This is a genomic window from Prevotella denticola (genome assembly GCF_900454835.1).
Lineage (GTDB): Bacteria > Bacteroidota > Bacteroidia > Bacteroidales > Bacteroidaceae > Prevotella > Prevotella denticola.
Map to the genome: position 1 here is coordinate 403,700 of NZ_UGTM01000002.1, position 57,671 is coordinate 461,370.

Sequence of the window (57,671 nt, forward strand, 5' to 3'; positions counted from 1 at the left end):
CGAACCCTGCCTATATGACCGAGGACAACTTCTACAACTACGGTTTCGCCGCCTACATCACCAAGGATTATCAGAAGGCCCTGGACGTTGTCAAGCAGGGTCTGCAGAAGTTCCCGAACAGCGAATACCTCAGCCGTATCGCCATGATGGCGTCGGTCGAACTGAAGGATTATCCTTCTGCCATCAGCTACGGAAAGGTGGTCTTCGCCGGTACCGGAAAGAAAGTGGCCAACGACTATGACGTATATGCCAAGGCACTCTGCGGCGCACAGCAGTACGACGAGGCCGTAAGCTATGTCGACAAGGCACTCGAGGCCGACAAGAAGAGCGTGGAGCCGTTGAAGACGCTGGCAGCGATCTATTCCGCACAGGGCAACGACGACAAGGCACTCGAGGTGCAGCAGGAGTATCTCTCCAAGAGCCGGAAGGCCACCAACAACGACTGGGCGACACTTGCCAACACGTATGTGACGAAGGCGGAGGCCCTGACGGACCGTGCCGAGAAGAATGCCGTCCTGGCGAAGGCACTGGCCGTCTACGACCAGATGATCGAGAAGTTCCCGTCCATTTCCGACTGGGTATGGCTGAACCAGGCGAATGTCGCCCAGCTGATGAACGACCCTGACAAGGTGGCCGAAATCTATCAGAAGGTGGCCGCCTTTGAGGAGGCGAAGCCGAATCTCGACGCCGACAGCAAGAGTTACCTGGAGAGCGTGTACTACGGTCTCGGTTACTATTACTCCAAGAAGGGCAACAAGGAACTTGCCGACCAGTATTTCAAGAAGGTGCTGGATGTCAATCCTGACAACGAGGGGGCCAAGAAGGCATTGGGACTGTAATCTCCTCTGAAGTATACGTTTTTTTCTGGAACAATCATGACAGACCGAGGGCGGCGGCCGTACAGGCTGCCGCCCTCTTCCGTGTTTTCTGTCTCCCCGTTCCTGTGTGCCGGGCGTGTGCCGGGCGTGTGCCGGGCGGAAAAGGCAGACCTTGAAGTGTGCCGCCGTGTTTTTGCCCGGCCGGCTTCCGTCCCGCTTGTCGCATGATGGGAGGCTGGCCTCACAGTCAGGGACAGGCCTGGCAGAGCGTGTTGTCTCTGCGGACAGAGACCGGGCTTCATCCGGCCCCGTTCATACAGAATCCCGGCCCAAGGACGACTGCCCTTTGGCCGGGACCTCTGTGTAATGGATTATGAATTTCCCAGGTTGGTAATCATAATTTTCAGATTTGCGCGTTTTGCTGTCCTGTATAAAAAAAGAAACGGCCGAGCAAACTGCCCTTCCGTTATCTCCGATTAATCTCCGTCTCACGACGAAAATGTTTCTACAATCTTTACCTAAAATATAACTAAAAACCTAAATCTATTACTAACCTAAACAAATCTTTTCTTTTTCAAAAATAATCCTGAGCAATCTTTACTACCTGTAAAGGAAACACCTTATGAGACAGATATGTAATATCTCTTGAATTACGTTGCAAAGTTACAACGATTTTTTCAGTTTGTCAAGCATTTCATGGAAAAAATATCGATGTGTCGGATGTTTATTGATTTATATCAACTATAAGTAAGGATTCCGCCTGGCTTCAGCCCATCCCATCTCCTGCCGATGGGGGAGTGTGGGACGGGCCTGCGGGCAGTCAGAAGGTCCGGCCCGGCCGTCGTCCCCGTCTTATCTCCAGCCGCATGGGGTCCTGTATGTGCGCCTTGGTGACCAGCTGCATATACCGTTCCCGCAGCGGTCCGACCCTGACATTCTTCCGCGCCCGCACGGCAGAGACGACCGACGACGGGTTGCGCGGCTCGTGTACGTGCAGCACCCGGCAGATGTGGTGTACGATGGTCTGGAAGTCCATCGGGCGGCCCCGTCTGTCCATCAGTGCGCCGCTTGTCCATACGATATGTGCCAGTTCGATGAGGTCGCACTGGGAGGCTGTCCAGTACAGTCCGTCCTCTTCGCTTCGGTTGATCAGGTCGTAGAAGTTGTCAACGAGTCTTGCCGTCAGGCGTTCTTCATCCTCTTGTGTCCAGGCGTGCGTGGCCTTCATTACGATGTTCACTTTCTTCATCATTGTTCTTGGTGTTTTTGGTTTAACTTGGTGCTCTTTGTCAGATACGTGTTTTCCTTGCAGACCTTCCCGGGCGGTGCGGCCGGATGGCGGCCGGCAGGAGAAGCTGCCGGGAGGTGTCGGCATCAGATTCTCCGCAGAGCCGGTCTGCTGGGGAAGAAGGCCCCTGCGGATGTATGGCAAAGATAGCGGCAAGAAGCGCAGTATATGTTCACTCCGTAATTTTTATTTCTTAAATAAACGTAAACGGTAACATCTGTTAACAGTCGTTCGCACCGATCCCCGGGTGAGAAGCACCTGCCGGGCCTGCCGCCGGCCTTTTCCGGATGTCCAGATGAGTCTTGCTCAGCCTTGCAGGTAAGGCCCGATAGAAGTGCAGGTAAGGCCTGATTGAGGTGCAGATAAGGCCTGATTGGAGTGCAGGTAAGGCCTGATTGGAGTGCAGGCAAGGCCTGGTTGCGTGGCTGTATGCCGTGTACAGGAATCTGCCCTGTACGGTCCAGCTATGCGGCCGCATACAGGCAGTGTCTGTCCGTATGGAGGCTGCCGCAGACTGCCGCCTGAACGAAGAACGGCTGGACAGGCCACGCATTGCCGTGTCTTTGCACCGCCTTTCTCTTCAGGTCTCCGATGTTTTCCTGCTGTTTCCTCCCTCTTGCTTTGAAGTATGTGCAAGGTTTCCGGCTCGGAGATAAGGGTGAAATGCGGCTGCGGGGGAAACGGTGGGGGAGGAGGCCGGGATTTTCGACAATGCAAAATGGCACCCGAGCTGATGTGTACCAGCCCAAGTGCCATGTATCTGGACAGATGCTTAAAACCGTATCTTAATTTTCCGGCAGCCCTGCTTCCGGATTGAATCTTACAGAGACCTTCTTGTTCTGGACAATGTCTATCTGGCCATTGTATGCGATGTCGGCCTCTTCGTATTTCCTGTCCGGTCTGGCATAATACGCTTTCAGATGATAGCTGCCTGCCGTCAGTCTGCCCATCTTGAAACGGACGTCGTATTTGCAGATGCAGTCGGCAAATGCATCAAGGACATTGTGATACACAACAAGGGTAATCTGATTATCCTGATTAGCGATGTTCACATAAATATTTCTCACGGCGCAGTTGGCTTTCACATCTTCGAGTGCGCATTGGGCAATGCCGTCTTTTCCCAATTCAATGCTAAGGGTTGCAGGTTTTGCATCATTTTCCAAATAGAAATCTATACGGGTTTCTGTTGGAGAGAGATTTAACTTGCAAGTGGAGTTTGCCACATCATAAACTCTTAATGTCTCAAGTACGACATTCTCTGACGAGCATGCTGATAACCCAATGAGGCAAATCAGACAGTAAAATACTTTTTTCATAAATGTATGGTTTTAGAATACTGTTTTATATAAACGTGATTATTCGCTATTTCTTGCTTGTGCAATTATGTATTTTTGACATGAGAGTATAAACCTGCTTGACACTTTCCAGATCAAAGGCATGATCATCATCACACTTGTTTTCAACCATGTCAGCAAACACCTGAATTTCGGAGAAGAAACCTTGTGAGATGATTTGATTATTCCCAATGGTTGGAACAAAACCATTCCTTCCGTAGAGATTTACAATGGTTGCTTTGTTTTGGAAGATTTTTTCCAAGGGGATTCCCAATATCGCAGAGTGTCTTGGAGCAAAATCAAGTCTTTCCATTCTATCCAATAGATATTGTCCATTATCTGTACTGATACTTAATTGTTCCTGTGCATCCTGCCAAGAGTAATCTGTTGATAGTTCCAGCATCCCCGTTATATTTTGATGCTCCAACATAAGAAACAAGGTCTGTCCGCCATCCTTACTGGTCATTGTTTCTACCACCTTTATCTTTGCTTCGCCAAAGAGGAATGTAACATAGTCAAGAGGATGGATGAAGAGGTCGAGCAGGGCATCTCCCTCCGGGTATAATCCCGTAAGATAGCGATAATGATAGTGTCGTTTACCCTCACTTCTCAATCGCTTTTGCAAGATTTGGGTTGCAGGGGCAAATCGTCTTTGCAGTCCGACAACGATATGTTGTGACCCATACAGTTTGACCGTATCTATCAGGGAGTTCAGTTCCCTTTCGTTCTCGCATGGCGGTTTCTCTATAAATAAGGATTTCCCGGCTTTAATGACTTCACTTGCAATCTGCGAATGTGCATGTGGATTGGCAGCCACAAAGACTCCAGAAACCGTATCATCGTTCAAGATGTGATGTAAGGAAGTAGTTCCTTTAACCCCCTTGTATTTTTGAGAAATCAACTTGGCTTTTTTCTCCGAGGTGCAGCAGATGTATTTCAGTGGCAGTTGCAGATACTGTATGACAGGCAACAGGTTGCTGACACAATGATTTCCAATACCCACAAGAGCATATTGCTGTGTGTAGGTATGTCCCAGTTCCCTGATGCTGCGCATATTCTTGTATCTACCAATGATGTTATCTAAATAATATCCCATGTTCATTCGTTATGCGGTTATTTTCTTTAAATGCTTCTTATAGGTGGTATGCCTGTCATCTGTCCATTGGTATTTCCCGTAAAACAACTCTATCAGTCGTTTGGGTAGTATTTTTTCCAGATTCCTCAACAGGATAATATCATACTTCCGATGATAGTTGATCCAGCATTGATTACATTCTTTGGAGTGTTGGCACTGAATCTTCCCTGCTTTCTTTGAGTTGAAAATCTCGTCGAGCGTATTCTCATGGATGTTGCCCAAGATTACATCCAAATTTTGGCACAAGGGGACATCGCCATTGGAATGGATGACCAACTCGCTGAAAATACTGTGACACCGAAGTTTCAACCTGTTATTCTTCCACTCGTCATATAGGGCAACAAAGTCAAAGTTTTCGTCCGTTTGATGTATGGAGGATGGTATCTGACCGATGAAATCCGCATCATCAGCTTCCATCAAGTCCTTGGTCGTGTCAAAAAATGACATTGTACTGTATATGCCAATACGCACGTCTATGCCATATCTTTTGGCTACATCTATCACATATTCCATGTCTCCAAAAGAATTCCAAGGAGAAAGACAGAACATCAGGGATATGGGAACAATGTCTTTGCACGCCTCAATGACTTCAATAACCTTATCATATCCATCCCTGCCACGCATATAGCGATAGGTTTCCCTATTGCCGTCGAGTGAAACATACAGATGCTTGGGGTGATGATTCTTCACAGACGAAATAACCTTATCCACTGCGAGGCAATTAGACAGCAAAGTATAGTTGGGATGATGAATGTCGAACCATCCCAGTATCTTGTCTGCTTCGGGATGGAGGATAAACTCACCTCCTTCCAAGCCGACCGTCGTGCGTTTTGTTACACATTTGCTGTTCATTATTCTGATGATGTCATCTAAGCTGAGATTTTCCACGGGTTTCTTCCAAATGGAACAGTGTCTGCAACGAGACTGACAGCTTGTCGTGGAGTAGATCATCAGGGATGTGAGTTCCTTGTGCTGTCTGCGTACTACATTGTTGACAAATACAATTCCATTGTGGATGTAGTCATAAATACTGTACATTCTTTCTTTTGAGTTTTGTCTTTTATTGTTAAGAGTAGAAAACTACTAAAAGACTGCACTGTATTCATGACTTTTTATTTACTCATTATCTCCATTTACCAAGTAAGCCGCAATCCGAATGGTACCGTTATGATGAACGGATGCTCTGTGCGGTAAGTCTCAAGGTTACTGCTATTTCTGAAGTAGTAGAACATGTTTGGTTCCAGATACAGGCTGAAAGGCTTGAATAGCTTGTACTGCACACCTATGCCTAAGTTTACAGACCACTGATAGCGGGCCTTGATGTCACCCCTCAGCGTGTATGACGAGTCAGACGTTATGATATACTTCTTGTCCAGCGAACTGTGGGCAGGCATCTCGAATGTCACACCACCGGTTGTATAGGCATTTAAACGCCCCTTGCCCCAGATACGATAGGCCAATCGCAAAGGAATGCCCACATAATCAATCTTTTGGGTTTTCAACAAGGTTGCACCATTAAACTCGCTCTCAAAATCAGACTTCAACCTTGTATAGGTCAAACCCGTGCTAAAAGTCCAATGCGAACTTAATTGCTTATTAAGCGATAATCCAAATGTTTTTGGGCGGTAGTGATGCGCTTTTTCACCTAAGGATGCGTTGCCATCTGTTGCATTGTTGAGTGCTATCCATGACATTTTTGCCATCTCGACAGAATCCATCAAGGCATTGTTCCGGGCGAGATAGTTTGCATAATCATCCCATGTATATAGTTTTGCCGCAGCCCCACCGTTAGCGTAATCTACTACCGACAGGTAGTTCAGGTTGGACATGGCTCCATTTGCTCCAGCATTGGAAGAATAACCGAAGTTAAATGTCCATGGGTATTTCTTCTTATTGCGTACATCAGGCGACATTCTTTCGTTCAATGCCATCATTCTTTCTTCTGGAATTTGTGGAATACGGAACACAGAGTCTTCTATGCTGATATCCTTTACTGCCAGATGTTTTTGTAAGGAATCTACACAGATTGGTACTGTCTGCTGTCCAGATTTTACACTATCAGTTATTATTTGTGAAGAAATCTCTTCAGCAGAAACAACTATTTTTGCCAAAATATGATCATCATTCAAGTTGGTAGTTGATGGGATTGAATCGTTTGGTTGCGCTTTCTTTTGAGGGGCTGTGCCTTTTTGAGCCCGTCTTGGAAGTTCCTTATGAGTGTTTACTGCTGTTAGCTTGTCATCAGAAGTGCTGGCAGACTCGTCCCTCGTTACGAAATAGATATAGACTGGTATAAGAATAGGAAGCAAGAAGAGCATCCAATAATTAATCAGTATGGTGCGTAGCATTTTCTTTGCCCTAAACAACTGTGAAGAAGAACTGTGAGGATTGATACCAAGCAGTTCTCCGATTTCCTTGTGGGAAAGACCATCCAAAACAGAAAGTTTGAACACCTCTCTGTTCCCATCCGGTAACGACTCTATCGCCTCCAACAATAGTTTTATGTCAATATTCTTTTCCTTCTCATCTTCCTCGCTCAAGAGTTCAAGGCCCAGACTGGATAGAGGAATATCGTCTTTTTCTGTACTTTGCAGGAATCTTAGGCACAGGTTCCTTACTATAGTTATCATCCATCCCTCCAATTTTGAGTTGTCTTTCAGCGACTTGATGGAGGTGAAGATAATAATGAAAGCATCATGCAGAACATCCCGGGCAGAGTCATCATCCTTCACATAATGCCGACATACGCCTAAAAGTCTGTCGGCGTATGTCGTATAGAGTTCTCCGAGGGCTTCCTTGTCCCCGTTTTTGCAAGCGTCAATCTGTATCATGCTGTCTGAAATCAAGGGAATGTCCCTTTTTGTCAAAGGAGTCTGTCAGCCCTGAAAGACTGCACTTGTTTTCATTGTTTTTCTCCGTTTTAACTTTCTCTAACTTTGGAAAGGAGGTCTGCAGAAGCGTAGTGTCAAGGCATGATCTGGAATTTCCACGCTGGTCTGCCCCCTGCTGTGGGGACACATTTCCCTACAGTTCAGCTGCCATGTTCTTTTTTGACACGGCCCCGGCCGCAGAGTTCGGGCCGTCAGCACGGCGGGTGTCTGCCGTCGGCACGACAGGTGCCGGGCCCCGGCACATCTGCCGGGAAGCCCTGTCCGTCGCTGTCATATGTTTTTCCTTTCTCTTTCCCGCCCTTCTTCTTTTTTCTGTCCGGCAGGGTGTCAGCTGGATTTGATGAAGTCTTTGGGCAGGATTCCGAACTGGGCATAGAAGCATTTGGTGAAGTAGCCGGAGTTGTTGAAGCCTACTTTGTAGCACACTTCGTTGATTTTGCAGTCGCCGGCCTTCAGTAACTGGGCAGCATATTTCAGCCGTTCGATGCGGATATAGGTATTGGGAGACACGTTAAGTGTCCCCCTCACCTTCCGGTTCAGGTTGGAGCGGCTCATGTTCATGTCGGAGGCGAGCTGGTCGACATTGAACTCGCTGTTGCTCATGTGCCGTTGCATCACATTTCGCAGCCGTTCCAGGAACTCCTTGTCGACATTGCTTTTCGCCACGGTGTCTGACGAGACGAAGGGTGAGCCGGCATAGGTACGCTTTATTTCTTCGCGCGACCGCAGCAGATTGGTGATGGTATTGATGAGGAATTCCATAGAGAAAGGTTTCTCTATATAGGCGTCGGCACCGCTTTCCATTCCCTCCATCCGTGCCAGATCCAGTGTGGCAGCGGTGAGGAGGATGACAGGCGTGTGACTGTAGTTTACATCTTTCTTGATGTTCCGGCACAGTTCATAGCCATTGACGGGCGCCATCATCACATCGGTGACCACCAGGTTCACTTTTTCCCGCTCCAGCACGGAGAGCGCTTCCTGTCCGTTGGCTGCCAGGACGATGTCGTAATAATCCTGCAATGTGCGTTTTTCGTATTCCAGCATCTCGGCATTGTCGTCTACCAGCAGCAGCAGTGGACGACCCGATTTTCTGGGTTCGGCTTCGTCCATGTTGGTGAGGCCCGACTCTGCAGACAGCGGGATATAGTCCGTCTGGTTCAGAGGGAGGGTGAGGCGGAACACGTTCAGATGGCCGTCCTCGTCCATGGTGAGTGTTCCTTTGTGCAGTTCGGCCAGGTTCCTGGCCAGTGCCAGCCCTATTCCCGTTCCGGTCTGTGCTGTCTGCTGATGGTTTTCTACCCTGAAGAAGGGTTCGAAAATCCTGCTTCGAAGATTTTTCGAAATGATATTTCCATCATTGCTGATGATGACGGAGAACGTGTTGTCCGGGGCCGACTCTATGAGAATGGATATCCGGGAGGCACAGTATTTCACGGCATTGCCGAGCAGATTGCTGATGATCTTCGTGAAGCACTCCTGATCGACATAAGCCATAAGGCCCGCATCGCAGACAGACAGCGTGGCATCGATGTTCTTTTCCCGGATCAGCGGCAGGAAGCGTCGATACGTTTTATCGACCAGCTGTGGGATGTCACAGTGCTCGAAGTTCAGTTTCAGCCCGTCTCGTTCGGCTTTTCTGAAGTCCAGCAGCTGGTTGATGAGCTCGTTCAGCCGTTCGGTGTTCCTCGACATGATATGCAGATCCTCCTTGGTCTGGGCGTCTTTCACCCTTTCCTGTTTGATGATGTGCTCCAGCGGGCCTTTGATGAGGGTAAGGGGAGTGCGTATTTCGTGTGCCACATGAGTGAAGAAGTTGATCTTGCTCTCATAGAGTTCCATCTCTTTCTCCTGCTCCAGCTTGTCCATCGCCTGCTTGCGTTTGCGCCTGTTGCGCCTGTGAAGACGGCGGACCGTGAAGTAGGCCGTTGCGCAGGCGCAGAGAAGGTAGAACAGCTTTGCCCAGAACGAGAGCAGTGGATGGGGCTTTACCACCACTTTCAGGCTGTATTCCCGGGCGTCCCACTCTCCTTTGCTGTTCTTGATTCTTACGCGGAGCAGGTATTCACCGGCCGGGAGGTTGTCGAATCCGATGCGGTAATCTACTCTGACGGGCTGCCACGTATCGGTAAATCCTTCCAGAATATACTCCATCTGATATTTCTGCAGCTGCTCATAGGCCAGCGGGACGACACGCAGGGAGAAGGAATTCTGATTGTATGCCAGTTCTATCTCCTTCGTATAGGAAATGTTCCGGCTCAGAGGGCTGCCGGAAGTGTGGTTGTCTACATCGGTATTATTCACGATCAGGTCCGTCGCAATGAGCCTTGGCGTGGGGTAATGCCGTTTGAAGGCACCGGGAGAGAACTTCACAATGCCATTGTACGACCCGAAGTAGATGTCGCCTTTTCGGTCGACAGCGGCCGAAGAGACATTGAGCTGGTTGTCGAGCATCGTCACCTGAGCGGAGAACAGCTGCGACTGCCTTGTGCCGGCATCGTACCTCAGGATACCGCTCAGGGTCGACATCCAGAGGAACCCGTCCCGGTCCTCTACGAGGTCGAGCACCACCGGCTCGGCCGTCCCATAGCCTTCCAGCGACACTTTCCGTATCTTCCCGGTGCGGGGGGTGTAGGAAAAGAGCCCGTTTCCCAGTGTCATGATCCACATATTGCCGTTTCTGTCTTCGTACAGTCCTACGGCTTTGCCCAGCGTATAGCCCCCGATGTGGCTGCGGGTGAAATGAATCCAGCGGCGGGCAGTGCCCGTTCTAAGATAAACGCCATTGTTCTGCGTAGCCACCCATAGGTTGCCGAGGTGGTCGAACTTCACCTTGTTGATGAGCACGGGGGGGATGTTGCCGTCGTATTCAAAGTGCCCGGTGCTTCCGTTGAGCCGGCATAGTCCGCGGATCGTTCCGAAATACAGTTCTTTCCGGGGCGACATGGCGATGCTGAAGATGGTGTTGTCGTGCAAGGCCCCCGGCTTTCCATCGGCCTGGAAGCTCTTGATGACCCTGTGTGTATGGGTGTCTATCACCTTCAGCCCCGTGGCAAAGGTGCCCGCCCACAGCTCGTTCCCACGTACACATAAACCGTGTACATTGGGAAAAGCCATGCTTTCGGGTATATGGGTGATTCTGCCGGTGGCCATGTCCATGCAGTTCAGACCTCCGTCTTCTGTGCCGATCCACAGCTGTCCGCCGGTGTCCAGCACCATTTCGCGCACCCTTCGTCCATGCAGTCTGCCTTCCGCAGGCGATGGAAGAATACGGACAAAGGGCGGGGCGGACAGCGACACATAGTTTACCCCGCCGAAGTAAGAGCCCATCCACATACCGTTTCCGCGGTCGTGGAGCAGGCAATACAGCGGGTTGTCCGACAGGGAGAAGGGGTCGGAGGCATCGTTGGTGTAGTGATGCAGCGCTTTTGTCGTTATGTTGTAAACGTAAAGTCCCTGCTCGCTGGCCGCCCACACCTCGTTGCCCTTCACCGACAGTGCCCTTACAAAGATGTCGTAGCCGTTCTCCCTGGCCTTTACATCGGCAACGGCCGCCTGCCTCGGGTTGATGATGCTTAGCCCGTGCTTGTCGGTTCCCACGAAAACCATCGTGGGATTCACCTCCCGGATGGCCGAAACGATACATCCCTTAAAGGGCTGGCGGCCGTTTGCGGAAAAGGGCGCAAGGTTCCGGAACGGGGGAGAGGCGTACCAGAGTCCGCCCCCATAGAAGCCAAGCCACACCCTGTTGCCGGCACTGAAGCCGATGGAGGCGATGTTCGGATGGTGCGGAAAGGTGTGGTTCTGCAACCGTTTCGTCTTTAGGTCATAGACAAAGAGGCCTTGCTCGTTCACCCCGATGTAGATTCTCCCGTGGTGTCCGGCGATGAAATTCACGTTTCCTGTTATCCTGTTCTTCCGGTCACTGATGGCCTTGAAAGGCCGGAAGGAGTCGGTCGAGGGCGTGTAGAGCCATACCCCCTGGTCGGTTCCCACCCATATAAGGCCGTCCTCCGACTGGTAGAGCGAGGTGACGAAGTCGCTTCCCAGTTTGGAATTGTTATGGCTGTACACCTTGAAGAAGCTCCCGTCGTATCGGCACAGCCCCACTTTCGTCCCCATCCAGATAAATCCGGTTCGGTCCTGAAGGATAGAATACACCGTGCTTTGCGACAGTCCGTCGTTTGTATCGATGTGTTTGAAAGCGTAACCGGTCTGTGCCGAAGCGGGGCAGAGCTCCAGAAGCGTACATATACAGACAAGGAATGTGACCTTTTTAAACATGGCGGTAACGGTGATTAGACTGCAAAGATAATGTTTTTTCCTTATATAAATTCAAGAAAAAGAAAAACAGGCCGCCCTGCGTTCAGGGCAGCCTGTCCGGTCTGCAGACTTGAATCTAAGTTTTTGAAAGAAGTTATTCGACAGGCGAAATGAGGATGGCGTTGATGAAGCTTGTGCCGTCCGGCTGGTTTCCTCCTTCTCCACCGGTAACGGTAATGATGATTTTCCCGCTTCCGTCGGGGGTTATCTTCATCTTTCCGTAGCGTATGAAGGTGTTGTCTTCGGCAGGTGTCCCGCCGATGGCCGTACCTTTCGGAACTGCCGCTCCCGTATCTCCCGGGTCGGAAGAGGTTTTCTTTGTCAGCAAGGTTATTGTCGCCAGGTTGTCTCCTGCTGCTGTAATCTTGGCCGAACAGACATCTCCCCAAAAGCGTTTGCTCGCAAAGAATGCGAGATGATAGCTTTGTTTGTAGCTCAGTCCGCTGATCTCGAATACGCCTGTATCGGCTTTCCTGTCGTTCTTGAAGGCACTTCCGGACACGGCATTGGGCAGCGTTATCGGTCTCCCGTCTTCTATTGTCTCTTCCGGGTCTCCGTCATTCTCGCCCCAGTTGAAGGCATTGGTAATCTTGATGTTTACCCAGGTAGGGTTGCCGTTGATGTCTTTCATCTCGTTGAGCCCCGCTCCTTCCGAGTAGCTTCCCAGGTTGTTCCAAGGAGCGTCGGCATTGCCGAAGAGATTGATATAGACAGGTGCCTTAAGTGTATATGACTGTCTGTTGACATCCACGATACAGCTGTCTTTCAAAGAGCCGTCTTCTGATGTTATTCTGAGGACAGTCGTACCTACCTTCAAGGTCGTAACCTTGCAGACCAGGGTCTGGGGATCGACGGCGATGGAGGCTACGGTGGAGTCTGAATTAGTCCATGAGAAGCCTTTTGCGAACGTTTCAGGGTTGTTGAACCTGGGTGTTATGCTAAGCTCTTCATCTACTGCCGTGGCAAAGTAATGGCTGCTGAGCTTCACCGTGTGGATATCCGGAGGGGTGGGGATTGCGGCTTCGTCGTTGCAACCGGCCGTTCCCAGCATCATGAGGATGGCAGATACCCATGCTAAAGATAATCTTTTTATTTTCATATCAGTAATAGTTTCGTTGTCAATTCCAACCCGGAAGCTGGCGTAAGTTCGGATTCTTGTCTATGTCGTCCTGCGGAATGGGCATCCAGTAGTTCTTCTTGGAGAAGGAACGGGTCATGACAGGAGTCCTTACGAAGTATGATTTAGGATTAGACTTGTTGTCGCTGTTCAGTGTCCCGGCGAAGTTCATGCCGTAGAAAGTGCCGGTCAGCTGCTTCTCGGCTTCCTTCCAGCGTCTTAAATCGAACCATCGGGTGCCGTTCTCGCAGGCCAGTTCAACTCTTCTTTCGTGATGGATAGCCTCGCGCATTTCCTCCTGATTGCCAGGGACAGGGACATATCCCACACCTGTCCCATACTGTGGGATGCCCGCACGTTCGCGGATAAGGTTGAGATACTTCACGATGTCAGGGTTGCCGGGGTCGCATTCGTTGAGTGCTTCGGCATAGTCCAGGTAGGCATCGCCCATCCTGTAGAGCACTCCCGGACGGTAAGGGTGTACTCTCTGGCGCGGATCCACATCCGGAGACACCTTCTTTCTTACGAGATATCCGTAGGAAGGAGCATCGTGGGTAGGGCCGCCGTCATAGCCGCCGGAGTAGAACTGGGTGTTTCTTCCCTCTCTTCTGAACCATGCTCCGTTATAGAGAACGGTGATGTAGAATCGTGGCTCGCGGTTGCAATACATATTGAAGGTGCCTGCCTGGGTAATGACATTGGTGGCGTTCTTGGCAGATCCGTCAGGAGCACCTTCTATCCATTTGGTCTTTTCCTTGTCATCGGCATCCGAGAAGCCTGTCTCTGTGTAGCCGGAAGCAGGGTTGATGACAGGCGAGCCGTCGGCATTGTACCCCTTGATAGGGGTCAGTCCGTTCTTCATGTAGAATGCGTCGACGAGCGTCTGGCTGACCCCCAGTCCGCCGTTGCCGGCTGTTCCGCGGGGCTGGGCATGCTCATCGTAGCTGTTGGAATTCACCCATGCACGGGGGAACAGTATCTCATTATTGCCGCGGTTGGCGGTAACGAAGAGCATATTCTGGAACGACATGTACGGATCTATCGTGCCGTCGCTGTTGTATTCCTTGTACAGCCCGTGCCCGTTGGCTGCAGCCAGGTCGATCAGCTCCTTGCACGCCTTGGCCGCCTTCTCCCATTTCGCAGGGTCGTAGGCAGGGTTGAAGATAAGCTGCCCCTTGTTGTTGCGGTAGTTGGAATAGTCGCTGTTGCCGTTGACGAGCGGGCTTGCTGCGAACAGCAGCAGTCTTGCGCGGATGGCATAGCACATGATGGAGGTGGCACGGCCGTACTTCTTCGCATCGGTATAAAAAGGAGGAAGCCCCTTTGCAGCCTCAAGAAGTTTGGCTTCGGTGTCCCTGACCACATCGTCGAACGGTGTCTGGCCGATCATCAGAGAGTCAGACTCCAGATTGGCGGTACCCTCCTGCACCGGAACAGCACCCCAGACCGTCAGCCGGCAGTAGTTGTTGTAGGCAATGAGGAACTTGGCCTCGTTCTTCATGTACTCCACTTCCTGGTCGTTCAGGCCTTGTTCAGGAAGACTGTGGATACGGTTCAGGAGGGTATAAGCCGACCTTGTCCTACGGGGGAGGGTGTACCAGTATGCCCCTCGGTACTCCCAGTCGGTCGTCGGGTCAAAGTTTCCCTTCTGGTATCCGATGACCGGCCACCCGTAAGCCTCCCATCCGACGGATGGAGCGATGTCGTCGGCCATGCTGTCGAAGCCTCTCATGCAGGAAGCATAGTTCTCTACGATACCGGAATAGATGGCACTTAGCCAGCCTTCCACTTCCGATTTGTCGCTAAACACCTTTCCAAGGGTTTCGTAATCGTCCGGTTCTTTGTCCAGATAGTCGGTACATGAACCTAAACAGAATATGACTGATGAGGCGATGAATGCCTTTGTGATAAAATTTCTCATACAATTTATAAATATTAGAAAGCTATTTCGATGCCCATGGAGAATGACTTCATGATAGGGTAGCGTAAGCCGTTGCTATTGCTTGATGTTACCTCTGGATCCCATAGTTTGAACTTGGAGAAAGTGAGCAGATTGGTGCCGCGGAGGTAGAGGCGGGCTTTGCTCAGATAAATTTTCGCAATGAGATTCTTAGGTAATGAATAGCCTATTTCTATCTCTTTCATCCGCAGCATGCTCATGTCTTTTAGCCACCAGGTGGATGCCTGGGAGTTGTTGGCGTTAGGACCGGCTGTCAAACGTGGATAAAAAACATTCTGTGAGGGCTTGTCTGCCGTCCACCGGTCATCGACATTCGAGAGAATGTTGCCCGTTGCCGAGTTCCCTCCACCCGGGAGGAAGTCCTGCGAACGACCGATAATCTGCCATGTGCATCCGTTTCCTTGGAAAAGCATGCCTAAATCGAAGTACTTATAGACGAGATTGACGCCGAAACCGTAAATCAACCGCGGATCGGCCGTCCCGCCGATGGCGGTGACATCGAGGGCATCGATGATGCCATCGGCATTCAGATCCTTGTACTTGATGTCACCGGGACGCACGGTAGAGGTGTATGACTGTATAGGGACACCCGGCTTCAAGATACCCTTTTCGGGGTCGATGAAGTCGTCGTCGGTGAACAGCCGCTCTGCCACCAGGCCTTCCAGCTGGCCTACCGAGCGGCCTATCGTACTGCGGTAGGTCCCCCTTTTGCTGATTGCCTCGTCGTTTTCAAGAATCTTGTTCTTGGCATAGGTGACGTTGGCCTGTGCCGAAAGGAAGAAGTCACGGGTCAGCTGTTTGTTCAATGTGAGGGAAGCCTCGAAACCATTGTTGTCCACTTTCCCGATATTTGCCCATGGGGCTTCAGAGAATCCGGCCGAAGCGGGGTAGTTAGAACGCTTCATGAAAATGTCCCGGCGCTGCTCCTTGAAGTAGTCGAACTGCACTTGCAGGGCGTCATTGAAGAATCCCAGTTCAAGTCCGGCATCTGTTTTGCGGACCGTCTCCCATGTAAGTTCAGGAACACCGATGGCTCCTTCCCACTTTCCTCTTATCGACCACTCCTTGTTGTAACCGAATTCATAGGCATCGGTGGTAGAGATCTCAGAGAGATAGGCAAAGCGCCGGCCATCGAGAGAGCTGTTGCCGGCCAGGCCATACGAAACTCTCAGCTTGGCTTTCGACAATACCGGGCGGAGCTTCTGCATGAACTTTTCCTCGCTGATGATCCATCCTGCGGCTACGGAAGGGAAGAAGCCGTAACGCTTTCCCTTGGCGAAGTTCTCTGAACCATTGTATCCGAAGTTGAACTCTGCGATGTATTTAGAAGCGTAATTGTAAGAGAACCGTCCTGCAAACCCCTGGTTGCGGTAAGGCTGTTTGCTGCCATCGTCGTAGTTTCTCCAGTTCCCCATGAACATCGCGTCTACTGTATGCTTCTTGGCAAAGGTCCTGTTGTAACTGAAGTTGAACTCCAGGTAGGTGCTCCTGTTGCCCCATTCGGCTCCCTTTTCATAGCCCAGATAGTCTTGTCCTTCGGTATCTAAAGCACCCATCTCGAGTTCCCCGGTTACGGCATTGCGGCCTACGGCGGGGTTATACATATCCGGCCACTTGGCCCGTGTCACGTAATTGGATGAGTAACTGTCAAAAGAGAAAGTACCTTTGAACTTCAGTCCCGGAGTGATGAACTTCAGATCCTGTTCCAAGGCGAACAAAGACTCTATCTTGCTGGAGTTGGTCGTCTTGAAGCCCCGCTGTGTTGCGAGTACATAAGGATTCTCACGGTATACCACGCGGGCAAACTTTCCATTGGAATACTGCGCCGGATGTGCGATGGGAGTGATGGTGAAAGCCTGGTTGAAGATGTCGTCTATGCTCTCGGGAGTCCCTCTGCGCGACTGTAAGTAACCTCCGATGTTGAATCGCAGCAGCGTTGTAGGGGTGATGTTGATATCGACATTGGAACGCATATTATAGCGGTCGAGGCGTAAGGAAGAGTCCCACGACTGTGATTTGTCGCGTGCCAGGATTCCCGACTCGCCATAATAGGCTCCCACCAGAGAATATCTGATGATGTCGCTGCCGCCATTCACGTCAATCGTGGCATGGCTGTTCGAGGCATAGTCCTTTGTAATGGCGTCAAGCCAGTTCACGTCCGGGTATATGTCTGTGTCCAGATGATAGCGTGTGTTGTAAATCTGCTCGTCAGAGTAGACGGGTCTTTTGCCGCTCTCGGCGGCGATGCTGTTCATCACTTCCATGTACTTGGCTCCATTGACGAAGTCCGGCAGCTTGGTAGGTTGCGTGACAGCACTCTCGAAAGTAATATTCACAGTAGGTTTGCCAATACGTCCGCGCTTGGTGTTTATCAAGATGACACCGTTCGCACCACGTACGCCATACACCGCACTGGCGGCGGCATCCTTCAGAACAGAGAAGGATTCAATCTCGTTTGGGTCTATGTCGTTCAGGCTTCTTTCAATGCCGTCTACTAAGACGAGTGGGTTTCTGCCGGACTGGAAGGTGCTGATGCCACGGATCCAGAAGGAGGAATTGTCGTAACCGGGCTCTCCTGACCGTTGTACGGCTATGATACCGGGCACCTGACCGGCCAGGTTGTTGCTGAGGGAACGTGATGTCCCCGACTTTAACCGGTCCGGATTGATGGTGGTAATGGCACCTACCACCGACTCCTTCTTCTGTGTTCCGTATCCTACAACGACTACCTCACCCAGTTTACCCACATCTTCTTGCAGGGTAAAGTTAAGCACTTTCCGACCGGCGATGGGCTCACGCTGCGCCTCATAGCCGATGTAACTTACATAAAGGGTGTCTCTCAGGCTCTTTACATTGATTGAGAAATGTCCGTCGATATCTGTGATTACGCCGGAAGAGGAGCCTGATGTCCGGATGGTTGCACCTATTAAAGGCTCTCCATGTGTGTCGGCCACGCTGCCAGATACGCTCAATGCCGTCTGTGCGTTTACCTGACAGGGTATGACAAGGAGAGATGCTACGAGGCATTTCCTTATACATTTGCTGATTTTTGATATTTGGGCCATAGTCATCTTTATTTTTTATTGAATACTGGTAAAGGTTGTTCGGTGGTGGAAGGAGAGCCTCCTTCGATGTAGGGCCAGCCGTTTTCATCCCATTTTAACTGGTCGAGCAGCAGGAAACGGCCATCGTTCTCCTTGCCGATCTCGATTCCGTGGTATAGAATCCAGTCCTGGCCGGCGTCATCTTGTATTATCCCTGCATTATGACCATTGCCGACGAAGGTGTCGTTAGGGCTTATTACCACCGAGAAGCTGTTCGACAACATCCCCTCTCCCTCCTTGTTTACATAAGGTCCCCAGATGTCTTTTGAGCGTCCTACTACTACACGATAAGTGCTTTTGGCACCATTGCAGCAGCTGCCCCATGATGCGAAGAGGTAATAATAGTCGCCATGCTTATGTATATAAGGTGCTTCAAAGGCGGTCCCCGCCAGTTTTATCTTCGTCGCTTCTGCGTCATCGACGACCGACAAGCCGTCGTCCTTGAGCTGGACGGCATAGATTCCGTGGAAGCTGCCCCACACGAGGTACTTCTTTCCATCGTATTCAAAGTAGGAAGGGTCGATGGAATTGGTTACGCCGATCTCATTGCTCCTGAACATCTTGCCCAGATCGGTGAACGGACCGCCGGGGGCATCGGCTACGGCAACGCCTATTCCACAGGTCTGAATGCCTCCCCAGGTCGACATGGCATAGTACATTACATATTTTCCGTCAATGTAATTGATGTCCGGAGCCCACACATTACCGGTAGGTTCGAACCTGGGCCGCGTGGCATCAGTGAACGCTCTTGCGACATAATGCCAGCTGGCAAGGTTGCTGGAGGCCATGATCGGCACGTTGTAGGTGTCTTCCGTAGCATATACATAGAAGTTTCCGTCTTTGCCTCTTATGACGGTGGGGTCGGGCAGACTGCCTGCTACAACGGGGTTCTTATAGGTAGTCTTTTCCGGTGGAGTCGGTACATCATTGTTGAAAGGAGAGGTACAGGAGAGTAACAGAAGGCTAAATCCTGTAAGTAATAATAGAATTCTTTTCATAATCATTATGGTTGAATAAATGTTTACAAGTTGATCTTGGCTCTCAAAGAGAGGTCGGCTGACGATGTCCCCACAAGTATTTCGTATTCTCCCGGGACGACAATGAAACGATGAGAATCGGTGTCATAGTGTGAAAAGGCACTTTCATCGAGTTCTATCGTTACTTGTCTGCTTTCTCCCCGCTGCAGTCTCACCTTTTCATAGCCTTTCAGTTCCTTGTAAGGGATCGGTTCCCGGCTCTGCGCGCAATGTACGTAAAGCTGGCAGACCTCATCGGCTGTCCTGTTCCCGACATTCTTCACCGTAAAGGTCACAGCTACTTTGCTGTTGTCTTTCTTCTCAACGTGCAGCCCGTTATAGGCAAAGGCAGAGTAGCTTAACCCATATCCAAACGGGAAAAGGGGCTTCTTGCCGGTTCTGTCGTAGCCCCGGTAGCCCAGGAACAGGCCTTCCGAGTAGAGTACGCGCTTGTGGGCGACGTTCCTGTCATCATAGTAGCTGTCGTAGACAGGGTTGTCTTCCCATTTCTCTTCGATGCTGATAGGGAGCTTTCCACTGGGCGACACCTTGCCTGTCAGGATTTCTGCAATGGCCTGTCCGCCCTCTTGTCCGGGATACCAGGCCATCAGTACAGCCTTGGTCTTGTCTATCCATGGCTTGAAACGGATTCCGCCGCCGCTGTTTACAACGACGATGGTCTTCTTGCAGTTGGCCGTTGCCATGTTGATAAGGTATTGCTGCCATGTGCTTAGTTCGAAAGGACGGTCGAAATCTTCGCCTTCAGAGTCGCTGTTGAAGCCTACACACACGACGGCATTGTCTGCTTTCGACAGTTTCCCTTTCATCAGTTCTGTGTTTAGCTTTGCCATGTCCAGATGAACTGAAGCCCCTTGATCCCACTCGAAGTATTCTGCACAGAGGTGATAGGTTTTCCCCTTTTCCAGCCTTACACAGGCTTCTTTTGAGGTAACGCCGTGTGTCCGCCAATCGGCCAGCACCTCTTTGTCGTCAATCTTGAAGCGGTAGCCATCGTCGCCATTCATGGAAATTCTGATGATTTCATCTGTCTTGGGCTGATAAGTGGCCGTCCAGCGTGCAGAGAAATGGTCCTTTGGCATGCCTTCGCCGGGGCTGTCGCTGCCCCAGTCGTGGCTGATGCCCTTCTCGTTGCGGCTTATTACCGCCGCTCCGGCAAAGTCCCTGTTGTCATAATAGGTGGCTTTGAAGGTAAGAGCAAGCGGCATGGTGTATTGGCTTTCTGACAGAAGCGAAGCCTGCCTGCCCTTAAGGGCTTGTAAGCCTTTCCATACGGAGATGCTGGAGTAAGGCTCTACGAATCCGCTTCCGCCCCCTTTGGGAAGGTTGTCGGCGTTGGGTCCGAAGACGACTGCCGGGCCCTTTAGTGGCAGCACGCCTTCATCGTTCTTCAGCAGCACGATTCCTTCGCGGGCATCGTCCAGTGCCGTGGCCTTTGACGAGGCGATGTCCTTTCCGGTCGGGACAGCTGCACGGGGTGCATCGAGGAGCCCGAATGATGAAAGGGTCTGCAGGATGTGTTCCACCTGTCGGTCAATCATGCTCTCTTTGATGATTCCGTTCTTCAAGGCAGGCAGGAGTTCCTTCGCATTCATGAACTTCCCGCTGGGCATTTCGAGGTCCAGACCGCCGAGAACGGCCATTGGTCCGGAGTAAACCGACACCCAGTCGGACATCAGGATGCCCTTGAAGCCCCACTGATTGCGCAGCACTTCACGGTTGAGCCATGCGTTTTCTGTAGCATGAACACCGTTGATAAGGTTATAACTGCTCATGACCGCTCCTACATGAGCTTCCTGGACAGCCTTGCGGAAAGCGGGAAAGTAAATCTCTTGGATGGTCCTTTCGTCGGCGTCAGAACTTACGACGTGGCGGCTCCACTCCTGGTTGTTCATGGCAAAGTGCTTCACTGTGGCGATGACCCCCTGTGATTGTACGCCGAGGATATACGCTTTGGCGGTTTCACTGACAAGATACGGATCTTCTCCGAAGTACTCAAAGTTCCGTCCGCTCATAGGAGCACGGTAGATGTTGACACCCGGTCCGAGGATAAACCCCAGTCCGTACTGGCGGGAATCGCGCCCGAGGCTCTCGCCGACGCGTCTTGCCAAGGCTCTGTTCCATGTTGCCGCAGTGAGAATCCCGCATGGATACATGGTGCTCTTTACATTGTTGCGTACGCCTTGAGGGCCGTCGGCCATTTTCACTTCCGGCAGTCCGAGGCGTGGGACAGGGCGGATGGAGAAGTCCTTATAGCCTGATATGTAGGAAATCTTCTCTTCCAGGGTCATTTGTCGGGTAATAGACTTGGCTTTTTCGATATCGCTTTGACGAATGATGCCGTTCTGTGCCCGTACAGCAGCGGTGCAGGACAGAAGGGCGGCCGCAAATACATATTTTTTTATCATTTTAAAAGATTGTTGTACATCTGTTGTTTTGTGCAAAGATAGAGATAATCCGCAACCGGGATTGGAAATATCCAGCCAAAAAATAGAAATATTCAGCCAAAAAGGCGGTTTCACCCGCCTTTCCGCTCTGTTCTCCTTGCTTGTTGTTTATTCGACGGTTTTTTCTGAAGGACAGCGGGCCTGCTTACTTTGCAGAGAATTTATACACACAATGACTGTGATAGACCTCTCCCGGCTTCAGGTAAGGCGATGGCCACTGTGGCTTGTTGGGGCTGTCAGGGTAGTGCTGCGTCTCCAGGCACACGCTTGCATGTCTCGGATAACGGTAGCCATGCTTGCCGGCAAAGCTGCCGTCCAGGAAGTTTCCGGTATATACCTGCAGGCCCGGCTCATCGGTGAACACCTCCAGCCTGATGCCTGTCTGTGGACTGTAGAGGCTTGCTGCCACAGCTTTGTCGTTGCCCTTTCCGTGCTTGTAAGTGTTCAGGCACCAGTTATGATCAAATCCCATGGCGTTCTTCGTCATGTCGAAGAGCTGGTTGTTGATGTCTTTTGACAGGGGAGCAGGATGCCGGAAGTCCATCGGGGTTCCCTTGACAGGCAGGATTTCGCCTGTCGTCATGTAGGTCGTGTCGGATGGAGTGTAGCTGTCGGCGTTGATATAGAGCACCTGGTCTTCGCCGTCCGCCATTGGCTTCCCGTTCAGGTTGAAGTAAGAATGGTTCGTCATGTTGATGACGGTTTCCTTGTCGGTGGTGGCTGTGTAGCGGATGTCGATGGCATTGTCATCGGTCAGGGTATAGGTAACGGTGGCTTCTACCGTCCCCGGGAAGCTGTTGTCCTTGTCAGGAGAGACAAGTCTGAACTGTATTGTGTGTCCGTTGAGCTTCTTTCCGTCATAAACCTTGTACTGCCAGCCCGTGAACCCGCCATGTAGACAATGTCCATAGTTGTTCCGGGGAAGCTGGATGGTCTCGTTTCCTGTTTTGAAGCGTCCTTGATTAATGCGGTTTGCATAACGTCCGATGCTTGCGCCGAAGTCGCTTCCAAAGTGCTCATAGTCGGAATATTCTGCAATATTGTCATATCCCAGTACCACGTCATGGAGTCTGCCCTCCCTGTCGGGTGCCATGAGCGACACGATTCGTGCGCCGAAGTTGGTAAGACACACCTCCATGCCCTTCTTGTTGGTGAGCGTGTACAAGTGGGTCTGCTTCCCTGCTATGTTCATCTCAAAATCGGAAGGGTTCAGACCGCTTCTGGTCATGCCCCAGCCCGTATGTAGACGCGGCTTCTCTTCCACCCTTGCCGGCGCTTTGTCCAGGATATGCGGCCAACCGTCTTGCCAGTCAATGCGATCCATATACACCAGCCTGTAAGAGTTGTCGTCGGCTTTTCTCACCCCATGATAGAGGATATAGTCGCGTCCTTCATCGTCAGTGACAATCTCGGCGTTGTGTCCGGGGCCTGCTACATCGGCGTTTCCCGCCAGGACGGTTTCGTAATGATTCTCCATTAAAGGCCTGCCATCTTTGTCGACGTAAGGACCAAAGAGGTTCTTCGACCGCCCGACGGTGATGTGGTAGGTGCTCTTGTTGCCTTCACAGCAGGTTCCTGCCGAGCCGAAGAGGTAGTAATATCCCCCGTGGCGGTGGATGCAGGTTGCTTCCATGAATGTCCCTGCTATCTGGACAGGTTGGGCATCGGCTTTCAGGCGGAGGCCGTCTGCGGTAAGTTCTGCCCCGAATATGCCCCGGAACGAGCCCCAGAAAAGATACTTCCTGCCCTGGTCTTCTATGTAGAAGGGGTCGATGCTGTTGCAGACGCCGATGGCTCTGCTCTGGATGATGTTGCCTTTGTCCACGAAAGGACCCTCCGGCTTCCTGCTGACAGCCACTCCGATACCTGCATCCCATATGCCTCCCCATACGGATTTGGAGTAATACATGACATAGTCATCGCCTATCTTGTTGATGTCCGGTGCCCAGATACCTCCGTCGGGAAGCCATCCGGGACGTGTCTCATCGGTAAAAGCAGTGCCGACGAGGTTCCAGTGTACCAGATCGGCCGAGTGGAATATCGGCGTGTTGCGTATGTTTTCCGTTGCATACAGATAGAATGTGCCGTCGTCTGCCCTTATCACACTGGGGTCGGGTGCGCTGCTGTCGATCACGGGGTTGGTATAAGCAGTCTGTGCCGAAGCCGTCGCACCGGCCATCAGCATTGAGAAAAGTGCGAAAGATATTTTCCTTTTCATTTTGAAGGTTCTCTGAAAGTTATATGACAGTATGTTCTTTTTACTTGTTCTGGAAGAATTTTTCCGTCCTCTCGGGGCTGTATAGCTCCCATAACGAGGCGATTGTCCATCCCGGAGCAAAGATGTTGTTGTAGAATCCCTTGCCGTTCCGGCCGTAATCCCATGTGGTGTGCTGCACTACTTCGGGGTAATAGCCCGGCTTTCCGATGCCGCATAAGTGCCCGGGGGTGGGCAGCAGCTGGCAAAGGGAGCTTGTCATGACCTTGTCGAGCTGCACGAAACGAGGCTCATGGGTCTTCTCCCCCAGCCATCTGAAGATGTGGGAAAGCTCGAAAACGAACACGTCAATGTGGTTGTTTTCCACCGAAACATTGCCCCATCCGCGCGACTTGAAACCTAAATCGCCCAGCATCTGCCCCTGTGCAAAAGGTACGTCCCATAAGTAATACCATGACGCGGCGAAGTAGGCTGCCCGCTTGCAAAGGCCGATATACCGCCGCTGCTCTCTGCCCGAACTGACCAGAGCCATGTAATAGGTGGCTGTCGCAGCGGTGATGGCAGCCTCTTTATCCTCACAGTTGGCATCTAACGTCGATGAGAAATAGTCGCTTCTGGCAATGATGCTCTGCTCCAGATAGTCGACAGTACGCCTGGCAGCGGTCAGGTATCGCTTGTCTTTGAAGTAGTGGTAGCCCATGACGAGAGGCACCGTAGCCGAGGGAGTACTGCCTCCGCTGCCGTCTACGTCGGTTCCGTCCTCGTTGAATTTACGTGCGAAGCTGCCGTCTGGTTTCTGCAAAGATACGAAGATGTCGAGTAAATGATGAATTTTTTTCTCCAGTGCTTTATGTGTCCTGCCCTGTTTCCGTTCGTACATCAAATAATGCAGGAGGGCATAGATACCTTCCGATTGCTGCCGGATGGTGTGTACTTCATCGTTCCCGGGCATTCCCTTTTCGAAGTTGATGAAATCGTGCATATACCCTTTGGCAGAGAATCCGTGAGCCTCGAAGCTGCCGATCACCTCGTTCCCCTGCCTTACGAGGTCGGGTTGCTGGTGCAGAGAGCCATATTCCAGCTGGTTGAAGGCGTTGAGCAGCGACCTGCCGACAAACCCTACGGCAAAGGTGGGGTAGGATTTACAGGTCTCGACGGAAATGTTTTCCCCGGAATTGAACTTGATGGGGTAACCGGTTACAAACGAATTGCGGAAATAACTGCACAGCTGTGCTTTCACTTCGTCGGCAGTATAGGGTGAGACAATCGGTTTTACACCCATTTCATCGAATGTTTTTATCCATGTCCGGCGTACGAAGTCGCCATAGCTGTCAGCCTTTCCGGCGGCGATCGTCCATGTAACCGTCTTGCTTTCACCGGCATCCAGCTTGGCAAAGGTAACCACCTCCGGAGCTAAGGTGAGCTTCCGGATATAGCGTCTGGGCGATTCCTGATAGGGATAGCCAAAGGTCAAGGCGGCAATGCCCGTCTCGTTGTCGAAGCCGAGATAGCCTAAAGAAGTGCTGCCCGACAGGATTACTTCTCCGTCCATGGCAGGTGTGAGTGCCTCTTGGGGTGGGTCCAGCCGCCGCATTACGGTAAAAGTCTGGTGGGTAGCGTCGTCATATACCCCTGAAAGCGGTGCCGAGAGCCTGTCTTCCCGGAAATTCCAGCTCTTGGAACTTTTGAAAGAAGGAGCTTCGATGGGCGAACGCAGGTTTTTATGATACCAGAAGCCCGGCAGATAGAAGTCGCAATGGTCCGTGGCGAAACCGGTTGATGCCGTGAAGTTCAGATTGAAATACACCCGTTCCCTGGCTTTTATCGTAACAGAGAACACGGTCTCGTTGCCTTGTTGCACCTTTTTCTGCATGATTTCCACAGGTAAAGCCTCGCCGGCAAGGAGCTTGCTCCCGTCAGATGTCAGAGAATAGCTCACCGAAGGATTGCCCGGGGTCTTCAGGCCGATCCGGGCTTTGATGTCAACTGCCCTTGCATAGGCGGTCATACACGTCATGACAATGATAAGAGATAGTTTATGTAACATCGTTTTTCGACTGAAAATTTATGTAAAGCAGGGTAAATACGGACAGGGCTGTCAGCCCTGTTTCGGCATACCGGCGGTTTTCCCTTGGACGATTATCCGCAGTCACCCCAGTGAATGCTGCCAGCCGGTCCGGTGGATGATGTACAGGGCTGCATGGCGTCATGGGCAGTCTCTTCCGCCCGTTCCGTCCCTGTGGAACTCGGTGCGTGGGCTTCTCTGCGGAAATGCCGGGCAGGGAGCCCCCCGACCCTCTCGAACGTGGGCATGGAAGCCAGAGGAAGACGGCCGTCCGCCTGTTCGGAAGACGGAAATTCCGTGCATGTACATATAGACCAGGTTTCAGGCATAGAATTTACGGTTCTGGATGATCGTGAATATTCATACTATCTTGTTGAAAGCTGGCGCAAAGATATAAACTATGGGATGATGGCATTGGAAATATCCAGCCAAAAAATAGAAATATTCAACCAATTTCGTTGTTTTACAGGGTTTCCCATGGGAAACGACCCTGTTTTTATCAGCCGGTGTGATTCATGGAATACCTTTCTCCTGTTGTTTCCCTATGGCATCACGGCTCAAGGGACAAAGCATGGGAGGTCTTATGGTCATGTACAGCCCTTCCGTACTCTTCTCCGCCGCCGCCTGCTTCTGTCCCGGCAGTATGCTGTTTCCGTCTCAGGCAGTATGCCGCAGGGTTCGGGCCGTCAGCACGGCGGGTGTCTGCCGTCGGCACGACAGGTGCCGGGCCCCGGCACATCTGCCGGGAAGCCCCGTCTGTCGATGCCGTTGACTGATGCCTTGTCCGTCCATCGGCTCGTAAAAGCCTAAAAGGAGTTTGACGAGCGTGGTTTTTCCGCTTCCGCTCGCCCCGACAATTGCCGTTACCTTCCCGTTGGGAATGGAGAGGCTGATGCCCATGTCCTGCCAGGAATAGATAACATTGCTAAACATGCTGCTCCACATTGCATAGCGTCATGTTGTTTTATAAAGACAAAACCTGCCATTCTTATTTTGTTAATGAAACAGTAAAAAGCAACTCTCTTCCTCTCATGTGATAGCTGTAAGTGTAAGTGTTCATTGTGTTGAAAATGGTGTAACTATAATACTGTTGGTTGAAAATATTTCTCATATCAATACTGAAACGAAGTGCCCTGTGCCTGTAACTGACTCCTGCATCGAAGATTGCTATAGTCTTGGTAAGATCCTGATACATTTCCTTTGTCGAAATATCTGCCATTGCCTTGAATTGCAGATTTGTTACAGGCTGCAATATCAGGTTGATGTCGTGTGTTTGCGACAAGAAGGACTTTGATACCTTTTGTATCTTCGTAATGTTCTTGGAAAAGCTATAAGTATAATATAACTCCATGAAGGAAACCGGCTTGAACGAAACCGACGGAACAACGTTCAGACTGTTCCACGAATAGCTGTAAATCATACTGTTTTGCATCATCAGACTCTTGCTGTGCATATAAATTCCATACAGCGAAAACTTGGTGTTGATGGCTTTTACCTGTTTTGTTATGTTGAAACAGGCATTTATATTGTCAATGCTGTTAGGACTTGGCATCGGATATTCCTTAATCAATGTCTGCGACACATCCTGCACTGGCAACAAATTATTATGCTGATGCGTGTAGCCTAAACCGACATTAAGGAAAAACATTTCTATCGGGAATTTCAAATCGTAGATAGCATTGAGTGTAATGCTTCTGTTTTCACTCAATATCCCTGAACCGTACTTTTGATAGTTCAGACTGGTTTGTATCGGTGCTGTGATAAAATCAGCCAGATCGCCTATTCTGTTTACAAAAACTCCTTGAAGTCTTACAGTAGCCCTTGGCGTAACATTGTAGAGAAAATAGAAAGAAGGATTAATCATAAAATTCCATTTCTGTTTTCTTAATGGAGTCGTTCCCTCATTTTCAAAATCGACTCTTGTTGTGGCCAATGATATTCCTGCCTTGAAATTATATTTTCGTTGTGGGTGGGTATATTCATATTGTGGAGAGAATGAAATCTCCAACTCGTTCCCTTTCAAGAGATTGAAGCCTGAATAGCCGTCGGTAAGCAAAGCCGAATTAATCCTTTCGTTGCGATATTGAAATGAAAGAGGGAAATAAACTCGTGAGTTTCTTCTTTCATAAGCGGCAGAAATAGTTTCCTTGTTCGTAAACTGTCTGCTGTCTGCACTTTGCTGAAAAGAGTCTGCTCCTCCGTCTGAAACACGAATAGTGCCATTAGGCGTAGATGTATAATTGAGGAGAGAGGAAAAACTCCATCGAAACTTATTCGTTTTCCAACGTATGGAAAGGTCGTTGGTAAAACCTAAATCGTGATACTTCTCATGCTGGAAGACGGAATTGCTGTTGTTTTCAACTGTCGGCAATTCTGATTTTACGAACGAAGCCAATGATGAGAACCGGTTGGTGATGTATCGTTTGTCGCTATTCTCTTTGTATTCGATGTTCAAGGCCGGCTTGTGAAGCGTAGAGGCCGGCTGATATTGGTAATCCTGCATTAATTCATTCTGACTGTTTCCAAAGAACATCTTGTGATTGTAAGCATAATCGCATTGGGAACGAGCATAGCCGACATTTGTTCTTAACGACTTGTTTTCCGACAGTTTGTTGAGTATATTGAAACTAAGGGAACAATCATTGGAATGAATATACCTTTCCCTCTTGATCGGTGCACTGGAAGAAGACAAGTTGCCCAATAGTCTTACACCGTAAGACTCGAACTGATCGTTTAGGAAATGATTGATGTTTTCATCGGCAGCAAACTCTCTTATGTTCCCTACCTTCAGTGTCCCAAGAAGTTGCATATGCGATTTGAAGAGCATACCGGCTCCACTAACTTGGTAAAGTGTACCGTTACTGCGCAAGCCTCCAATGGCTTCGTATGTCCCGACAGGTTTAAACTTGGCGTGTTTTGAAAGTTTTATGTTGATTGCCACGTCGTCAGACAGCACGTCTTTGTCCATTTTGGCATCTTTATGATTATTCAATACCTGTACGGATGTTACGTAGTCTGCTGGGATATTGTTTGTGGCTACATTATACTGCCCGCCAAGAAGATCCATTCCCTCGATGTAAAAATTGGAAATGTCTTTCCCCAGGTATTTTATACCTCCCGAACCTGTAACCTCAATGCCAGGCAATCGCTTCATAGCATCTCTAAGCGTGTAATCGCCCTTTCCTGCGAAAGAACTTAACTGATAGGAAACAGTATCACCGCGCTGACTTATTTCAGGTGCCTTCACAACAACTTCCTTAAGCTGTGTTTTTTTCCTAAGCAAGGTAATGTTCTTTTGTGTTTCTTTGCTGTCTATTACCAGATTGGTCTTCTCAAACGACAGATGCCCGACCGAGAGTAGAACAAGCGTTTTGGAACTGTTGTAGCTTAAGGCATAGCCCCCCTTCTCATTGGTAAAGGTATAGGCGATGGGCTTGTTGTTCTCTAATATCTGCACATTGGCATTGCTTACCGGCACACCCTCAGTGTCCGCCACGACCCCATTCAAAGTATGTTTTTCTTGGGCCTGGGCTTGCATCCAAACGAAAAGACTGAGAATATAAAGGAGTAATCTTCTCATTATCATTTAATCTCTAAAGGTACATAGCCATTTGTCCGAAGACGAACTTGTACTCCATTGATAAAAATAGAATTGCTTCCACCGTCGCCTTTTTCCACTCTCATATCCGTAATGCTCTCCTTTGGTATATTAGCTATCGGATTTTCTTCAAAATGATTCTTTGCCTTAATAAATTTTTCACGACTTGTAGCAATGCTGTTAGGTATTCTGGGCGCAGTGATTGGTGTAGTACCCTGCCTGAACGTGATAGCCTTAAAGTGGTGAATGTTCTCTGTATCACAAGCATACATTATCAGTCCAGGCAGTCCGCCAAGCTTCCACGGTCCAAAGGAGGATGGAATTTCTGATGAAAACCAGGCATTCCAGATACGCCCGCCATACTCTCCTGTGGCCTTATTACACAGATAACCGCATATCGTATCGGTCTCATCGGTAAGTTGCCATGCTATACCGTTCGTCGCTTCTTGATAGAAATACAGATTCGGCGGGATCACACTATACACGGTGATCGTTCTTTCTGACGCATTTACAAACGTAGTCTGATCAAAGTAGAAGGCTGTTTTCACTACACCCTCTTCAGCTTTCTTTAATTGTTCTTCTGTTGCTTTTCCTGTCTGCATTAAAGAGTCTAACTGAAAAGCAGCATAGTCGGCGAACCTGGCGTGAATATCATCAAACTGCAATATCGTTGTATAGGTTTCATTCTCTGCATTCGTTGTCTTGACAGTGTATTCGTAAATACATTCATAACTGTTGTCTGCTTTCTGAGCAAAAACCTGTAAGGGGATGATCGACAAGAGGAATAAAAAATTCTGTTTCATAACTTAACATGCATTGATAATGTCTAATATCGTTATGTCTGAGGAAAGTTTTTCCCCATTTAGGATATATGTGGGAGTTTCTTCTATATTATTATTCTTGAACCATTTGTAATGTGATAAGATAATAGAATCTATCGTGTTATCTCCGTTCTTATTATTTCTACAGTAATGTTTTATGAACTTTTTTCTTCCAAAATAAAACCAATCAAAAATAAGTTTATCAATAGGAAGAATAGGGGTCTGAAGTGATTTGAATTTCTTGGATTACAACATCCTTGCATAAATCAAAGGCATTATTCTCTATTTTCACCTTTGGGGGTAATGTGACCAATCTTAAGGAAGTGCAACCGATAAAAGCCTGTACCCCTATCCTTTGCATAGATGCCGGCAAGGAAATCTCACCTAAACTTAAACAACGTGCAAAAGCATATTTCTCTATAGTCCGCAGAGAATCGGGAAGTTTTATTTTTCTCAGTCCTTTACAACCGGCAAAAGTACGTTCTTTTATTTCTGTGACAGAATCGGGCAATGCCAATTCCTGTATGCTTTCACACAGTGTAAACGCCTTGCCGCCTATGAAAGTAACAGTGTTTGGTATCTTTGAAATTGTAATTCTGCAACAATCCCAGAATGCCCCATATTCTATTCTTTTAAGATTTCGGGGCAGTGAGTCTAAGCGTAGGTTTTCGCACATGTTAAAAGAATTTTGGCCGATGACTTGCAGGGAATTTGGCAGATATATGCGATGTAGATTTTTACAAGTGTCGAAAGCTCTCCCATTGATTACTTCCAGCCCTTCAGGAAGTATGACCGTTTTAATGTAATCGTTAAAGACAAAACAGCATTTCCCTATGACCTTAACCTGTTTTAATTTCTCATCTTTAGTCAAATCCACAATACTGTCTTTCCTTTCCCATTTTACAAGTCCAAGGACTCCTGCAGAATCCGATAGCTCATATCCTGATTGGGAAGTCTGACCTTTGACGAATCCAGATGAGAGTGAAAATAACAAAAGGGCTAAAAGTGTTTTTTTCATAAAATGGATAAATTTAAAAAATCAGAAAACTGGTCAATAATCCCAGTACTGACCAGTTTTCGTCACCTTGCAATTAAGCTATTCGTTTTTATTTGTATTCTAATTACATTCTGCAAAAATACAAATAAATTTTATTTTAAACAAGAAGAATCAGTTTTTTAAATGTATTTTCTTGATATTTCCACTATATCTGTAGTATTATTTACTTTATATACATTCTTAGAATAAAAAATATTATTTCGTTAAAAGATTTCGAGATTACTGCGAGCGAGGAATATTATCAAACATAGCAGGAGATTCCGGAGTTTCATAGACCAGATAAATCTGTTCGACAGCAAGATTTATCAGATTACGGCAAGGATGGGAGCCGGAGCAAGATGCAAGATAGAGGCTCATGACGGTGAGGCCTGCACTTGCAGAATATCTTGTCATTGATGTCTGCGAAACAATGGAGAGTCAGACACGATGCCCCGCAGTCCATTGAATCCAGTTGCTGTATGAGTTTCATTCTCCGGTACTTTTCTCTCTTTACAATCGGTCTGTCTCTTCTTGAATGGATGATCTGGCCTGGGATTTCGCTTTTGACCTTCCGAACGTGTATCGGAGCGAAAGGCCGATGAAACGGCTGTCTGCATTGGTGTCCATTACGATTCTTGCCCGCTGCATGTTCTGTACCCAGTTGTTGACCCTTGCGGTTTTGAATATGTCTTCTGCCTGCACGCTTATTCTGAGTCTGTTCTGGAAAAGGTCCTGTGTAAGATACAAGGAGAAATTGAAGGATGCCCTGTGGTAATAGAAGTCATTGTGCTGTGCATTCCGGTAGGCCGCGGAGAGCATTGATGATGCTCCCTTCCACAGGGAAGTCTCAAGATTCGATTTCAGATACAGGCCTATGTCTTTGAACGTGGAGTAGACCACTCCTTCATAATTCATACGACTGGACGACAGCATCAGCGTGGTGTTCCCCCTTATGTTTCCTGTCCCGTAGTTACACATCGTGTAAAGGACGAGACGGTGTACATGGGGTATGTTGTCATAGGTGAACCTGACCCTTTGCGTTCCATTCCGTTCTTCCAGTACCGCCACCTGGGCTTTCTTGTTGTGATACTGTTCATAGCTGACGGTCCCGGCAAAGATTCCTTTCTGTACGGAAAACGAGACAATGTCGACCAAGGCCGATTTCAACAAGGGGTTTCCGATGGAATACGACAACGGGTCTATGTAGACGCTTTTTACAATCAGCTGATTGTAAGTAGGTCTGTAAATCCGGCGGGAATAAGAGAGGCTTGCCTTCACGCTGCCATTGGCGGCGATGGACAGGTACGGGAAAAGATGATTGTAAACCGTATCTGAAACGACACGGTCGTTGTCGGAGGATTGGGAATGCTCTCTCTCATATCTCAGACCTGCCGCAAAAGAGACTTTGCCGACGGTCTTTCTGAGATTGACATACGTGGCGAAGGACCTGGACTCCAATCTGGAATCCGGGGTGTCCTCATAACCGGAGAGATAAGTCCCCCGGTCTTTTATGCAGGAAATCTTCACTCCCAAGGCATAAGAGAGGAAAGACAGCCTGTGGGAGAAATCACCTTTCAGTCCGAATACATCGTAGTGATCGGTGAAGTCCTGTGATACATTTCTATTCGCCGCCTTTTCAGAAACATGCTGACTGTTTTTGAGCGATGCCCCGTAGTAGTCCGCATAAATGCCCAGGAAACAGTTTTTCCCTTTGTTCGTGAAATATAATGACGGATTATGGTCTGTCCTTTTCATAGATGAATGAACGGAGACAGGCAGGGTCGTCAATGCCTGATGATCGGCTGACACAACGGAATAATCCTGCTCTTTCTCAATATTCTGTTCCGTGACGGACAGCCGGTAGCCTAAGCCAAGGGCTGTCTGCGGGCGGAAGTGATATTCTGCAGTCTGGCTGATATCCAGCAGATTGTGCCTGACCATGAGTTCGCTGAACCGGCTTGTCCGAAGTTCCTGCACATCCGACCAGACGTGCTTTTCTTCAGAATCGTACTGAAGATTGCCGTTTGAAGAGAAACGGACATCCGTAAAAAGATCAAGCGACTTTATCCGGCTGTTTAATGTAACGGAACTGCTGTTGGAGAGCTTTCTTGCCATTGAGAACTTGTTTACGGCAGCAATATGAACGTAATCCTGGATGGCATCCCTGGTTGAAATGTTTATGACGGCATCATAATCTGCCGAATAGGCAGCAGATGGATTCCGGTCTATTGAAACAGACTTGATCTGACGTGACTGAAGAGCCTGTAATTCACTGACGTTCCGGACCGCCCTCCCGTTCAGGTTGATCAGCAGACGCGGCTTGCCCATTACACTGATTTTCCCGTTACCCGACACGACAAGCCCGGGAATGCGCCTTGCCACGTCGACAAAGGTTCCGGCGTTTTCAAGACGGGTCTTTGCAATGTCGACCACATAAGAATCGCCTGAAAACCTCACCAACGGCCTGTGGGCTGATACGACGACCTCGCTTAATTCGGCAGGCTGGCTGTCTAAGACGATTGCCCCGATGCTGACGACGTTCCCCTCCCTCTTTCCCAGGTCGAGAGAGAGGTAGGCCGGCACATAGCCTAAAGAACTCACTTTTATCAATGCCGCTTCCTCCGGAAGTTCCATCTCAAAGGACCCTTCGAAGAAAGCACCGCCTGCCAGCATGGAGGAGTCTGCACGCAATGCCCTTACGTCAAACACTTCTATCGGATGCTCCAGAGAGTCGACCACCCTCCCCGAAATCTGCAATGCCTGGGCATTTACGTACAGAATGCCAAGGCAGAAAGCCATAATAAAAAAGAATGTTCTCCGCATAAGGCGTTGACTTTTCTCAGACGGAAGGAATCAGGATAAATTCCGTTTGCTTATACCTTCTCTGTCCATTTGATTTCCCATATTTCCATGCTATTAAAATTTAAAAGAATCAGAACAGGATGTTTGTTCTGTACTATTACAGCGCAATATTATATAAATTATTTCATTTTTCCAAATCTTTCAGATGTTTTTTCTCCAGAAGTATTGTTTTTCTGTCTTTTTTCTCCATTTTACAACAAAGGATGGCGGCCTCGCCATTTCCTGAAGACCGGAGGATGACGCAGGAATCCTTGTCGGATCCGCTCCGTCAGGATCGGCGAGAGACGTTTTTTTTTTAGTCCCCGGCTTGTCCTTTGTCCTGACCTTTCAGCTCCGCATGAGATGAAAGCTGCGGCAGAGAGATTCTTCTTCCTGTGCTGACTGGAAGAACCGGCGGCGACGGGGATTGGGGGACGAAAGCGGAAGGGAATGCAATGCGCTTATATTCAGACATATAAATCGGATGCTGAAAAGAGAAGCCTTGCAGGAAGACAAACAGGCGTTACTTGGCTTCCAAACAGGCGTTAGTTGAGGTGTTAGCAGGCCTTGGTTGGAAGGCAAGTAGGCCTTGGTTGGAAGGCAGGGTAACACCTCCTTCCCCGGACACGCTCCAGAGGGGGGGAGGTGGCAAAAGTTCTATGGGTGGCTGAACGGCAGGGACAGATGCCCTTTCTATGTTTCCTGTTGTCTTGGTCCCATGAACTTGTCGCCGTTCAGATGAATCATGTGGTCTGGCATATCTGCAATCCAGACCTCCGTTTCCCATGCCAGCAGTTCGGAAAACCGCTTGAATTTCGCAAAATCGGGAAATGCGGTAACGAAGATTTTCCCCGACTTGACCCCTTCGGTCATTTGGGTTATATCCCTTACCCTCTCCGGGCTCATAGGCCCGACAGAATCCACGGCCTCAATAAAGTACAGCCAGTCTTTATCTTCTCGATAAAGAACCACGTCCGGCATTTTATCGTGAAGTGTTATGTCGAATCCGAGTTCCCGCAGTTTCATCTCGTTCTTAACCATGTCCCTGTGCGTAGTGTCGCCGACATAAAGGCATTCCGAACCCGGGGCAAAGCGAGGTACGAATTCTTCCAGAATTGCTTTTTGAAGTCTGTTATGGGAGCCGGGACTAAAAGTAAAGTCTTTCTCGTTTATCCTGACAGGCATCTTGCGCATGGTTTTCTTCGAGGCATAAGTGTCTATCAGTCTTTCATGACAGCTTAGGAATTCTTTCAAAGCATCGTTGTCAGAATTGTCTTCCTTCGTCTTCTTCGTTTCCTGAATGACTTTCAGGAACTCATCGGTCAATCTGTATCTGTAGTTAGGACTGTTCGTTGCCTTCCCATTGTCTTCTATCAGTGCAGCTGTCCTGAAATGGTGCATGGCCTGTTTGCGGAAAGTCTCTCTTGAATTTTCTGCATACTTGGCAATGTAATTAGAATTGATGAAAGCGATTACATCGTGTATTCGGACCCAATTATTTGTTGCGCTGGCAAAACTGCCTATCTCTTTCAAACCAGCCATGGCCAATATTGTCAGGGCGCACAGATCCGACTGCTGGGCTGGCGGCATACCGATGTCTGCCAGCAGGCTCTTTATCTTCCTTAGTTTATCCATTTCCTTAAAATGTTATCACATACCGCTTGGCTTAAATCAGCTCCTTCCAACTCTTTCCCCATCTTGCAGATGATTTCTTTAGAGGGAACAGGCATATTGTTAATTTCTGTAGAGTTGACCTGTGTTGAGCCATTCAGTATTCTATAATACTGGTCATAGATGGTGGAGTTGAGCAGTACATACAGCCCATAGACTTCTTCCTGTGAGGCGCATTTGATGTAGTTCAGCTTGTTCTGCGTACTTATATATTTGTACTCCGGGTAATCAGCAGACAGATAGATGCCGCACTGAAGCCGCCTTTTCTCTTCCTTAGACGTAAAACGCTTGACGAACAGATAGTTTGTGTTTTCCTGCAGATAGCCTTTGCGGTCCGTATCGATGAATTCATGTTCTTTCCCTACAGGCCACACTATCCGTCCGTCCTTGATGTGCTGGGAGTAGAAAAGTGGGTATGTTTTATCTGACGGCTCGTTTCTCAACACTTCCCGTGTACGAAAATCCACGATGATACCGGTTTTCATTTGCAGGTCGTCTGTCACAAGGGTGGAAGGCAATCTTCCAAGTGTTGCCAGAACCTCAGCCTCTTCCTCACTGGTGACCAGATAAACGTAGCCGTTATCGGCTACGACTGTATTATAATCTACATCAAAACGCCTCAGGTCGAGGAAGTCTGATGTGTCAGAAGAAGAAATCCTTATTTTTGACGGCCTTGTGCAGCCTTTCCTCACTTTGATGATCATGGTTTCCTGCAAGACCGTCTCGCCATCAAAAATCTTATCCCTACTTCCGAAAATATGAATGTCGGTAATCGCACAATGTGACAGAAGGTATTTTCTAAAGCGAGCGAAATAGGCTCCGGAAGTCCATGACCTCGGAATGACATAGACGAGTTCTCCACCTTCATTGAGATTATGGATGCCCATGGCCCAAAACAGGAAATACAGGTTGGGGGCACCATAGCACACTTCTTTCATGTGTATGGCATCTGCTGCATTCTTTGGTATTTTCTTATAGGGTGGATTTCCGATAATCAAGTCGTAGGTTTCTCCATTCCTTCTTCCAAACAGGGATGGGTTGTGCCCAAAGGCTTGGGAGGTGATATAATTTTCGTGACGAATCTCAAATGTGAAATGAGAATCCTTTACCGAAGCAAGGTTCTTGGCAAGAACACCAAGTACTTTTTCATCATTTTCATAACAAACGAGTTTGACAGAGCCTGTATAACCGATTTCGCGTATTCGGCTTAACAGAGCCACGGACAAGATACCGCTGCCGGCACCGGCATCAAGAAGCCTCAAAGAGTCCTTTTCCAAATCTATATGAAACATGGAGGCCATGAATACGGCAATAGATTCCGATGTAAAGAACTGGCCATATTTCTTCCTGCCAGCCTTGGCATTGGAGCTGACGAAAGATGAAGTCCTGTATATGGTTTCACTTAGAGGCGACATAAGCATTATTTTCGGTCCGACTTAACAGCTTTCGTTCGTAGATAACGGTAGACTGTAGATTCAGACAGTATCCCCAGTTGTTGCATAATAGCGGTAATTGCCATTCCTTTCTTATACCGGCCCGAATCGGCATCACGAAGATAAGACTGGTATCTTTCCAATGCCAGGGTTTTGCCCCGGCTTGATGCTCCTGCATAGTCTGAATTTGCCATCTACCAACTGTTCTGATTCTTATTTCTTTGCAAATATACGCAAAATCGCACTTACAGACAAGCGGTAATGCCGTTTTTTTATCTCCCTGTTTTGAAGTCCGGCTGTTTTACGCAGTCGTTTGCGGGATGGATTTCAGGAAGGAATGTCCGTTGCAGGGCAGGGGAGTCATGGGCTGTCGGGTGATTAAAATTTGTTAAATGCCATGGGCGTGATAAGTATTCGTCCGCATCAGGTTGTTTGGTATATAGATGGCGGCAGAATCGGTCCATCCGGCTATGTACCCTGCTGCCCGCCGTCGTCCCGGCCTTTTGCGGACTTCCGTGGAACGGCGAGCCTGCCGGCAGGGACAGGGAAATCTACAGACGTGGACCTGACGGATGTGAGCAAACCGAGCACCTGAACCGTATGACCGTCTATATAATTAAGGTGGAAAAGCGAACGTGAACAAACCGAGCACCTGAACCGTATGGCCGTCTATATAATAAGGTGGGAAAGGGAAGCGGAATTTCATGTACAGACAGAACGGAACAAGTCAATAAAAACAAATAATGTCCAAAAACCTAAACCGGATGAAAATCTTTAAGGAAACAAAGCAGAAGCATCTGTATTTCTCGGCTGCCTTTGCTTTTTCGCTGGCACTGGCTCCCGCCGGTGCCTATGCAGGGTCGAACGCCAGAGCTGCCGCGGTACAGGCCGTGCAGCAGAACGGCAACCACAAAGTGACGGGCCGTGTCGTCGATTCGACCGGTGAACCGCTGATCGGCGCCACCGTCCTCGTCGAGGGTACCACGAACGGTACCGTCACCGACATCGACGGCAACTTCACCATCAACACCCCCTCGAATGCGAAGCTCGTCTTCTCTTACATCGGCTATGTCGGCCAGTCGGTTGCCGTCAACGGCAAGAACACCATCGACGTGACGCTGAAGGAAGAGAGCAGCCTTTTGAAGGAGGTCGTCGTGACGGCCATGGGTATCCAGCGCAAGGAAGAGTCGCTGACATACGCCACGCAGAAAGTGAAGGCGGAAGACCTCATGAAGGTTCAGGACCCGAACGTTGCCAATTCCCTTGAGGGCAAGGTGTCCGGTCTGACGATTACGCCGAGTGCCGGCGGTGCCGGCGGTTCGACGAAGATTGTTCTCCGCGGTGCCAAATCCATTCTGGGCAGCAGCTCGCCGCTGATTGTCGTCGACGGTGTACCGATGACCAACGATGCCCGCGGCAAGCGCGACATGGCTGGCGAAGGCTTTACGTATGCCGGTATGTCCGAGGGTTCCGATCCGCTGTCGCTGATCAACCCTGACGACATCGAGTCGATCAATGTCCTCAAGGGTGCCAATGCGGCGGCCCTTTACGGTTCTGTTGCTGCCAACGGTGTCGTGATGATTACCACCAAGCGGGGGCGCGAGGGCAAGCTCGACATCAACGTCACATCGAACATCACCTTCGACTCGCCTTTGCTGACACCGAAGATACAGAACACATACGGTGCCACGATGAACGGCAACACCATCCAGGCTGACGGATGGGGACCGAAGATCGGCTCGCTGGCCGACAACCAGCTGACGATGAGTTCCCCGCTGAACTCCACCAACTTCCAGTCGGGGGCGATGCATGACATTCATCTGCGCAACCATGCCCAGGACGACGTGAAAGACTTCTTCCGTACGGGTGTGACGACCAACAACTCCCTGTCGCTTTCCGGCGGTACAGAGAAGATGACGACTTACTTCTCCATGGCGAACAGCCATTCTACAGGTCTGCTGCGCAACAACAACTATAACCGCAACACCTTCAGCCTGCGCCAGAGCTACCGTTTCTTCAACCGTCTGAAAGTGGACCTGTCGCTGAACTATGCGCAGACCATCACGCGCAACCGTCCGGGCGGCGGTACGGTGGGCAATCCGCTTTACCACCTCTACCTCACGCCCCGCAACGTCGACATGGACTACTACCGCAACAACTACGTCACACAGGATGGCAAGTGGCTCAGCGGTCCGCAGAACTACTACGAGCTGTCCGGGGGAAACTACAGCTATACGACAGACCAGGCGAAGCTCCAGGGGCCGCGTCAGAACTGGGCGTTCATGAACGCTGCCAACAACAACCCCTACTGGCTCATCAACATGAACCAGAGCAAGCAGAAGGAGGACCGCATCTGGGGTACCATCTCGGGGAACGTAGACATCTACGACGGGCTTTCCTTCCAGGCACGTATCAATTATGATCACACCCGCTACAAGTCGACGAGCAAGCGTTACGCCACGACCTTCCTCCCGGCATCCATGGAGGACTACGGCCGCTTCTGGGATTCAGACTCGAAGACGACGGAGATCTACATCGACTACCTGCTCAACTACAACAAGACTTTCGGCGACTTCGACCTCTCAGCGACAGCCGGATGGGTGGGACATACCATCAAGGGTGAATACAAGGGGACGGATGTCATCGCTACCTATTATGACCGTACGCTGCAGAAGCTGCCTACGAAGGTGAACTACTTTGACACCAGTGCCGGCGGCATGGGCGCGACGTCAAGCTCGAAGTCGTCGAACTGGGACCGTGCATGGCTCGCTACGGCGCAGATGGGATGGAAGGATATGGTGTTCGTCGATGCTTCCTACCGCCGCGACTGGTACCGTCCGTTCCGTTACTTCAAGCTCAGCGGCATTTCCAATACCGACAACTACGGCTATTTCGGCATCGGCGCCAACGCCATCCTGAGCAAGCTCCTCAAGCTCCCCGAGCCGGTCAACTACCTGAAGTACCGTGCCTCCTACTCCGAGGTGGGTAACTCCATCCCCAACATCGCCTACAACGCCGTGAGCACGAACCTGCAGACCGGTGCCATCAACGGCAGCAACTATGCGCAGTTCGTCGATCCGCGGCCGGAGAAGACCCGCTCTTTCGAGACAGGTGTAGAGAGCCTCTGGTTCAACAACCGGCTGAGCTTCGACCTCACCTATTACAACGCTACCATGAGCCACCTCTACATGACGGCGGCGACGGGTACAGGTCTGACGAAGAACATGAACTCTGCCAAGGTGCGCAACCAGGGCATCGAGATGACCCTCGGCTACGACTTCAAGCCGGTTAGCTGGCTGCGCTGGCGCACATCGTTCAACCTCTCCTACAACAAGAACAAGATTCTCAAGACCGCCTACGACGAGCAGGGCAAGGAACGGCTCATCGAGCAGAAGGTCGGCGGTGTACACGTGAAGTACATGGAAGGCGGTTCGATCGGCGATATGTACGTGCCCGACTTCGACCGTGACGAAAACGGACACATCAAGCTCAATTCGCTTGGTCAGCCGCAGTTCGACAAGAGCGGAAAGCTGAAGTACATCGGCAACATGAACGCCAACTGGCAGATGGGATGGAGCAACACCTTCACCTGGAAGGACCTCTCGCTGTCGTTCCTCATCAACGGACGCATCGGCGGCAAGGTCATCAGCCTTACGGAGCAGCAGCTCGACTACTACGGCTACTCGCAGCGTTCGGCAGATGCGCGCCTCGAGGCGGAGAAGAACAACATCGTCGCAAAGGACTACGGCAATGTCCCGGGCATGATGCTGCCTGACGGCAGCGGGCGCATTGTTCCCGTGCAGTCATACTATCAGGCAATCGGATCGGCAGACAGTCCCGCAGACTACGTCTACAACGCAACGAACTTCCGTATGCGCGAGCTGTCGCTGGGCTACACCTTCCGCAACCTCTTCGGCATGAACCGCAACCTCGCACTGTCGTTCATCGCCCGCAACCTGTTCTTCATCTACAAGGACGCACCGACCGATCCGGACGTTTCTCTCTCGACAACCAACGGACTGGGAGCCTTCGAGCTGTTCAACACGCCGTCGACCCGCTCCTACGGTTTCTCCTTGAAAATGAATTTCTAAACCCAACGATTAAAACCTAACGACAATGAAACTGAAAAATATAGGAACAGTCCTGGTTCTCTCTGTTGCCGGACTGACACTGAACTCCTGCCTGGACTTCGATGTCACGGGTGCCGAGTTCAACCAGACGACACAGAATGAAAAGAAGGTGGTACGGCAGGGGAAGGTCGACTCCATCAACTACCGTATCAACATTACTGAAGCTGAATTTGATGCGGCATACGCTAAAATAGAGACCAATCTCAAGACAGCTCTCGGCGGTGTATATGCGACTCGGGGCGGAAAGAATGGAGAACCCCCTGTTGCGCATCAGTATCAGTATCTGTCTACATTCTATCAGGATGCCTTCGCACAGTACGGTGTCATCCCTCATGTCAATTATCCCTACTCCGGTATCAACATCGTGTCCTCTTCGGCCATCGACCTGAAGGCTTACGGTGGTGCATACGGGTCTTATCAGACCGTGACCAAGGCAATGGTGCCCTTGCTGAATATGGCGGAAGTTGATTCACTGCCAGAGGTGAAAGCTACCTACCTGCTCTTCCTCGACTTTGCAAGCATCGAGTGTGCGGACAACTACGGCCCGATGCCTTACCAGGACCTGAAGACGAACAAGCAGGAACGTCCTTTCACATACGACGATGTGGAGACGATCTACAGTACGGTAGAGGCTAATCTTGACAGCATTGTGAAATGTTACGATTATTATCAGGCCAACCGCCCGCAGTGGTATAAGGAGAAAATTCAGCGTGCCCTGACCGATTACACCAAATGTAATGTTTCAGCTGACAGGGGAGGATTTAAGGATATGGACATCCTGAAGCGTTTTGCCAATTCGCTGAAACTCCGCATGGCGATGCACATCGTCAAGGTGAATCCGTCGAAAGCAAAGCAGTGGGCCGAGGAGGCTGTAGCAAGTGGTGTCATCGAGACTGAAGAGCAGGAAGTCTGCTTCCTCACAGCCAGCACTGGCAAGAACAATCCGCTGGTAGAACTTTGGAATTCATGGAATGATATGCGTATGGGTGCTGGATTTGAACAGGTGCTCAGGGCTTACAATCATCCTTTCCTTGAAACGCTCTTTGAGAAAAACGACTTTATCCGCTCATCGAAAGGGGAAGACAAGAATCTGAATGCTGGTGAAAAGGTATGCGGAATCCTTGCCGGAGCACATGTCGGGCAGGAACAGGGAAGCACATCAAATCCTTACAACGGATTTTCAAAGCTCATCAACCGTACGATGAACAATGCACCGCTTTACCTGATGAAGCTCTCCGAAGTCTGCTTCCTCCGTGCCGAAGGTGCCGTGAGAGGCTGGAGCATGGGGGGCTCTGCCCAGCAGTTCTATGAGCAGGGTATCCGCGAGGGGAACTTTATGGACCGTCAGAGCCAGCGTCGTCCCTACAAGGGAAAGTATGAGGCGGCTATGGATGCTTACCTGAAGATGGAGAAGGCCATTCCGTTCACTTATGTTGATCCGACAGGCAACGATGCTGACCGTGTAAGCGAAATCACCGTCGGTGTGAAGTGGAATGAAAGCGATGCACCGGAGGTGAAGCTGGAGAAGATCATCACCCAGAAGTACATTGCAGGTTTCCCCAACAGCCTTGAGGCATGGGTCGACCTCCGCCGCACCGGCTATCCGCGTTTGTTCAAGATGTTGAACGTACAGGATGGTGACGGCTCTCTGAAGGAGGGCGACATCGTACGCCGTCTTCCGTTCCCCGACACCTCCGACCCTGCTACGCTCAAGGACGTTGAGGCTACGGGCATGAAGGCGCTTGGCGGTGCCGATAAGGAAGGAACACGCCTTTGGTGGGATGTCGAGAAGCCGAACTTCTAACTCCTTGCAACACTGAACATCAAATATCCAATCGGTAAGGACAGACACCTTCGTCAGTCTGTAACGAACAGATAGCTCCTGTACAGACACCGGCATCTGTCCTTGCCGATTCCTTTCTGTCGGCTTATGTGAAAGCGGAGGCAGCCACGTCTCAGTCCGACTTTAAGCATTGACAAAACCTAATTTTTAATTATAACCCAACTAAAATCATTAAGATGAAAAAGAAATCTACTTTAGCCGCACTGCTTCTTACAGCACTGCTGAGTGGGAGTCCTGCATCAGTCATGGCGCAGAACTACAACTTCGGGCAGCTGAACTGGAAGAAGATGGTAGACCTGTTCGCAACAGCCCTGCAGCATGGCAAGAACTTCCCGACCGACGAGGAGATTGCTACTGAAATGGGCATGACGACTACAGACCTGTCTTTTATCAAGTCACACGTACAGCGTCGTGACATTCTTGATCAGAAAGGACGTCTTATCAAGAACACTTACGCTGACCGCCGTGTATGGATGAACCTGCCGATGGGCAGCGGATCGGGTGGCGACGCCGGCTATCCTACAGGGGTGTGGCACAACGACGTGTTCTCTCTCTGGAACTATACAGCCCTGTGGGGCAGCTGGAACCACAGCGTAGCACAGATTCCCGGTGCGTGGACGGATGCCGCACACAAGAACGGATGTGACATCCTGGGTGGAACCATCTTCTTCGATGGCGCTTCTTCTGCCGGGGCATACAACGACTGGATTACTTATGCAGGAGCAACAACAAGCGATCCGAAGCTGGCATACGATAACTATATGTATGTTAAGCCTCTGATTCACATGCTGATGTATTTCGGTATGGATGGTGTAAACATCAACTGGGAGTATAAGACTGGTACTGTCGGAAATTACAAAGGCTTCCACAAGGCACTGTACAAATATGCAAAGCAGGTGGGCTTCGACGGTTTCCATCTGGGCCTCTACGGCAGTTCGTCACAGCTGACAGCGGCTCAGGCCCCAGATTGGTATGCAGATTCTGATGGACAGATCTCCGACCTGATGCTGAACTATCGTGGTGAAGATGGAGCTGAAAACTCCGTACAGAATGCCAAACAGGCAAACAGCAAGCTGGGCGCAAAAGGGCTCTGGCAAGGCTTCTGGATTGTAAGTTTCAACCAGGACTGGGAGAGTATGGCTGATAAGGAGGCGCAGGAACTGAACATCTGTCTCTGGGGCGAACACAAAGACAGCCGTTTCTGGAGCTACAACAGCGGATCCAGCACCATGGAACAGCAGGATCACTACCAGCAGTTCCTTGAGCGCACCTTCAGCGGCGGCAATCGCAACCCGCTGAACAAGGTAGGATTGAGCTATTCCAACGCCAAGATGGAGTGGGCCGGTGATACACCTCCTATGTCCAACTGGAAAGGCTTTGCCGACATGGTTCCAGAGCGTTCTACCGTCAAGGGCAGCTTCCCGTTTGCGACCAACTTCTGTCTGGGTAACGGCGACCGTTACAATTACCGTGGCAAGAAAGTTTCAGGTGCATGGTATAATATGTCTGCACAGGACATCGTACCTACCTATCGCTGGCTGGTACTCAAAGCCAACGAAAAAGTCAGTGATGCTGCACAGATCAGTAAGGACGTTACACCTTCATTCACCCATGAGGATGCCTTTACCGGCGGCACCTGTCTCCGTCTGAAGGCGACGGGCTCTACGGCCTCCGACATCGTGCTCTACCGCACGGACCTTACCACCAACGGCGCAAAGCCTTATGCACTCGTGGCTACCAAGAAGAACGGCGAGAAGAACGGACAGCTGAAGCTCATCCTCTTCACCGGCGGTCAGTGGAAGGCATACGACATACCGCAGAACGGTGGCAACAGCTGGAAGGAGCACCGGATCAGCCTCGAGGGTCTTGCCCATGGAAGCAAGGTCGAGTATGTCGGTCTCCGTGTGGAGAATGCCGAGAATGGTTTCGATGCGTATGTAGGTGAGCTGCAGCTCAATGACGGAAACACAGCGAAATCTGATGAAGTACAGAACGTAGACGTTACGACTACCTCTACGCTCGTTGAGAACGGCACTACAACTGTTGACCTGAAGATGGCATGGGGTGTAAACCATGTGGCCAATGAATACGGTGTGGTATATAACAAGGATGCCAACATCGACCACTTCGAGGTTATCTACCGTGCATCAGATACCAATGACGCCAATGTCGTTGAAGTGGGACGCACCTCACAGTGGGCAGCATTCATCCCTGCACTGGACATAACAGGGGCTAAGAAACCTCAGGTGGCTGTCGTAGCGGTATCAACCGACCTCAAAACCGTTACCAAGCCGGAATGGCATGACATCAAGACCAGCAGTGAGGCGGGTGCGAAAGATCCGTTCGGCTCTTACGGACAGTCCTTCCTCGATACCAATGCGGAAGGCTACAACAATGCTGTCCGCTTGCGCGGCGTTGAACGTTTCACCGTCAAGGGAACACCTGATGGCGACTATAAGTATGAGCTTCCTTATGCGGATTACCTCAAAGACAACAGTCCTAATGGCGTTAAGAACAGTGCCCGTTTCCTGAACTACCACCATGCTGACAAGACTCTTAAGGTAAAGCAGGGTGAAACCTATGAGTTTACCCTCAAGGGTTTTGATGCCCAGGTGGTTACTACCGGCACCAAGGACGACTGCCGTTACTGCTTCGTAGGCGGCTGGATGGACTTTGACGGCAGCGGTACTTTCAACTACGGAAAGGGCGTTGTTGAGCAGCCATTCTGGAAGGACAATGGTTTCTACTCTTATGCTGACGGCACTTCCTATGCGAACGATCCTGACAAGGATCAGTCTACCTATCCTCTGGATGACAACACCAAGGACGGTACGGAGGCCTATGGCGAGCGTGTGTTCCGTGCCGGAACGCTCCGCAAGGGCAATCCTTGTCTGGTAAAGGGCGACGGTCTCAAGGGAACTATCTTTATTCCTGAAGATGCTCACGTAGGCAAGAGCCGTCTGCGCATCGTCTACTCTGATGCATGGTTTGCTGGTGCTTTCGGTCCTGGTTCCAAGACGAACAAGGGCTACACACTTGATATTGATGTAGATATTGTAGGAGACAACCAGCCGGGCCGTACGTATGTCGACAAGCATGATGTAGGCAATCCCGACAACTGGACGATTGTGACAGCGGTTGACAAGGTTGCCAATGTGACAGGTGTTCCTTCTGTCCAGGTGGTTAATGGCAAGCTGGTGTTTGAGAACACCTCTAAGGCTGAAATTTACACGGTTGACGGCAGACTTGTACAGAGTATTGTCGCACCTGTCACGGCAGAGTTGCACACGGCAAATAAGACAGTTCTCATTGTGAAGCTGCATAATAACAAGACCGTCAAGAGCGTGAAAGTTGTACTATAGTATAAAGACGGCTTCCATGTCTCTGCTGACGGAGGCCATATTAGAAATTCCTGTTTTCAGGAACTTCTTGGGAGTCGTTCCTTAATTTCTTTAGAGGGAAACAACCCACTAATGAACTTGCCGGACCGGGCAAGAGGTTGCCAGTGCAGCCTCTGTCCGGTCCTTTTTTTGTGCAGAACGGTGCTGGCCTGTTGTCAGTGTAAGTTGAGAATCGGATACGAAGGGAGAGAGTTGATGAAGGAAAGGGATGGAGTGGGGGAAAAAGAGAGAAAAAGAGGGAAAAAAGAGATAGAAGATGATTGCTGTCCCGTAAACTTTCCTGTATTGAAGTCAGTTACAGGTATCTCGTGTGTAAGGACGCATGAATGACACGGTCTTGGTACACCCGTCTATGTGTTGCAGCCTGTCACGTGTTGCGTTGCGGCCCATCACGCAGGGTGCCCGTCGGTCGGCACCGTCTGTGTTGAGGCCCGGCTCCTTGTAATTATGTTGCTGGTTTTAATGTGTAGAGTGGGCGCGGTGTCATGCCGCAGACGGGATGCGGTGGCCCTTACGCAGCCGTTTCAGCAGCCACAGGTAGGCGGGGGCGAGGAAGAGGTCGGCCATCATCCATGCCACCGGGTCGGCATAGCAGACACCCAGCCACGCCCATGCCGGCACCAGCCAGAGGCTCACGCCGCATTGGCGATCACCTCCTGCTCGCCTCCGTTGACGAAGAGCATCATCATTTCGTCGGCGAAAGGATAGATGACGGCGACGGTCAGGACGAAGTAGACCATCATGATGCCCATACGAAACAGAGATGTCTGGTCCGGACTATGCGGATAACTGTGGAGACAGCCTCGGACAGTCCTGGCCCACCGGCATCGGCCGATTTGGCAGTTCCGAAAGTTTTTCGTAATTTTGCAGGAAGGAGGAAGGGGGCAAGCAGAGTCTCCCGCATTCCTCCCATAAACATTTCAAGAAAACAGCAATGGCAAAATTAACAGTAAACAACTATGATGAGCTTGCCGCCCGGCTGGGCGAGAAGCTCGGTGAGAGCGAATGGCTGCCCGTCGACCAGGAACGGATCAACCTCTTTGCTGACGCGACCCTCGACCACCAGTGGATTCATGTCGATCCGGAACGTGCGAAGGTGGAGAGTCCCTACAAGAGCACGATAGCCCACGGTTACCTGACTCTCTCACTGCTCCCGCATATGTGGCAGGAGATTATCGAGGTGAAGAACCTCAAGATGATGGTCAACTACGGCATGGACAAGATGCGTTTCGGCCGGCCGGTGCTCGTCGGTTCGCGTGTGCGCCTTGTCGCCACCCTTGCCAGCATCGAGAACCTGCGCGGCATCTGCAAGGCCGGCATCAAGTTCCATATTGAAATCGAAGGAGAACGCAAGCCGGCACTCGAGGGGGTTGCCACCTTCCTTTATTATTTTGAGTAGAGGCGGGGCAGGGAGCCATAGGCGATGATGAGCGATGATAGGCGATGATAGGCGGGATAGGCGATGATAATAGGCGATAATAAGCGATGATGGGGATAAAAAAAGTACCAGACCGGAAGGCCTGGTACTTTTTGGTTATTGTCGTGCAGGAGGCTGATTACTTGCCTTCCTCCATCTTCTTCTTCAGGTCGGCCAGTACGCCGAGGTCGCCGAGGGATGTGCCGGCAGCAACGTTGTTGATGGCAGCTGCTTCGTTCTTCTGCGGCTTGTTGCTGTTGCGCGGGCGGCGCGGTTCGTCCTTCACCTCCTCGAACGTGCGGGAGTGGGAGAGGATGATGCGCTTGGTGTCCTTGACGAACTCGATGACCATGAACGGCAGCACCTCACCCAGCTGTGCCTGCGTGCCGTCTTTCTTGACGAGGTGCTTCGGAGTGGCGAAGCCCTCACCGCCTTCGTTCAGCGTGATGACAGCTCCCTTGTCCATAGACTCGGTGATTTTGCCCTCGTGAACGGAGCCCGGCGTGTAGATGCGCTCGTATTCGTCCCAAGGATTGGTCTCGAGCTGCTTGTGGCCGAGGCTCAGACGGCGGTTCTCCTTGTCTATCTCGAGTACGACGACATCGATGTCGGCACCCTGTGTGGTGAACTCTGAAGGATGCTTTACCTTCTTTGTCCAGGAGAGGTCGCTGATGTGGATCAGGCCGTCGACACCTTCCTCAAGCTCTACGAAGATACCGAAGTTGGTGAAGTTGCGTACCTTTGCCGTGTGCTTCGAGCCTACCGGGTACTTCACCTCGATGGTCTCCCACGGGTCTTCCTTGAGCTGCTTGATGCCGAGCGACATCTTGCGCTCCTCGCGGTCGAGGGTCAGGATGACAGCCTCTACCTCGTCGCCCACTTTCAGGAACTCCTGTGCGGAACGCAGGTGCTGGCTCCAGCTCATCTCGGAGACGTGGATCAGGCCCTCTACGCCCGGCTGGATCTCGACGAATGCGCCGTAGTCGGCCATGACGACTACCTTGCCCTTGACGTGGTCGCCCACCTTGAGGTTCGGGTCGAGCGAATCCCATGGGTGCGGTGTGAGCTGCTTCAGGCCGAGTGCGATGCGTTTCTTCTCCTCGTCGAAGTCGAGGATGACGACGTTGATCTTCTGGTCGAGCGAAACCACCTCGTGCGGATCGCTTACGCGGCCCCATGACAGGTCGGTGATGTGTACGAGTCCGTCGACACCGCCGAGGTCGACGAATACACCGTAGGAAGTGATGTTCTTGACGGTACCCTCGAGGATCTGTCCCTTCTCCAGGTGGGAGATGATTTCCTTGCGCTGTGCTTCCAGCTCGGCCTCGATGAGTGCCTTGTGTGAAACGACTACGTTGCGGAATTCCTGGTTGATCTTGACCACTTTGAACTCCATGGTCTTGCCGACGAACACGTCGTAGTCGCGTATAGGATGAACGTCGATCTGGCTGCCCGGGAGGAAGGCCTCGATGCCGAACACATCAACGATCATGCCGCCCTTGGTGCGGCTCTTGATGTAGCCCTGGATGACTTCGTCGTTCTCCAGTGCCTTGTTGATGTTCTCCCAGCTCTTCTGCAGGCGTGCCTTCTTGTGGGAGAGAACGAGCTGTCCGCACTTGTCCTCCTGGTTCTCCACGTAGACTTCAACCTTGTCGCCTACCTTGAGGTCCGGATTGTAACGGAACTCGGAAGCGGGGATGATGCCGTCGCTCTTGTAGCCGATGTTGACGACTACTTCCTTCTTGTCGATGGAGATGACGGTGCCTTCCACCACCTGGTGTTCCTGGATCTTGTTGAGCGTCTCGTCGTATGCCTTGGTGAGGTCACCCTTGTCGGCCTCGTTCCTGGCACCGTTCTCGAACTCGTCCCAGTTGAAGTCAGCTAAAGGCTGCACATTCTGGACGTCTTTGAAATTTGTCATAAAGTGTTTGAAAAAATAATTTAATTAATAAAGTTCGACTTTATATTGCCTGCGAGATGGGCAGAAACCGCCCAAATCGGGTGCAAAGTTACGAATAATATTCTGAACATCAACGTTTTTGAGGAGCTTTTTTTGTTTTTTTCTTCCTGTGCCCGAAGATGTCGCCCAGGTTGTTGAAGTCTTTCTTCAGGATCAGTCCTATGCCCTGCGTGGTCAGCGAGTTGCGGGTGAAATAGCGGTCGTTGGTCTGGTTGTAGACGCGGAAGGCGACGTTGCCGCTCGGGAAGAGGAGGTAACGGATGTCGAAGTCGCCGATGAAGGAGCCTTTGTCTTTCGCCACGTTGTTGCGGTAGCCGAACTGTCCGTTGAAGAGGAGGCGGTTGTTGAGCATGCTTCCGGAGAGCATCCCCTCGTATTCGGCGTTGTCGAAGCCCTCGTTGCCGGTGGCGATGTTGGCTCCGAAGTTCCAGTTGTTGTCCTTCACGACGTTGGACAGCACGGTGTTGATCTGCTGCGAGAGTGTCCCCGAGAGGAGGCTCTGCATGGCGAGTGCCGTGCCGCTGTGTTCCTCGTTCTTCTGTGCTGTGCTGTTGTTGTTGGTCTGGGGATAGAAGCGTCCTACGGCGAGCAGGTAGAGCACCTGCTGGTTGAGTTCCTGTTCTGAGTTGAGGACGGAGCGCACCATCTGCTGCGCATCGGGCGAGAGGGAGGGGAGGTCGAGCCCGAAGGTGACGGTCGGTGCGCCCGGCGTACCTTCTATGTTCAGCAGGCAATTCACCTTCGTGTTGTTGCCCGAGAAGGAGCTGCCTAGTCCGAGGTCGCCCAGCGGCACAGAGTTGATGATGTAGCTTGCCTTCAGGTTCAGGGCGGCGTTGAAGGGGTCGCCGCCGAAGGCGATGGTCGATCCCGGCTGGAAGATGAATTGCTTGTGGATGATGTCCTGGATGGTGAGGTTGTATTGTCCGTAGGAGACACTGTAGTTGCCGAAGAGCTGGAATGCGCCTTTATTATAATAGGTGGCGCGGATGATTCCCGATCCGTTCAGGCGTATGTTGTCGCCCGTCGTCTCGTCGAGCAGCACGCCGAGGGTGAGGTTGGGGTTCGTGTGCAGGACGAAGTTCATGTGCAGGTCGCTCGGGATGTCGTCATAGCCGGGGATGACGAGGGCCTGTCTTGCCGTGGCCCGGGCCGTGTGTCCGGCGGTATCGGCAGCGTCGGCAGTCTGCAGGCCGGTGCTGTCCTCGGGCAGGCCGACCCACCGGATGAAGTTGCTCGGTCCGGCATCGCCTGCCGATGCGGCGTTGTAGGTAAGGCTGGTGTTCTTCTCCGGCGTGAGGTCGATGTTCATGGTCGTCTCTCCCGGTCCGCCTTTTATGCGGCAGTTCCCCGTGCCGTAGACGATGCCCCAGAACGATTCCTTGTCCTGTTTCTTCGGGTGGTTGTAGGCAAGGAGGTTCTGCGCCTCGATGTTGATGTCGTAGGTGAGGTGGCGCAGGCTGTTGTGGTGCAGTCCGCCGGTGACGATGCCGATGTGTCCCTGCGGGTCGGCGACGGTGTCTCTGCCGAAGATGATTTCGTTCGGAACCATGCGGATGCGGGCATCGTGCAGGGTGTAGACGGTGCCTGTCGGTTTGACGAAGATGCTGCCGCGGGCCTCCATGTCGCCCTCGAGGTTGACGTTGCTGAGCGGTCCTACCACTTTGCACCATCCGTTCGCCCTTGCCTGGATCTGGTCCATGAACGATCCGCAGAAGCTCCGGAGGAAGTAGAGGTGGGTGTCGTGGGCGTAGATGGGCAGGTTGATGTAGCTGTTGCGGAGGTCCACGTAGCCCTTGATGTCCGTGCGTGCGTCGCCGTCGTCGGCATGGGCGTCGATGTTGACTCTCCCTTCCCGGCCGTTGTATCCGACGCTGGCATGGAGCGTTCCCATGTCGCCTTCCTCGAACTGGAAGCCGTTGACCTCGAGGCGGGCTTCCATCTGCGGGTGATGGAAGAACGATCTGACGGCGGCCGTCCCCGTCGCTGTCCCGGCGAAGCTGACGCTGTGGAAGTTGACGAGGTTGAGGATGTAGGGGACATCGATCTCCCTGAACCTGACGAGGATGGAGTCGCCGGGGTTGCCGGAGGTCTGTCCGTTGGCGATGATGTGCTGGTTGCGGTTGGAGAGTTCGAAGTGGTCGATCGTGAGGCTGTTCCGGTGGTAGGAGAGGTCGGAGGGCTGCACCTGCAGGGCGACGGAATCGAAGTGGATGGTCGACGGGTTGAAGTGCAGCCGGGTCTCCAGTCCGCCCCGTCGGCGTGCGAAGGAGGCGGTGCTGCTGATGTTTCCGTGTACCGGCGATTCGCCCGGGATGCGGAAGGCGATGTCCGAGGCGACGCTGTTCTCGGCGATGTGTCCCTGTGCGTTCAGGACGACGTGCGGTCCGCTTCCGCCTTTCCTCTCGGCGGAGATGTCCGCAAGCAGTCCCTGTGGCCTGCTGCTGACGTTCAGCAGCAGGTGGCGGATGTGCTGTCCGGCGCAGTCGATGCCGGGTGCTTCGACGTGCAGGTTCAGTCCGTTGTGCCGTTCGTCCACTCTGCCGTCTATCTTGACGGGACGGGCGGTCTCGACGGGTGTCCTGAAGAGGCTGTTGAGCATCCGTGTGTCGTCCAGCTGCAAGGAGAAGGCGTAATCGGCCTTTCCCTTGGCAATGCTGTACTGCGGATGCGGGTAAACCAGGCTGGGAAGATAATGTCCCAGCACACGGACGATGCTCTGCGGCAGCGTGGCATAGTCGTACTGTCCGGCAAGGTGCAGTTCGCCGAAGTCGGTCCGTGCGTCAAGCGACCTGCCCAGCAGTCCGCTCGAAGCCTTGGCCTCCAGCCTTCCGAGGCGGATGTCCTGTCCCTCGCCGGTCATGGCGAAGCCGCTGACGGCGAGGCTTCCGGAAAGGTCGTCGAGGCTGGTTCCCTGTCCTTTGACGGAGGAGGAGAACGACAGGGTCCTGTCTCCCAGGGCATCGGTCAGGTGCAGGCGGTGCAGGTTGACGGCTCGGGCATCGACCGTGAGGTCGGCCGACAGTTTTCCCCTCCGGTGGAGGAAGGCGAGGATGCCGGCGGCTTTTCCGTCGACGGAGAGTTTTCCGTTCGGGTCGTCTATCGATGCTTTCCCGCTGAAGGCGTCGTTGCGGCAGGCTCCGTCCAGCCGGATGTTGCGGTAGGTATAGCCTTTGTAACAGAACGACCGTACGTCCCCTTTCGCAAGAATCGAGGAGAGGTCGGTATTCCCTTCCACCCTGATGTCTGTGCTGATGCTGCCGAAGTCGCTGTTGCCGAGCACCTTCGCCAGGTCGAATCCGCCGGTATGCACGGTCGCCCGGAAGTTCTTTCCGTGGATGCCGGCCGCCAGCCGCACGCTGCCCGCTCCTGTACGGAACTGTCCTTCAGCCGTATAACGGCCTGCATTGTGGGCGAACGAGCCGTGATAGAAGATGTTGCCGAGGCCATCCAACGGTCCGGGCAGGGGCTTTCGGGCGACCTGGGCGATGCGGCGCAGGGTGTTGCCGCTGATGCGCAGCGGCGTGAAGGAGCAGTCCCATGCCGGCACAGTCCCCCGGAGTCTGACCCGTCCTTTCGCCCTGATGAGCGTGGACAGCGACCGGTCGGCCAGATAGAGCCGTTTCACCCGGAGCGAACGTCTCGTCCCCCGTGCCTCCAGGGCGGCATCGTAGGTCTCCGTGAAGGTCTTCAGGGCAGGCAGCAGCGGGGCGAAGTCGGCCGGCGTGACCGATGCCCTGAAGCCCTTGACGGCATAGCGCAGCGTGCTGTCGTCCAGCCGTTTTCCCCTCATGCGGTAGTCGGCCGACAGCTCTTTCAGCGTAATGCTGCTGGCGGGTGTCTCGAGGCGGAAGTCGCACAGCGAGGTATGGCGGCGGCCGGCCTTCAGGCCGAACGTCAGCTGCCGTACCTCCAGGCCTGCCGCTTCCCTGAACGCCAGCGTACGGAGGTCGGCCCACAGGCTGGTGTCCTTCAGCTCGTGGAGGACGAGATAGGCCGAGATGCCGCTCACGCTGATGTGGTCCGCATTCAGCCTGCCGGGCGTGCGGGGCGCATCGAGACGGTCGTACCGGATGCTGCCGTGGCGTATGACGAGACTGTTGATGGAGAGGTGGAGCGGGGTATGGGCGGTGGTGTCTTTCGAGGCCAGCGAGTCCAGGGCGAACTGGAAGTTGGGGCGGGCGTTGCGGTCCGTCTTGTAGAAATCCGCCTGCAGTCCGAAGACCTGTGCCGACGAGATGTTGATATCTCCTGTCCGCAGCAGCCGCCAGAGGTCGACCCTCGCACCGATGCGCGCCGCCGAGAGCATCCGTTTCTTCTGCTGATCGTAGATGAGGACATCGTCCAGCACGAAGCGGTTGAATACGCCCAGGTCGATACGTCCTACACGCACCTCCGTGCCCAGCTTCCGTCCGGCCGCACCGGCTGCCTTATGGGCGAGGAAACCCTGTACTGCCGGCAGGTGCAGCAGTACGATGGCGGAGAGGTAGAGACCTGCCACGGTCCATACCATCCACCGGATAATTGTTCGGAGTTTCTTCAATGCGTCTGCAAAACTACTAAAAAAACGGTTTCTGCTCAAATTATTACATTCAAAGATGACAAATCTCCTTAAAAATTGCTACATTTGCAGAAAATAAGCTGCGCTCGGCAAATTGAAAGCACGTGTGCGGCTTGTGCGGATACGGTAATCTCAAGATGAAATAATATAAAAAATCGGATTTATCATTGTTATGGCAAATGTAATTAAGTTACGGAAGGGCTTAGACATTCACCTTGCAGGACGCGCGCAGGAACAGATGCTGCCCGTGCAGGCAGCCGTGGAGTATGCGCTCGTACCCGACGACTTCGTGGGGGTGACCCCCAGGGTGACCGTCCGTGAAGGCGACCATGTCCGTGCCGGCGATCCGCTGTTCGTGGACAAGGGCTGTCCGGAGGAGGGCTTCGCTTCCCCTGTGAGCGGCACCGTATCGGCAGTCGAACGCGGGGCACGGCGCAAGGTGCTGCGGGTGAAGGTCAAGGCCGATGCGCAGCAGGAATATGCCGACTTCGGCGTAAAGGACGTGACAGGCCTGTCGGCAGACGGGGTCAGGGACGCATTGCTGAAGGCGGGACTCTTCGGCTACATCACCCAGCTGCCGTATGCCGTCGCCACACGGCCTGACACGGAACCGAAGGCCATCTTCGTGTCGGCTCTTCGTGACAAGCCCCTGCAGGGCGACTTCGAGTATGAGCTGAAAGGACAGGAGCACGATTTCCAGACAGGGCTTACGGCACTGTCCAGGATAGCCCGGGTCTGCCTCGGCATCGGTGCGCGGCAGACGGCGGAAGCCCTGACCGGGGCGAAGGATGTGGAGGTGAACGTCTTCGACGGTCCGTACCCGGCAGGCAATGTCGGCGTGCAGGTCAACCACGTCGCGCCGGTCAACAAGGGCGAGGTGGTGTGGACGGTCGATCCCACGGCCGTCATTTTCTTTGGCCGCCTGTTCAACACCGGGCGGGTGAACCTCATGCGCCGTGTCGCCGTGGCCGGCAGCAGGGTGAAGCAGACCGGTTATGTGGATGCGCTCGTCGGCACGCCGCTGAAGCAGATTCTGGCCGGCAACGTCGCCGACGGGGGCCATGTGCGCATCCTCAACGGCAATCCGCTCACCGGTGTCATCGCCGACGAGGCCGCCGTGCTCGGTGCCCACACCTCGGAGGTGACGGTGATTCCGGAGGGCGACGACGTACACGAGGCGTTCGGATGGATGCTCCCCCGGCTCGACGACTTCTCCACCTCGCGCAGCTACTTCAGCTGGCTGCAGGGCGGAAAGACGTACGACCTCGATGCCCGCATCAAGGGCGGCGAACGCCACATGATCATGAGCGGCGAGTACGACAGGGTGTTGCCGATGGACATCTACGGCGAGTACCTCGTCAAGTCGATCCTCTCCGGCAACATCGACAGCCAGGAGCAGCTGGGCATCTACGAGGTGAGTCCGGAGGACTTCGCCCTCGCCGAGTTCGTCGACAGTTCCAAGCTGCCGCTGCAGAAGATTGTCCGCCAGGGACTGGATATCCTTAGAAAAGAAAACGCATAGGGGACTTGATGAACCCGCGATGACGTCAACTTCAGCTCCCTGTCCGGCCATCGGCATCTGTCCGTCCGGCAGCCTGCCGCGTTCCACGGGCACGGTCCCGATGTTCCCGCACGGTCGGGAACACGGTTCCCAAGGGCCGGGAACAGGATTCCCAAGCGGTTGGGAACAGGATTCCCAGACGGTCGGGAACGGTTCCGCCGGAGAGGAGCTTCAGACTTTAAGAACCCTATAACAAAAGTATTATGAGCTTAAGAAATTATCTCGATAAGATACGCCCGAATTTCGACGAGGGCGGAAAGCTTCATGCCTTCAAGAGCGTCTTCGATGGTTTCGATTCGTTCCTCTACGTCTCCAGCGAGACATCCAGGAGCGGCGTTTCCATCCACGATGCCATTGACTCGAAGCGAATCATGAGCCTGGTGGTGCTGGCACTGGTGCCCGCCATGCTGTTCGGAATGTACAACATCGGCTACCAGAATGCCGCTGCCGCCGGCCGGCTGGCGGAAGCAAGCTGCTGGGGGATGTTCCTCTACGGCCTGCTGGCACTGCTGCCGAACATCCTTGTCTCTTACATCGTCGGTCTGGGCATCGAGTTCGCCTGGGCACAGTGGAAGGGCGAGGAGATTCAGGAGGGCTATCTGGTGTCGGGCATCCTGATCCCGCTGATCATCCCCGTGACCACGCCGCTGTGGACCCTCGTGCTCGCCGTGGCTTTCGCCGTCATCTTCACCAAGGAGATTTTCGGCGGAACAGGCATGAACATCTTCAACGTGGCACTGGCGGCGCGCGCCTTCCTCTTCTTCTCCTATCCGAGCCGGATGACCGGCGACAGCATCTGGGTGGCCCGGGAGTCCATCTTCGGACTGGGCTACACGCTCCCCGACGGCTTCACGATGGCGACGCCGCTGGGGCAGATAGGGCAGGGCGTGACGGTCAACGCCTCGCTCCAGGACATGATCACCGGACTCATTCCCGGCTCCGTCGGCGAGACGTCGGTCATCGCCATCGCCATCGGTGCGGTCATTCTTCTCTGGACGGACATCGCCAGCTGGAAGACGATGCTGAGCGTGTTCCTCGGCGGAACCGTCATGGGGCTGATCTTCCAGTCGTCAGGTGCGACGCCGATTCCCTGGTACGAGCATCTCGTGCTGGGCGGCTTCTGCTTCGGTGCGGTCTTCATGGCGACCGACCCCGTCACCTCGGCGCGTACCGAGACCGGCAAGTGGTTCTACGGCTTCTTCGTCGGTGCGATGGCCATCATCATCCGTGTCCTCAACCCCGGTTACCCCGAGGGCATGATGCTCGCCATCCTCTTCGGTAATATGTTCGCACCGTTGATCGACTACTGTGTCGTGCAGTCCAACATCAGCAAGCGCGCCAAGCGTGCCAAATAAACAAGGAGGAGAAACGAAATGAAAACAAACAGCAATTCCTATACAATCATCTATTCCGCCGTCCTCGTGCTGGTGGTGGCTTTCCTGCTGGTCTTCGTGTTCCAGGCGCTGAAGCCGATGCAGGATGCCAACGTGCAGCTCGACCAGCAGAAGCAGATTCTCTTCGCGCTCAACCAGGACCGTGACATGACCGATGCTCAGGCGGTGGAACTCTGGAAGAAAATCATCGTCGCCGACGATGTCATCGATGCCGACGGCAAGGTCGTCGAGACAGGACGGCAGGGCGGCGTGGATGCCGGCTTCAGGCTCGACAGCAAG

Annotated in this window: 30 protein-coding genes and 2 pseudogenes (2 of these 32 running past the window's edge); 8 read left to right on the top strand and 24 right to left on the bottom strand. The window is 51.8% G+C overall.

Annotated features, from left to right (window positions below; translation table 11 throughout):
- Nucleotides 1-839 carry the 3' portion of a tetratricopeptide repeat protein gene (locus DYH27_RS09810; RefSeq protein ID WP_025067177.1) on the top strand. The gene continues 577 nt to the left of window position 1, outside the view, so 839 of the gene's 1,416 nt are visible here — the last part of the coding sequence; its start codon lies beyond the left edge, outside the window; it ends in the stop codon at nucleotides 837-839.
- A gap of 799 nt (nucleotides 840-1,638) precedes the next feature.
- Here the strand turns inward: DYH27_RS09810 and DYH27_RS09815 are convergent.
- From DYH27_RS09815 to DYH27_RS09920, 21 genes and pseudogenes are all read right to left on the bottom strand, one after another.
- Nucleotides 1,639-2,070, bottom strand: coding sequence for a hypothetical protein (locus DYH27_RS09815; protein WP_025067178.1), 432 nt, complete (start codon nucleotides 2,068-2,070; stop codon nucleotides 1,639-1,641).
- Between the two features lie 821 nt (nucleotides 2,071-2,891).
- The gene (locus DYH27_RS09830) at nucleotides 2,892-3,422 is read right to left on the bottom strand and encodes a hypothetical protein (RefSeq protein ID WP_025067181.1); all 531 of its coding nucleotides are present in this window, start codon (nucleotides 3,420-3,422) and stop codon (nucleotides 2,892-2,894) included.
- A gap of 46 nt (nucleotides 3,423-3,468) precedes the next feature.
- Nucleotides 3,469-4,536 (bottom strand): Gfo/Idh/MocA family protein, encoded by a 1,068-nt coding sequence (locus DYH27_RS09835; protein WP_025067182.1) that lies wholly within the window; start codon nucleotides 4,534-4,536, stop codon nucleotides 3,469-3,471.
- A 9-nt stretch (nucleotides 4,537-4,545) separates the two neighbouring features.
- Entirely contained in the window at nucleotides 4,546-5,613 is a 1,068-nt protein-coding gene (locus DYH27_RS09840; protein ID WP_025067183.1) for a radical SAM/SPASM domain-containing protein, read from the bottom strand.
- A 95-nt stretch (nucleotides 5,614-5,708) separates the two neighbouring features.
- A complete protein-coding gene (locus tag DYH27_RS09845) occupies nucleotides 5,709-7,406 on the bottom strand; it encodes a sigma-70 family RNA polymerase sigma factor (RefSeq protein WP_025067184.1) in 1,698 nt (565 codons plus the stop codon).
- Nucleotides 7,407-7,599: 193 nt separating this feature from the next.
- Nucleotides 7,600-7,740, bottom strand: a complete 141-nt coding sequence (locus DYH27_RS13425; RefSeq protein ID WP_169447815.1) for a hypothetical protein — start codon at nucleotides 7,738-7,740, stop codon at nucleotides 7,600-7,602.
- 53 nt (nucleotides 7,741-7,793) lie between these two features.
- The gene (locus DYH27_RS09850; RefSeq protein WP_029216515.1) at nucleotides 7,794-11,747 is read right to left on the bottom strand and encodes a hybrid sensor histidine kinase/response regulator; all 3,954 of its coding nucleotides are present in this window, start codon (nucleotides 11,745-11,747) and stop codon (nucleotides 7,794-7,796) included.
- Nucleotides 11,748-11,880: 133 nt separating this feature from the next.
- Nucleotides 11,881-12,885 (bottom strand): hypothetical protein, encoded by a 1,005-nt coding sequence (locus DYH27_RS09855; RefSeq protein WP_029216514.1) that lies wholly within the window; start codon nucleotides 12,883-12,885, stop codon nucleotides 11,881-11,883.
- A gap of 19 nt (nucleotides 12,886-12,904) precedes the next feature.
- Nucleotides 12,905-14,824 carry a RagB/SusD family nutrient uptake outer membrane protein gene (locus DYH27_RS09860; protein ID WP_025067185.1) on the bottom strand — a complete coding sequence of 640 codons (1,920 nt, stop codon included), beginning with the start codon at nucleotides 14,822-14,824 and terminating at the stop codon, nucleotides 12,905-12,907.
- 14 nt (nucleotides 14,825-14,838) lie between these two features.
- The gene (locus tag DYH27_RS09865; protein ID WP_029216513.1) at nucleotides 14,839-17,928 is read right to left on the bottom strand and encodes a SusC/RagA family TonB-linked outer membrane protein; all 3,090 of its coding nucleotides are present in this window, start codon (nucleotides 17,926-17,928) and stop codon (nucleotides 14,839-14,841) included.
- 8 nt (nucleotides 17,929-17,936) lie between these two features.
- Complete coding sequence (locus DYH27_RS09870; RefSeq protein ID WP_025067186.1) at nucleotides 17,937-18,965, bottom strand: family 43 glycosylhydrolase; 1,029 nt, start codon at nucleotides 18,963-18,965, stop codon at nucleotides 17,937-17,939.
- Between the two features lie 23 nt (nucleotides 18,966-18,988).
- On the bottom strand, nucleotides 18,989-21,409 hold the full coding sequence (locus DYH27_RS09875) for a beta-glucosidase (protein WP_029216512.1): 2,421 nt from the start codon (nucleotides 21,407-21,409) through the stop codon (nucleotides 18,989-18,991).
- 184 nt (nucleotides 21,410-21,593) lie between these two features.
- Nucleotides 21,594-23,666, bottom strand: coding sequence for a galactose-1-epimerase (locus DYH27_RS09880; RefSeq protein ID WP_025067187.1), 2,073 nt, complete (start codon nucleotides 23,664-23,666; stop codon nucleotides 21,594-21,596).
- Nucleotides 23,667-23,706: 40 nt separating this feature from the next.
- Nucleotides 23,707-25,710, bottom strand: a complete 2,004-nt coding sequence (locus tag DYH27_RS09885; protein ID WP_025067188.1) for a hypothetical protein — start codon at nucleotides 25,708-25,710, stop codon at nucleotides 23,707-23,709.
- A 675-nt stretch (nucleotides 25,711-26,385) separates the two neighbouring features.
- Nucleotides 26,386-26,658, bottom strand: a pseudogene (locus tag DYH27_RS13595) (ATP-binding cassette domain-containing protein); the annotation flags it as partial.
- A gap of 58 nt (nucleotides 26,659-26,716) precedes the next feature.
- Nucleotides 26,717-29,308, bottom strand: coding sequence for a TonB-dependent receptor (locus tag DYH27_RS13600; protein ID WP_244595173.1), 2,592 nt, complete (start codon nucleotides 29,306-29,308; stop codon nucleotides 26,717-26,719).
- A 2-nt stretch (nucleotides 29,309-29,310) separates the two neighbouring features.
- Nucleotides 29,311-30,129: a GLPGLI family protein gene (locus tag DYH27_RS09900; protein ID WP_025067191.1), complete on the bottom strand. Its 819-nt coding sequence runs from the start codon at nucleotides 30,127-30,129 to the stop codon at nucleotides 29,311-29,313.
- Nucleotides 30,130-30,349: 220 nt separating this feature from the next.
- On the bottom strand, nucleotides 30,350-31,165 hold the full coding sequence (locus DYH27_RS09905; RefSeq protein WP_025067192.1) for a leucine-rich repeat domain-containing protein: 816 nt from the start codon (nucleotides 31,163-31,165) through the stop codon (nucleotides 30,350-30,352).
- A 528-nt stretch (nucleotides 31,166-31,693) separates the two neighbouring features.
- On the bottom strand, nucleotides 31,694-34,006 hold the full coding sequence (locus tag DYH27_RS09910) for an outer membrane beta-barrel family protein (protein ID WP_025067193.1): 2,313 nt from the start codon (nucleotides 34,004-34,006) through the stop codon (nucleotides 31,694-31,696).
- 711 nt (nucleotides 34,007-34,717) lie between these two features.
- Nucleotides 34,718-35,659: a BsuBI/PstI family type II restriction endonuclease gene (locus DYH27_RS09915; protein ID WP_029216509.1), complete on the bottom strand. Its 942-nt coding sequence runs from the start codon at nucleotides 35,657-35,659 to the stop codon at nucleotides 34,718-34,720.
- Nucleotides 35,647-37,110, bottom strand: a complete 1,464-nt coding sequence (locus DYH27_RS09920) for an Eco57I restriction-modification methylase domain-containing protein (RefSeq protein WP_025067194.1) — start codon at nucleotides 37,108-37,110, stop codon at nucleotides 35,647-35,649. Before DYH27_RS09920 ends, DYH27_RS09915 begins: the two co-directional genes overlap by 13 nt.
- A 782-nt stretch (nucleotides 37,111-37,892) precedes the next feature.
- Between DYH27_RS09920 and DYH27_RS09930 the strand changes: the two genes are divergently transcribed.
- The 3 genes from DYH27_RS09930 (at nucleotide 37,893) to DYH27_RS09940 (ending at nucleotide 46,463) form a co-directional block, all read left to right on the top strand.
- The gene (locus DYH27_RS09930) at nucleotides 37,893-41,219 is read left to right on the top strand and encodes a SusC/RagA family TonB-linked outer membrane protein (protein WP_025067195.1); all 3,327 of its coding nucleotides are present in this window, start codon (nucleotides 37,893-37,895) and stop codon (nucleotides 41,217-41,219) included.
- Between the two features lie 25 nt (nucleotides 41,220-41,244).
- Nucleotides 41,245-43,062 (top strand): SusD/RagB family nutrient-binding outer membrane lipoprotein, encoded by a 1,818-nt coding sequence (locus DYH27_RS09935; protein ID WP_025067196.1) that lies wholly within the window; start codon nucleotides 41,245-41,247, stop codon nucleotides 43,060-43,062.
- Between the two features lie 215 nt (nucleotides 43,063-43,277).
- A complete protein-coding gene (locus DYH27_RS09940; RefSeq protein WP_029216508.1) occupies nucleotides 43,278-46,463 on the top strand; it encodes an endo-beta-N-acetylglucosaminidase in 3,186 nt (1,061 codons plus the stop codon).
- Between the two features lie 522 nt (nucleotides 46,464-46,985).
- On the opposite strand, the pseudogene DYH27_RS09945 reads toward DYH27_RS09940, so the two are convergent.
- Nucleotides 46,986-47,254 (bottom strand): annotated as a pseudogene (locus DYH27_RS09945) (MATE family efflux transporter); the annotation flags it as partial.
- A 182-nt stretch (nucleotides 47,255-47,436) separates the two neighbouring features.
- Here DYH27_RS09945 and DYH27_RS09950 point away from each other — a divergent pair.
- Nucleotides 47,437-47,901, top strand: coding sequence for a MaoC family dehydratase (locus tag DYH27_RS09950; protein WP_025067197.1), 465 nt, complete (start codon nucleotides 47,437-47,439; stop codon nucleotides 47,899-47,901).
- A 157-nt stretch (nucleotides 47,902-48,058) separates the two neighbouring features.
- On the opposite strand, the gene rpsA is transcribed toward DYH27_RS09950, so the two are convergent.
- Nucleotides 48,059-49,840 carry a 30S ribosomal protein S1 gene (gene rpsA, locus DYH27_RS09955; protein ID WP_004353566.1) on the bottom strand — a complete coding sequence of 594 codons (1,782 nt, stop codon included), beginning with the start codon at nucleotides 49,838-49,840 and terminating at the stop codon, nucleotides 48,059-48,061.
- Between the two features lie 109 nt (nucleotides 49,841-49,949).
- Entirely contained in the window at nucleotides 49,950-54,458 is a 4,509-nt protein-coding gene (locus DYH27_RS09960; RefSeq protein ID WP_051132051.1) for a translocation/assembly module TamB domain-containing protein, read from the bottom strand.
- Nucleotides 54,459-54,609: 151 nt separating this feature from the next.
- On the opposite strand from DYH27_RS09960, the gene DYH27_RS09965 reads away from it, so the two are divergent.
- From DYH27_RS09965 to nqrC, 3 genes are all read left to right on the top strand, one after another.
- On the top strand, nucleotides 54,610-55,959 hold the full coding sequence (locus DYH27_RS09965) for a Na(+)-translocating NADH-quinone reductase subunit A (RefSeq protein WP_029216507.1): 1,350 nt from the start codon (nucleotides 54,610-54,612) through the stop codon (nucleotides 55,957-55,959).
- 242 nt (nucleotides 55,960-56,201) lie between these two features.
- Complete coding sequence (locus DYH27_RS09970; RefSeq protein WP_025067199.1) at nucleotides 56,202-57,353, top strand: NADH:ubiquinone reductase (Na(+)-transporting) subunit B; 1,152 nt, start codon at nucleotides 56,202-56,204, stop codon at nucleotides 57,351-57,353.
- Between the two features lie 18 nt (nucleotides 57,354-57,371).
- Nucleotides 57,372-57,671: the 5' end (the start) of an NADH:ubiquinone reductase (Na(+)-transporting) subunit C gene (gene nqrC, locus DYH27_RS09975; protein WP_025067200.1), read on the top strand. Its footprint extends 414 nt past the window's final position; only the first 300 of its 714 coding nucleotides appear in the window; its start codon is at nucleotides 57,372-57,374; the stop codon falls past the right edge of the window.

What these genes read in the sequence shown, in the direction of transcription:
- DYH27_RS09845 (WP_025067184.1), bottom strand. Translation starts at nt 7,406, where the DNA reads ATGATACAGATTGACGCTTGCAAAAACGGGGACAAGGAAGCCCTCGGA.
- DYH27_RS09840 (WP_025067183.1), bottom strand. Translation starts at nt 5,613, where the DNA reads ATGTACAGTATTTATGACTACATCCACAATGGAATTGTATTTGTCAAC.
- DYH27_RS09885 (WP_025067188.1), bottom strand. Translation starts at nt 25,710, where the DNA reads ATGTTACATAAACTATCTCTTATCATTGTCATGACGTGTATGACCGCC.
- DYH27_RS09865 (WP_029216513.1), bottom strand. Translation starts at nt 17,928, where the DNA reads ATGGCCCAAATATCAAAAATCAGCAAATGTATAAGGAAATGCCTCGTA.
- DYH27_RS09860 (WP_025067185.1), bottom strand. Translation starts at nt 14,824, where the DNA reads ATGAGAAATTTTATCACAAAGGCATTCATCGCCTCATCAGTCATATTC.
- DYH27_RS09830 (WP_025067181.1), bottom strand. Translation starts at nt 3,422, where the DNA reads ATGAAAAAAGTATTTTACTGTCTGATTTGCCTCATTGGGTTATCAGCA.
- DYH27_RS09870 (WP_025067186.1), bottom strand. Translation starts at nt 18,965, where the DNA reads ATGAAAAGAATTCTATTATTACTTACAGGATTTAGCCTTCTGTTACTC.
- DYH27_RS09835 (WP_025067182.1), bottom strand. Translation starts at nt 4,536, where the DNA reads ATGGGATATTATTTAGATAACATCATTGGTAGATACAAGAATATGCGC.
- DYH27_RS09930 (WP_025067195.1), top strand. Translation starts at nt 37,893, where the DNA reads ATGAAAATCTTTAAGGAAACAAAGCAGAAGCATCTGTATTTCTCGGCT.
- DYH27_RS09970 (WP_025067199.1), top strand. Translation starts at nt 56,202, where the DNA reads ATGAGCTTAAGAAATTATCTCGATAAGATACGCCCGAATTTCGACGAG.
- DYH27_RS13600 (WP_244595173.1), bottom strand. Translation starts at nt 29,308, where the DNA reads ATGAGAAGATTACTCCTTTATATTCTCAGTCTTTTCGTTTGGATGCAA.
- DYH27_RS09815 (WP_025067178.1), bottom strand. Translation starts at nt 2,070, where the DNA reads ATGATGAAGAAAGTGAACATCGTAATGAAGGCCACGCACGCCTGGACA.
- DYH27_RS09875 (WP_029216512.1), bottom strand. Translation starts at nt 21,409, where the DNA reads ATGATAAAAAAATATGTATTTGCGGCCGCCCTTCTGTCCTGCACCGCT.
- DYH27_RS13425 (WP_169447815.1), bottom strand. Translation starts at nt 7,740, where the DNA reads ATGACAGCGACGGACAGGGCTTCCCGGCAGATGTGCCGGGGCCCGGCA.
- DYH27_RS09915 (WP_029216509.1), bottom strand. Translation starts at nt 35,659, where the DNA reads ATGGATAAACTAAGGAAGATAAAGAGCCTGCTGGCAGACATCGGTATG.
- DYH27_RS09920 (WP_025067194.1), bottom strand. Translation starts at nt 37,110, where the DNA reads ATGTCGCCTCTAAGTGAAACCATATACAGGACTTCATCTTTCGTCAGC.
- DYH27_RS09965 (WP_029216507.1), top strand. Translation starts at nt 54,610, where the DNA reads ATGGCAAATGTAATTAAGTTACGGAAGGGCTTAGACATTCACCTTGCA.
- DYH27_RS09905 (WP_025067192.1), bottom strand. Translation starts at nt 31,165, where the DNA reads ATGAAAAAAACACTTTTAGCCCTTTTGTTATTTTCACTCTCATCTGGA.
- DYH27_RS09940 (WP_029216508.1), top strand. Translation starts at nt 43,278, where the DNA reads ATGAAAAAGAAATCTACTTTAGCCGCACTGCTTCTTACAGCACTGCTG.
- DYH27_RS09950 (WP_025067197.1), top strand. Translation starts at nt 47,437, where the DNA reads ATGGCAAAATTAACAGTAAACAACTATGATGAGCTTGCCGCCCGGCTG.
- DYH27_RS09880 (WP_025067187.1), bottom strand. Translation starts at nt 23,666, where the DNA reads ATGAAAAGGAAAATATCTTTCGCACTTTTCTCAATGCTGATGGCCGGT.
- DYH27_RS09900 (WP_025067191.1), bottom strand. Translation starts at nt 30,129, where the DNA reads ATGAAACAGAATTTTTTATTCCTCTTGTCGATCATCCCCTTACAGGTT.
- DYH27_RS09850 (WP_029216515.1), bottom strand. Translation starts at nt 11,747, where the DNA reads ATGTTTAAAAAGGTCACATTCCTTGTCTGTATATGTACGCTTCTGGAG.
- DYH27_RS09910 (WP_025067193.1), bottom strand. Translation starts at nt 34,006, where the DNA reads ATGCGGAGAACATTCTTTTTTATTATGGCTTTCTGCCTTGGCATTCTG.
- DYH27_RS09855 (WP_029216514.1), bottom strand. Translation starts at nt 12,885, where the DNA reads ATGAAAATAAAAAGATTATCTTTAGCATGGGTATCTGCCATCCTCATG.
- DYH27_RS09935 (WP_025067196.1), top strand. Translation starts at nt 41,245, where the DNA reads ATGAAACTGAAAAATATAGGAACAGTCCTGGTTCTCTCTGTTGCCGGA.
- rpsA (WP_004353566.1), bottom strand. Translation starts at nt 49,840, where the DNA reads ATGACAAATTTCAAAGACGTCCAGAATGTGCAGCCTTTAGCTGACTTC.